52 protein-coding genes and 2 tRNA genes (1 of these 54 running past the window's edge) are annotated in these 57671 nt (G+C 73.8%); 28 read left to right on the forward strand and 26 right to left on the reverse strand.

Going from position 1 to position 57671, the window contains the following annotated elements:
• Positions 1-402: 402 nt before the first annotated feature.
• From AB0J24_RS18890 to AB0J24_RS18930, 9 genes are all read right to left on the reverse strand, one after another.
• A complete protein-coding gene (locus AB0J24_RS18890; RefSeq protein WP_358683006.1) occupies positions 403-843 on the reverse strand; it encodes a Rieske (2Fe-2S) protein in 441 nt (146 codons plus the stop codon).
• 39 nt (positions 844-882) lie between these two features.
• A complete protein-coding gene (locus AB0J24_RS18895) occupies positions 883-1413 on the reverse strand; it encodes a DUF6529 family protein (protein ID WP_358683007.1) in 531 nt (176 codons plus the stop codon).
• Between the two features lie 797 nt (positions 1414-2210).
• The gene (locus AB0J24_RS18900) at positions 2211-2705 is read right to left on the reverse strand and encodes a hypothetical protein (RefSeq protein WP_358683009.1); all 495 of its coding nucleotides are present in this window, start codon (positions 2703-2705) and stop codon (positions 2211-2213) included.
• Between the two features lies 1 nt (position 2706).
• Positions 2707-3687 carry a hypothetical protein gene (locus tag AB0J24_RS18905; RefSeq protein ID WP_358683011.1) on the reverse strand — a complete coding sequence of 327 codons (981 nt, stop codon included), beginning with the start codon at positions 3685-3687 and terminating at the stop codon, positions 2707-2709.
• The gene (locus tag AB0J24_RS18910; protein WP_358683013.1) at positions 3684-4868 is read right to left on the reverse strand and encodes a DUF4142 domain-containing protein; all 1185 of its coding nucleotides are present in this window, start codon (positions 4866-4868) and stop codon (positions 3684-3686) included. Before AB0J24_RS18910 ends, AB0J24_RS18905 begins: the two co-directional genes overlap by 4 nt.
• A 19-nt stretch (positions 4869-4887) precedes the next feature.
• Positions 4888-6261: a ferredoxin reductase family protein gene (locus AB0J24_RS18915; RefSeq protein ID WP_358683015.1), complete on the reverse strand. Its 1374-nt coding sequence runs from the start codon at positions 6259-6261 to the stop codon at positions 4888-4890.
• 460 nt (positions 6262-6721) lie between these two features.
• Positions 6722-7525 carry a tryptophan synthase subunit alpha gene (gene trpA, locus AB0J24_RS18920; RefSeq protein WP_358683017.1) on the reverse strand — a complete coding sequence of 268 codons (804 nt, stop codon included), beginning with the start codon at positions 7523-7525 and terminating at the stop codon, positions 6722-6724.
• Complete coding sequence (gene trpB / locus AB0J24_RS18925; protein ID WP_358683019.1) at positions 7522-8802, reverse strand: tryptophan synthase subunit beta; 1281 nt, start codon at positions 8800-8802, stop codon at positions 7522-7524. Before trpB ends, trpA begins: the two co-directional genes overlap by 4 nt.
• A 147-nt stretch (positions 8803-8949) precedes the next feature.
• Complete coding sequence (locus AB0J24_RS18930) at positions 8950-10176, reverse strand: MFS transporter (protein ID WP_358683021.1); 1227 nt, start codon at positions 10174-10176, stop codon at positions 8950-8952.
• Positions 10177-10224: 48 nt separating this feature from the next.
• Between AB0J24_RS18930 and AB0J24_RS18935 the strand changes: the two genes are divergently transcribed.
• Both AB0J24_RS18935 and AB0J24_RS18940 read left to right on the forward strand, forming a co-directional pair.
• Entirely contained in the window at positions 10225-10935 is a 711-nt protein-coding gene (locus AB0J24_RS18935; protein ID WP_358683023.1) for an FCD domain-containing protein, read from the forward strand.
• A 604-nt stretch (positions 10936-11539) separates the two neighbouring features.
• A complete protein-coding gene (locus AB0J24_RS18940; RefSeq protein WP_358683024.1) occupies positions 11540-12952 on the forward strand; it encodes an APC family permease in 1413 nt (470 codons plus the stop codon).
• 186 nt (positions 12953-13138) lie between these two features.
• Here the strand turns inward: AB0J24_RS18940 and AB0J24_RS18945 are convergent, their stop codons facing one another.
• Positions 13139-14107, reverse strand: coding sequence for a TIGR03557 family F420-dependent LLM class oxidoreductase (locus tag AB0J24_RS18945; RefSeq protein ID WP_358683026.1), 969 nt, complete (start codon positions 14105-14107; stop codon positions 13139-13141).
• Between the two features lie 28 nt (positions 14108-14135).
• Positions 14136-15545 (reverse strand): amidase family protein, encoded by a 1410-nt coding sequence (locus tag AB0J24_RS18950; RefSeq protein ID WP_358683028.1) that lies wholly within the window; start codon positions 15543-15545, stop codon positions 14136-14138.
• Between the two features lie 191 nt (positions 15546-15736).
• Between AB0J24_RS18950 and AB0J24_RS18955 the strand changes: the two genes are divergently transcribed.
• Positions 15737-16126 carry an anti-sigma factor antagonist gene (locus AB0J24_RS18955; RefSeq protein WP_358683030.1) on the forward strand — a complete coding sequence of 130 codons (390 nt, stop codon included), beginning with the start codon at positions 15737-15739 and terminating at the stop codon, positions 16124-16126.
• Between the two features lie 48 nt (positions 16127-16174).
• Here AB0J24_RS18955 and AB0J24_RS18960 read toward each other — a convergent pair whose 3' ends face one another.
• Positions 16175-16585, reverse strand: coding sequence for a hypothetical protein (locus AB0J24_RS18960; RefSeq protein ID WP_358683032.1), 411 nt, complete (start codon positions 16583-16585; stop codon positions 16175-16177).
• A gap of 103 nt (positions 16586-16688) precedes the next feature.
• Between AB0J24_RS18960 and AB0J24_RS18965 the strand changes: the two genes are divergently transcribed.
• From AB0J24_RS18965 to AB0J24_RS18980, 4 genes are all read left to right on the forward strand, one after another.
• Positions 16689-17363 (forward strand): TetR/AcrR family transcriptional regulator, encoded by a 675-nt coding sequence (locus AB0J24_RS18965; protein WP_358683034.1) that lies wholly within the window; start codon positions 16689-16691, stop codon positions 17361-17363.
• Positions 17364-17401: 38 nt separating this feature from the next.
• Positions 17402-18289: an SDR family NAD(P)-dependent oxidoreductase gene (locus tag AB0J24_RS18970; RefSeq protein ID WP_358683036.1), complete on the forward strand. Its 888-nt coding sequence runs from the start codon at positions 17402-17404 to the stop codon at positions 18287-18289.
• A 37-nt stretch (positions 18290-18326) separates the two neighbouring features.
• A complete protein-coding gene (locus AB0J24_RS18975; RefSeq protein ID WP_358683038.1) occupies positions 18327-19991 on the forward strand; it encodes an NAD(P)/FAD-dependent oxidoreductase in 1665 nt (554 codons plus the stop codon).
• A gap of 77 nt (positions 19992-20068) precedes the next feature.
• A complete protein-coding gene (locus tag AB0J24_RS18980) occupies positions 20069-20848 on the forward strand; it encodes a FadR/GntR family transcriptional regulator (RefSeq protein ID WP_358683040.1) in 780 nt (259 codons plus the stop codon).
• A gap of 53 nt (positions 20849-20901) precedes the next feature.
• Here AB0J24_RS18980 and AB0J24_RS18985 read toward each other — a convergent pair whose 3' ends face one another.
• On the reverse strand, positions 20902-21315 hold the full coding sequence (locus tag AB0J24_RS18985; protein ID WP_358683042.1) for a CBS domain-containing protein: 414 nt from the start codon (positions 21313-21315) through the stop codon (positions 20902-20904).
• 443 nt (positions 21316-21758) lie between these two features.
• Between AB0J24_RS18985 and mbhE the strand changes: the two genes are divergently transcribed.
• The 8 genes from mbhE to AB0J24_RS19025 all read left to right on the forward strand — a co-directional run bounded on the left by mbhE (position 21759) and on the right by AB0J24_RS19025 (position 29915).
• Positions 21759-24548, forward strand: a complete 2790-nt coding sequence (gene mbhE, locus AB0J24_RS18990) for a hydrogen gas-evolving membrane-bound hydrogenase subunit E (RefSeq protein WP_358683044.1) — start codon at positions 21759-21761, stop codon at positions 24546-24548.
• Positions 24545-24883, forward strand: a complete 339-nt coding sequence (locus AB0J24_RS18995; protein ID WP_358683046.1) for a cation:proton antiporter subunit C — start codon at positions 24545-24547, stop codon at positions 24881-24883. Before mbhE ends, AB0J24_RS18995 begins: the two co-directional genes overlap by 4 nt.
• Positions 24880-26388: a monovalent cation/H+ antiporter subunit D family protein gene (locus AB0J24_RS19000; protein ID WP_358683048.1), complete on the forward strand. Its 1509-nt coding sequence runs from the start codon at positions 24880-24882 to the stop codon at positions 26386-26388. The genes AB0J24_RS18995 and AB0J24_RS19000 overlap by 4 nt, the downstream gene beginning before the upstream one ends.
• Positions 26385-26744, forward strand: coding sequence for a Na+/H+ antiporter subunit E (locus AB0J24_RS19005; protein WP_358683050.1), 360 nt, complete (start codon positions 26385-26387; stop codon positions 26742-26744). Before AB0J24_RS19000 ends, AB0J24_RS19005 begins: the two co-directional genes overlap by 4 nt.
• Entirely contained in the window at positions 26741-26998 is a 258-nt protein-coding gene (locus AB0J24_RS19010; RefSeq protein ID WP_358683052.1) for a monovalent cation/H+ antiporter complex subunit F, read from the forward strand. Before AB0J24_RS19005 ends, AB0J24_RS19010 begins: the two co-directional genes overlap by 4 nt.
• Complete coding sequence (locus tag AB0J24_RS19015) at positions 26995-27354, forward strand: monovalent cation/H(+) antiporter subunit G (protein ID WP_358683054.1); 360 nt, start codon at positions 26995-26997, stop codon at positions 27352-27354. The genes AB0J24_RS19010 and AB0J24_RS19015 overlap by 4 nt, the downstream gene beginning before the upstream one ends.
• 97 nt (positions 27355-27451) lie before the next feature.
• A complete protein-coding gene (locus AB0J24_RS19020; RefSeq protein WP_358683056.1) occupies positions 27452-27886 on the forward strand; it encodes a metalloregulator ArsR/SmtB family transcription factor in 435 nt (144 codons plus the stop codon).
• Positions 27879-29915: a cation-translocating P-type ATPase gene (locus AB0J24_RS19025; protein ID WP_358683058.1), complete on the forward strand. Its 2037-nt coding sequence runs from the start codon at positions 27879-27881 to the stop codon at positions 29913-29915. The genes AB0J24_RS19020 and AB0J24_RS19025 overlap by 8 nt, the downstream gene beginning before the upstream one ends.
• On the opposite strand, the gene AB0J24_RS19030 is transcribed toward AB0J24_RS19025, so the two are convergent.
• The 4 genes from AB0J24_RS19030 to AB0J24_RS19045 all read right to left on the reverse strand — a co-directional run bounded on the left by AB0J24_RS19030 (position 29916) and on the right by AB0J24_RS19045 (position 35414).
• Complete coding sequence (locus AB0J24_RS19030; RefSeq protein WP_358683060.1) at positions 29916-30860, reverse strand: isocyanide synthase family protein; 945 nt, start codon at positions 30858-30860, stop codon at positions 29916-29918.
• A gap of 82 nt (positions 30861-30942) precedes the next feature.
• On the reverse strand, positions 30943-32187 hold the full coding sequence (locus AB0J24_RS19035; RefSeq protein ID WP_358683062.1) for a cytochrome P450: 1245 nt from the start codon (positions 32185-32187) through the stop codon (positions 30943-30945).
• A gap of 15 nt (positions 32188-32202) precedes the next feature.
• Complete coding sequence (gene asnB, locus AB0J24_RS19040; protein WP_358683064.1) at positions 32203-34044, reverse strand: asparagine synthase (glutamine-hydrolyzing); 1842 nt, start codon at positions 34042-34044, stop codon at positions 32203-32205.
• Positions 34044-35414: an MFS transporter gene (locus AB0J24_RS19045; protein ID WP_358683066.1), complete on the reverse strand. Its 1371-nt coding sequence runs from the start codon at positions 35412-35414 to the stop codon at positions 34044-34046. The genes asnB and AB0J24_RS19045 overlap by 1 nt, the downstream gene beginning before the upstream one ends.
• A 369-nt stretch (positions 35415-35783) precedes the next feature.
• Between AB0J24_RS19045 and AB0J24_RS19050 the strand changes: the two genes are divergently transcribed.
• From AB0J24_RS19050 to AB0J24_RS19060, 3 genes are read left to right on the forward strand one after another with little or no spacing between them, the layout of a single operon-like run.
• A complete protein-coding gene (locus AB0J24_RS19050; RefSeq protein WP_358683068.1) occupies positions 35784-36638 on the forward strand; it encodes an ABC transporter substrate-binding protein in 855 nt (284 codons plus the stop codon).
• Entirely contained in the window at positions 36635-37726 is a 1092-nt protein-coding gene (locus AB0J24_RS19055; RefSeq protein WP_358683069.1) for an iron ABC transporter permease, read from the forward strand. Before AB0J24_RS19050 ends, AB0J24_RS19055 begins: the two co-directional genes overlap by 4 nt.
• The gene (locus AB0J24_RS19060; protein WP_358683071.1) at positions 37723-38514 is read left to right on the forward strand and encodes an ABC transporter ATP-binding protein; all 792 of its coding nucleotides are present in this window, start codon (positions 37723-37725) and stop codon (positions 38512-38514) included. The genes AB0J24_RS19055 and AB0J24_RS19060 overlap by 4 nt, the downstream gene beginning before the upstream one ends.
• 107 nt (positions 38515-38621) lie before the next feature.
• Here the strand turns inward: AB0J24_RS19060 and AB0J24_RS19065 are convergent, their stop codons facing one another.
• The 3 genes from AB0J24_RS19065 to AB0J24_RS19075 form a co-directional block, all read right to left on the reverse strand.
• A complete protein-coding gene (locus tag AB0J24_RS19065) occupies positions 38622-38936 on the reverse strand; it encodes a DUF202 domain-containing protein (protein ID WP_358683073.1) in 315 nt (104 codons plus the stop codon).
• 55 nt (positions 38937-38991) lie between these two features.
• Positions 38992-39330, reverse strand: a complete 339-nt coding sequence (locus tag AB0J24_RS19070; RefSeq protein ID WP_358683075.1) for a DUF202 domain-containing protein — start codon at positions 39328-39330, stop codon at positions 38992-38994.
• Between the two features lie 273 nt (positions 39331-39603).
• The gene (locus AB0J24_RS19075; RefSeq protein ID WP_358683077.1) at positions 39604-40038 is read right to left on the reverse strand and encodes a M67 family metallopeptidase; all 435 of its coding nucleotides are present in this window, start codon (positions 40036-40038) and stop codon (positions 39604-39606) included.
• 74 nt (positions 40039-40112) lie between these two features.
• Between AB0J24_RS19075 and AB0J24_RS19080 the strand changes: the two genes are divergently transcribed.
• Positions 40113-40865: a GntR family transcriptional regulator gene (locus tag AB0J24_RS19080; RefSeq protein WP_358683079.1), complete on the forward strand. Its 753-nt coding sequence runs from the start codon at positions 40113-40115 to the stop codon at positions 40863-40865.
• Here the strand turns inward: AB0J24_RS19080 and AB0J24_RS19085 are convergent.
• Positions 40816-41445: an ATP-binding cassette domain-containing protein gene (locus AB0J24_RS19085; RefSeq protein WP_358683081.1), complete on the reverse strand. Its 630-nt coding sequence runs from the start codon at positions 41443-41445 to the stop codon at positions 40816-40818. The genes AB0J24_RS19080 and AB0J24_RS19085 overlap by 50 nt on opposite strands.
• A gap of 65 nt (positions 41446-41510) precedes the next feature.
• On the opposite strand from AB0J24_RS19085, the gene AB0J24_RS19090 reads away from it, so the two are divergent.
• From AB0J24_RS19090 to AB0J24_RS19120, 7 genes are read left to right on the forward strand one after another with little or no spacing between them, the layout of a single operon-like run.
• Positions 41511-42485: an MqnA/MqnD/SBP family protein gene (locus AB0J24_RS19090; protein WP_358683083.1), complete on the forward strand. Its 975-nt coding sequence runs from the start codon at positions 41511-41513 to the stop codon at positions 42483-42485.
• Positions 42478-43284, forward strand: a complete 807-nt coding sequence (locus tag AB0J24_RS19095) for an ABC transporter permease subunit (protein ID WP_358683085.1) — start codon at positions 42478-42480, stop codon at positions 43282-43284. The genes AB0J24_RS19090 and AB0J24_RS19095 overlap by 8 nt, the downstream gene beginning before the upstream one ends.
• Positions 43281-44309 carry a hypothetical protein gene (locus AB0J24_RS19100; RefSeq protein WP_358683087.1) on the forward strand — a complete coding sequence of 343 codons (1029 nt, stop codon included), beginning with the start codon at positions 43281-43283 and terminating at the stop codon, positions 44307-44309. The genes AB0J24_RS19095 and AB0J24_RS19100 overlap by 4 nt, the downstream gene beginning before the upstream one ends.
• A gap of 27 nt (positions 44310-44336) precedes the next feature.
• Positions 44337-46214, forward strand: coding sequence for a CoA transferase (locus tag AB0J24_RS19105; protein WP_358683089.1), 1878 nt, complete (start codon positions 44337-44339; stop codon positions 46212-46214).
• A complete protein-coding gene (locus AB0J24_RS19110; RefSeq protein ID WP_358683091.1) occupies positions 46211-49156 on the forward strand; it encodes an AMP-binding protein in 2946 nt (981 codons plus the stop codon). The genes AB0J24_RS19105 and AB0J24_RS19110 overlap by 4 nt, the downstream gene beginning before the upstream one ends.
• A 24-nt stretch (positions 49157-49180) precedes the next feature.
• The gene (locus AB0J24_RS19115; RefSeq protein WP_358683093.1) at positions 49181-50314 is read left to right on the forward strand and encodes an acyl-CoA dehydrogenase family protein; all 1134 of its coding nucleotides are present in this window, start codon (positions 49181-49183) and stop codon (positions 50312-50314) included.
• Positions 50311-51342, forward strand: coding sequence for a methyltransferase (locus tag AB0J24_RS19120; protein ID WP_358683095.1), 1032 nt, complete (start codon positions 50311-50313; stop codon positions 51340-51342). The genes AB0J24_RS19115 and AB0J24_RS19120 overlap by 4 nt, the downstream gene beginning before the upstream one ends.
• A gap of 460 nt (positions 51343-51802) precedes the next feature.
• Here AB0J24_RS19120 and AB0J24_RS19125 read toward each other — a convergent pair.
• The 4 genes from AB0J24_RS19125 to AB0J24_RS19140 all read right to left on the reverse strand — a co-directional run bounded on the left by AB0J24_RS19125 (position 51803) and on the right by AB0J24_RS19140 (position 54908).
• Positions 51803-51875: transfer RNA gene (locus tag AB0J24_RS19125), tRNA-Arg, on the reverse strand.
• Between the two features lie 51 nt (positions 51876-51926).
• Positions 51927-52016, reverse strand: a tRNA-Ser gene (locus AB0J24_RS19130).
• A 95-nt stretch (positions 52017-52111) separates the two neighbouring features.
• Complete coding sequence (locus tag AB0J24_RS19135; protein ID WP_358683097.1) at positions 52112-54109, reverse strand: acetoacetate--CoA ligase; 1998 nt, start codon at positions 54107-54109, stop codon at positions 52112-52114.
• 112 nt (positions 54110-54221) lie between these two features.
• Positions 54222-54908: a dienelactone hydrolase family protein gene (locus AB0J24_RS19140; protein ID WP_358683099.1), complete on the reverse strand. Its 687-nt coding sequence runs from the start codon at positions 54906-54908 to the stop codon at positions 54222-54224.
• A 61-nt stretch (positions 54909-54969) separates the two neighbouring features.
• Between AB0J24_RS19140 and hisC the strand changes: the two genes are divergently transcribed.
• Entirely contained in the window at positions 54970-56022 is a 1053-nt protein-coding gene (gene hisC / locus AB0J24_RS19145) for a histidinol-phosphate transaminase (protein ID WP_358683101.1), read from the forward strand.
• 1 nt (position 56023) lies between these two features.
• Here the strand turns inward: hisC and AB0J24_RS19150 are convergent, their stop codons facing one another.
• Positions 56024-56698: a response regulator transcription factor gene (locus AB0J24_RS19150; protein ID WP_358683103.1), complete on the reverse strand. Its 675-nt coding sequence runs from the start codon at positions 56696-56698 to the stop codon at positions 56024-56026.
• Positions 56699-57084: 386 nt separating this feature from the next.
• Between AB0J24_RS19150 and AB0J24_RS19155 the strand changes: the two genes are divergently transcribed.
• Positions 57085-57671, forward strand: partial view of a family 16 glycosylhydrolase gene (locus tag AB0J24_RS19155; protein WP_358683105.1) — the 5' end (the start) only. 778 nt of this gene lie beyond the right edge of the window; 587 of the gene's 1365 nt are visible here — the first part of the coding sequence; its start codon is at positions 57085-57087; its stop codon lies off the right edge, out of view.

Here is a 57671-nt window from a genome sequence, read left to right on the forward strand (position 1 = left end):
CGGTCTCCTTGCCGTGCGCGCGGGTCGGGCGCCCCCGGATGCGCCCGGCCGCGGTCCCCTCGGTTATGCGGTCCCCGCTCCCCCCGGGGGGGGGGGGGCCCGGGCACGACGGGGATACGGAACCACGACCGGGGGCCCCGACGCCTGCCGGGGAAGGTCCGGCGGCGGGGAGCAACGCCGGACGGCGGCGCCGGTGTCCGGTACGACCCCGTCCGGGGAGCGGGTCGCGGCACCGACGGAGCAGCACGTTACGAGGTCGTACCCGGAAGGGTTCGCTTCCTGAGAGCCCGCTCCGTCGAGCGGGACCGATCGGACGGCGGACGGGAAGGCGTTCGGCCCGTCGGCGCACCGATACCGGCCGGACGCCGCACGGCCGGGTCACAGCTCGCGGCCGGCCCCGGTTCACGCCAGCACGATCCGGTCGTTCTCGACACGGACCGGGCGGGCCGCCAGGGGCGCGCCCGCCGGTCCCTCCAGCGGGGCGCCCCCGTCGACGTCGAACACGCTGCCGTGGCAGGGGCAGCTGATGCCGGTCGCGGTGACCTGGTCGACCAGGCAGCCGGCGTGCGGGCAGGTCGCGTCGAACGCGACGAACGTCCCGGACCGCGGCTGGGTCACCACGACGCCGTCCTCGGCGAACACCCTGCCGCCACCGACCGGGATGTCGGAGGTGGCGGCGAGGCCCTGCTCGGCCGACGGGGCCGCAGAGGGTGACGGCGCCGGGGCCGCGCCGGTCTCGGCCGGGGCCCGGGGTGTGCCGTAGGTCGAGCAGCCGGCGCCACAGCACATCGCGGCGACGGTGCCGACGCCGGCGAGCAGGCTGCGGCGGGTGAGCGGAGACATCCGGGAACTCCTCATCGGGTCGGGGTCGGGTGGTCCGGCTCAGAACACGAGGCCCTGCCCGGTGAAGAACCAGAGCGCGGAGGTGAGCCACACCCCGGCGAGGACGGCGAGCAGCACACCGCCTGCCACGGAGAGCACCCAGCCGGGAACTCCTCGCCGGTGCAGGAGCAGCATCTTCGTGACGAACGCGCCATAGAACACGCAGCCCAGCACCGAGTGCGCCAGCACCGACGGCGTCGCCCCGGACCAGCCGAACGCGTACAGGCACTGCGCGGCGACCGGGACCGTCACCAGGACCGCGACCCGCCCGGACCAGCGATGCACGGTCCCGACCGACGGGTCCGCGTACCCGCGGCGCATCATCCGCCCGGTGACGCCCTGCACGATCGCCAGCACCAGGGCCGCCGACCCGAGCCACGCCTTCGCCGCCGCACCGCTGGAGAACCCGGCGAGGCTCACCGCGATCCCGGTCCCCTCGTGCTGGCGCGCCCACACGCCGAGCGCGACCGCCACCAGCGACCCGAGCGCCACCGGCAGGATCACCGCGCGCAGCGACGGTCCGCCCCGCACGCTCGGGTGCGTGGCCGGGCCCGGCCCGGCGGACGGCGTCCCGGTCACCCTCCGACGGCCCGGTACGGCGGGGCTACCGCCCGGATCCGTCCGGTCGTCCGGTGCGGCGGGAGGCCCCGCACCCTGGACCCGGTCACCGCGCCGGGCGCGGCCTCCCGCGGTCGCGGTCCGGTCACCCGGCCCGGTGGACGGCGTCGTGGTGGCGCCCCGGTGGCGATGGCGCCGCCCGGGCGGTGGCCCGGCGTGGGATGTCGCACCGGTGTCCGTCCCGGTCGCCTCGGCGGGTGTCTCCCGGTGCCCGGTGGCGGCCGCGCGCCACCGGGCACCGGACCCGGCCGGGGACCACTCGGGGCCGGCGTCCCGGGGCGGGCGGCCGGGCACGACGGCTCCGGCGTCCCGCACCGGGCGGCGCGGCGGGTCCCCGACCGGTTCCTGCCCCCCGGCCCGGTTCCGCGGGCCGGGGCGGTCGGCGGCCGGGTCCCCCGGTGCCGCACTCGGGCGGTCGGGCTCGACGGGTTCTGCCGGGGTGCTCGTGCGCCACCGTTCGGCGGGGCCCGCCCGGTCGTCGGTGGCTCCCGCCGGGCCGGGGGGCCACCGGTGGCCGCCGGCGGGCTCGGACCGGGCACGGAGTCTGCGGCGCCGGCCGGGAGCCGGTTCGAGCCAGTGTCGTGGCTCCGGCTCGGGATCGACCGGGGTGTGACCGCCGCTGTCGTCCGGCGTCCGGGGGCTCGGGAGGAGCGGTGCGAAGCCGAACGGGTCCGTGGTCTCCCGATCGGCGTGCCGCGCACGGTGCGCCATCAGTATCCGCCCCCGCCGGGGTCCGGCTCCGGGACGGCGACGGGGGCGGACGGGCCGGCCGGGGAGCCGCCGGCGGGGACGGCCGCCGCGGTGAACTCCCAGGTCCGACCGCCGGCCGAGGCGGTGCCGGTGGCGGTATCGCCCCGCACGGTGTACTCGACCCAGCTGTCGTCGTCGGCGGTCAATCGGGTGGCGCCCTCCTGCGCGACCGGGCCGTCGGTCCAGGACTCGATTCCGGCGTCGTCACAGACGTAGGCCTTCGCCCGGCCGTCCTCGACGGTGATGTCGACGCTGACCTCGCGGTCCGCCGACCGACCGGCGTAACGGACCGGGCCCGCCGCGGGGAGCAGCGAGTCGAGCGCGGGCGCGCCGGCGGCCTGTTCGACGGCGGCCGGCCGCTCGGCCGGGGCCGTCAGGACGACGTTCGCGGTGGCCACCCCGGCGCCGACGGCGGCCACCGCGGCCATGGTCAGCAGCGGTCCGGTGATCCGCATGTCAGCCCACCTCGATGCGGACGGAGTCGAACGCCGGGGTCTGGTTGGCCCGCTGCATCATCGGTGTGCGGTGCGAGCCGTCACCGGCCCACGACGAGCACTGCAGCTCGCCGGCCTGCTCGACGCCGGGAACCTCGATGACGACGCTGTCCGGGGTGTCCCCGCCGCCACCGTCCTCGGTGGCCTCGAAGAACAGCGGGTCCGGGGCGGAGTCCGGCGCCTCACCGGGGTTCGCCAGGATCCGGCAGGCGGTGTGGAAGTGACCGCGCTGCAGACCCTGCCCGTCGAGCAGCGACGACTCGACGTAGTAGCCGCCCTGCGCCGCGGCCAGGAACCGGTCGCGTACCAGGTTGCGGGTGCTCACGGTCAGCGAGAACGCCTCCCCCGGGGCGACCCGATCCGGTGCCTCGGTGATCAGCAGCGACGGGCTGCGCTCGGCGTCGGCAACCTCACCGAACGCCGTCGAGACACAGCGCGGCGCCTCCTGGAAACCGTCGTGCGGGGTGAGCCGGCTGGCGGAGCAGTCGGAGGCGAGGATCTCCAGGGCGGCGGCGGTGTCCTGGTCGGGACCGTCGTTGTTGCCCGGATCGTCGTCCTGGCCGTCGCCGTCGTCCTGGCCCTCCGGGCCGGGACCCTGCTCCTCGGCCTGGCCCGCGCGGGCACCGTCGGGGTCCGTTCCCGGGCCATCGATCCCCGGCGCCCCGCCGCCCCCGGTGTCGTCGGAGCCGTCCGCGCCCTCGTCGAGGCCTGATCGCCGTCCCGGTGACGACGCCCCGTGGTCGTGCCCGCCCGGCGTGGCGGCGGAATCCGAGCCGGTGAGCCCGGCCCCGGAGCGGGGCCCGGTGATGTTCTCGGCGGCCGGGGCGCCCCGATCGGCGGTCGCGGCACCCGCCGCGTAGGCGGCGGGTCCGGCGACGAGCAGGCAGCCCACGAAGGCGGCGGCCGCTGCCGCTCGGCGGCGGTTGGCGGTGGACGGGCTCATCGGTGACGACTCCTCGGGGCGGTGCGGTCGCGATGCGAACCGGTGGATCGGTACCCGCGGCGCCGGAACGTGTGATCACGTTCGCCGGCGTCGGGGCCGGACGGGTGGGCGTTCTGGTCGGGATCGAGCGGGTGCGCACCGGTCCGGAGCGGATCCGGGTCGGCCGGATCGGGGGCGGAGCGAGCGGCCCCGGGGGCGGCCGGGTCGCCGGGAGCCGGGTCGTTCGGGTCCGGCGCGGTCGGTCCGGCGGGCGGGTCCTCCGCCCCGGGGGCGCGTACCGGGCCCTCCTCCCCCGGGGTCCGCGGCCGCACCTGCGGGGCGCGGCCCAGCTCCTCCCACGGGTCGGGCGGGCCGACCGCGAGCGCGGCCCGCGCCGTGCCCGCGCCGTCGTCGCGCGCCCGCCTGGGCCGCGGAACCGCCCCGCCCGCCGGGAGCAACCGGGACACCTCGGCCAGTGCGGCCGCCCCGACCGGGCGGCCCCGGCGGTAGAGGGTCATCACCAGCCCGCCGGCGGCCAGCAGCGCGACCCCCACGACGAGCCCCGGGACGACCAGGTCGGATGCGGTGCGGGCGCTGTCCGGGAGCGGCGGCGCCGGCAGCGCGTCGTAGTCGACCAGGCCGGTGGACTCCAGGTATCCGATGTGCCGGGTGACGTAGGTGTCGGCCTCGGTCGCGAACTGGCGCATCAGCTCGTTGCGGGTACCGACCCGGACCTCGGTGATCACCGGCAGCACGCTGCCGTGCGCCGCCCGCAGGATCTGCACGAACTGGCGGTCGTAGTCGGTTCCGGTACGCGCCGTCAGATCGTTCATCCAGCCGATCTGCTGGTCGTTGGGGCGGCTGGGGAGCTGCACGCCGAGCTGCTCGGCGACCGTGCGGACCTCGGCGTCGAGATCGTGGTGCTCGACCCCCAGTTTGCGGGCGACCTCCCGGACGGCGGGTGAGCTGGCCTGCTGCTCGCCCTGCTGTCCGGTCGGCGCCTCCCACAGGCCGGCCAGGCGGACCTTCTCCAGCAGGTCGCGGTCGGCGGGGCCGAGCGGACCCCACTGGGTCTGGGTCCAGCCCCGGGCGGCGGCGAACGGTGCTGCGGCGACCCAGGACTGGGCCACCGCGACGACGACGACACCGGCCAGCGCGACCAGGATCGACCAGCGGAGCGGGCCGGGGATCCGGCGGGACATCGGCTTCTCCTCGGGTTTCTCAGACCTGGGCGAACTGTTCGGTGTGCACCCGGTCCTCCGGGACACCGAGCGATGCCAAGGTGTGCAGCACGTCGGACACCAGCTGCGGTCGCCCGCAGACGAAGTAGTCGTGCCGGCCGGTGCCACCCAGATCGGTCAGCACCGCCGACAGCAGTGCGGTGTCGATCGGTCCGGTGGCACCGGCCCAGTCCTGCGACGGACGCCGCAGCACCTCGGTGACCTGCAGGTCGAGCAGGGTCCGCAGGTGGCCGAGCTCGGCGCGGAACAGCAGGTCGGCGCGGTCACGGGCGTGCACCACGAGCCGGTACGGGCGCCGGTCACCTCGGTCCGCCGCGGTGCGCAGCATGCTCATCATCGGGGTGATCCCGACCCCGCCCGCGATCAGGACGAACCCGGTCGACGGCACGGTGTCGGGGGTGAACGAACCGTACGGGCCGTCCACCCACACCGGGTCGCCGCGGCGCAGCTCGCGCAGCCGGGAGGCGAAGTCACCGGTGTGCCGGACGGTGAACTCGACCCGGCCACCGTCCACCGCGGACGAGGCGATCGTGAACGGGTGCTCCTCGACCGACATCCGCTCCAGCCGCAGCCAGGCGAACTGGCCGGGCCGGAACCAGGGCCCGGAGTGCCGTCCGCGGCGCTGCAGGACGAGCGTCGAGACCGTCGCGCTCTCCGGTCGCACGACGTGCACCCGGAACTCGCCGGCGTCGGCGACCGCCCGTGCACCCCAGCGCACCAGGAGGACCCCGAGGAGGACCAGGCCGAGCAGCCCGAGCACCGGACCCATCACCGCGTCGGTGACCAGGTTGTTCAGCCACAGCACGTGCAACGACGACGCCCCGACGACCAGCGCGGCCAGGCTCAGGTGCACCCACCGCCAGACCTCGTGCGTGCCGGAGCGGATCCCGCGCACGGCGAACAGCAACAGCACCGCGATGGCGACGGTCCCGATCGTGGCGGCCTGCCCGCGGGCCGGTGCCGTCATCGGGACGAGCAGCCCGACCCGTTCCGGCTGGTCGGCGACCACGCACGCCAGGTGCAGCGCGACGAGTGCCCCGGCGAGGATCCCGAGCCTGCGGTGCAGGCCGAGCAGCGTCTCCAGCCCGAGCGCACCGGACAGGCCGCGCACCCGGGACGGCAGCACCGCGACGACGACCAGCGCGGACAGTGCGAGCAGTCCGGTGAGCACCGACATCTGGTGCAGCAGCGGCTGCGGACCGGAGCGGAGCATCCAGATCGCCGAGGGCCCCACCAGGGCCGCCACCAGCACGGAACCCCAGACCAACCGGGCGCGTCGGTGCGCCAGCCACGCGCCGGCCGGATCGTCGTGCCGGACGGGTGCGGTGACCTGGTGCGGGACCGGGCGGCTCACGGTGTGCCGGGCGCGTGCCCGGCGGTCGTGACGGGTGCCGTGGCGAGCGGCGCAGCCGCGGTGGGGAAGGCAGTACCGGGCGCAGGACCGCCGGGTACAGGGCTGCCCGGCACAGGTGGGTGGTTCATCGGGTCACTTCCGGTTCGGGGGAGCGGGCCGGGCGGAGGGCCCCGGCCACCGGGGCGGCTCTAGGGGGAGCGGGCCACCGACCGGCAGCGTCGAACATAGGAAGTGTGTGGCGCCGGGGTTGCGTTCCTGAGAGACGTCACCGGCGTCCGGGCGGCGTGGTCCGGCGAACGGCAACCGATCGGGCCGGCCGGAGTACAGGTGACGGTCCGAACGGAGTCGTCACTCTCAGGCGCAACCGTTCACCGACGGTCAACGCCCTGTCCCCCGCCGGCCTGCGCCGGACACCCGGCGGGCCCGCATCCGCCGACGGGGCGGGCCCGCGCCACCTGCGTCAGGCGGGCGCCGGGGTGGCCGAACGGACACCGTCGGCCAGCTCGCGGGCGAGCTCGCGCACCGCCGGCGGCCCACCGGCCTCCAGCGCCTGGACGAAGGCCGTCCCGACGATGACACCGTCGGCGTACCCGGCGACGTCCGCCGCCTGCTCGGCCGTGCGCACGCCCAGCCCCACACAGACCGGCAGGTCCGTGACCTCCCGGACCCGGGCCGCCAGCTCGCGGGCCTCGACCCCGACCGCGCGGACCCCGGTCACCCCCATCAGCGAGGCCGCGTAGAGGAAGCCGCGGCTGGCCCGGGCGGTGAGCACCATCCGCTCCGGGGTCGTCGTCTGGGCGACCAGGAAGATCCGGTCCAGACCGTGCCGGTCGGAGGCGTCCAGCCACTCCTGGGCGTCGTCGGGCAACAGATCGGGGGTGACCAGCCCGGACCCGCCCGCCGCCGCCAGGTCGGCGGAGAACCGCTCGACGCCGTAACGGTCGATCAGGTTCCAGTACGTCATGACGACGGCCGGCGCCCCGGCCTCGACGACCCCGCGGACGGCGGTGAACGCGTCCCGGCTGCGGGCGCCGTTGTCCAGCGCCTGCTGGGTCGCGCGCTGGATGATCGGACCGTCCATCAGCGGATCGGAGTACGGCAGCCCGACCTCGACGACGTCGACACCGCCCTCGACCATCGCCCGCATCGCCTCGACCGACCCGGCGACGTCCGGGTAGCCGACCGGCAGGTAGCCGATCAGTGCCGCGCGGCCCTGCGCACGGACCTCCCCGATCCGCTGCTCCACGCTCTGCACGCCGGTCACCGGACCTCCCCGCCGGCCACCGTCTCGTCGGTGACGGCCCGGCCCTCGTCGTCGATCAGCTGGAAGTACTTGGCAGCGGTGTCGACGTCCTTGTCGCCGCGGCCGGACAGGTTGACCAGGACGATCGCGCCCTCGCCGAGCCGGCGGCCCTCACGCAGCGCTCCGGCGAGCGCGTGTGCGCTCTCGATCGCCGGGATGATGCCCTCGGTCCGGCAGAGCAGCCGGAACGCCTCCATCGCCTCGGCGTCGGTCACCGACTCGTAGCGGGCCCGGCGCATGTCGTGCAGCCAGGAGTGCTCGGGCCCGACGCCCGGGTAGTCCAGGCCGGCGGAGATGGAGTGCGAGTCACGGGTCTGGCCGTCCTCGTCCTGCAGGATGTAGCTGCGGGAACCGTGCAGCACCCCCACGTCGCCGCCACCGATGGAGGACGCGTGCCGAGGGGTGTCGACCCCGTCGCCGCCTGCCTCGAAGCCGACCAGCTCGACGGACGCGTCGTCGAGGAACGCGTGGAAGATGCCCATCGCGTTCGACCCGCCGCCGACGCAGGCGCACACCAGGTCCGGCAGCCGCCCGGTCAGTTCCTGGACCTGGGCGCGCGCCTCGACGCCGATCACCCGCTGGAAGTCGCGCACCATCGCCGGGAACGGGTGCGGTCCGGCGACCGAGCCGATCAGGTAGTGCGTGTCGGCCACGTTGGTGACCCAGTCCCGCATGGCCTCGTTCATCGCGTCCTTGAGGGTGCGCGTTCCGGAGGCGACCGGGCGGACCTCGGCGCCGAGCATCCGCATCCGGGCGACGTTGAGCGCCTGCCGCTCGGTGTCGACCTGACCCATGTAGACGACGCACTCCAGGCCGAGCAGCGCGGCCGCGGTCGCCGTCGCTACGCCGTGCTGGCCCGCCCCGGTCTCGGCGATCACCCGGGTCTTGCCCATCCGCCTGGTGAGCAGCGCCTGACCCAGCACATTGTTGATCTTGTGTGAACCGGTGTGGTTCAGGTCCTCGCGCTTGAGCAGGATCCGCGCGCCACCCGCGTGCCGGGCGAACCGGGGAGCCTCGGTGATCAGGCTCGGCCGGCCGGAGTAGGTCCGGTGCAGCTCGGCGAGCTCGGCCTGGAACGCCTCGTCGGTCATCGCCGAGCGGTAGGCCTGCTCCAGCTCGTCCAGGGCGGCGACCAGCGCCTCCGGGACGTAGCGGCCGCCGAAGCGGCCGAAGTACGGGCCGGTCTGGTCGACCAGCCGCGCCGGGACCCCGGCCGGGGGGCGGGCGGTGTCGGTCACGAGTCACTCCCTGACGGTTCTGCGGAGCCCGCGATCGCCGGGCGTCGCACGTCGGTGACGGACCCCGGCCCGATCGGGTGCAGCCCGACGGTACACCGCGCCCACCACCCACTTTGCGCCGCACGGACGCCGCGACCCGACGGGCCGTCATACGAAACGGGGGCGCCCCACCACCCAGCCGAGGATCATCTCGGCGACGATCACCGCCGCGAGCAGCACCAGCGAGGCCGTCCAGGTGCCGGTGATCCCGTGCAGCATGCCGAACAGGAACGGTCCGGCCGCGCCGAGCAGATATCCGAAGCCCTGGGCCATGGCGGACAGGTCGGTCGTCTCCGCCGTCTCCCGGGTACGCAACGCGATCAGCCCCAGCCCGAGCGGGAACACCGCCATCCCGGTGCCGAGCAGCACCGTCCACAACCAGGGCGCCGCCGCGGGCGCGACGGCCAGGCCGACGATCGCCGCGAGCGAGCAGCCGGCCAGCCCGACGATCCAGCCGGACTGCGAGTTGCGGTTCAGCGCGACCGGCGGGATCAGGAAGCTCAACGGGATCCCGATGATGTTGATCGTGGCGAGCATCAGCCCGGCGGTGGTGCGCGGGATCCCTTCGGACACGAAGAGTTCGGACAGCCAGCCCATCGCGACGTAGGCGACGCAGGCCTGCAACCCGAAGAACGCGGTGACCGCCCAGGCCAGCGGTCGGCGCAGCATCGACCGGCGCTGGGCACCGGCGATCCGGGACGGTACGGCGGCGCCGTGCCGGGCACCGGTCGCCCAGACCACCAGCGCACCGGCGGAGAGAGCCGCCCAGGCGCCGACCGCCCCGCGCCAGCCGAGCAGCGGTTCGAGCATCGGGGTGAAGGCGGCGCCGAGCCCGCCGCCCGCCGCGAGTGCCGCGGTGTAGATGCCGGTCACCCGCCCGACGGCGTGCGGGAACGATTCCTTCACCACGACCGGGATCAGCACGTTCCCGATCGCGATCCCGGAGGCCGCGATGAACGTCCCCCCGAGGACCACCCAGGGCCCGTCGACGACCCGCAGCACCAGCCCTGCCGTGAGCACGGCCAGGGCCAGGCCGATCGCCCGGGCCACTCCCAACCGACGGCCCAGCAGCGGTGCGGCGATCGCGGCGAGGCCGAAACAGATCGTCGGCACCGCGGTGAGCAGCCCGGTCCAGGGCGCCGAGGCGCCGAGACCGTCCCGCACCTCGCCCAGTACCGATGCCATGCTGGTGACGGCCGGACGCAGATTCATCGCCGCCAGAGCGACGCCGACGACCAGGAGCGGGGTACCGACCAGCGCACCGGTCCGGCGGGACGCGCCCCTGCCGGTGGCGTCCGTCTCGCCGGCCCCTGTCGCCTGATCAGCAATGCTCACGAAACAGTATTGTTACAGACGTAGGATGTTCGGATGAAAGGACGCCCGGTGCCCCTCGTCACAGCACGCCGCGGCAGCCTCGTGGACGAGGTCATCGCCCAGCTCCGGGACGCGATCGCGACCGGGGAATGGCCGGTCGGGTATCGCATACCCGCCGAGTCCGAGCTCACCGCCCGGCTCCGGGTCGGCCGCAACACCGTCCGCGAGGCGGTCCGCGCCCTCGCGCACGGCGGCCTGCTGGAGGTGCGCCAGGGCGACGGCACCTACGTCCGCGCGACCTCCGAGCTGTCCGGTGCACTGCGCACCCTCTGCGGACCCGAGCTGCGCGAGGTGCTGGAGGTCCGGCGGACCCTGGAGGTCGAGGCGGCCCGGCTGGCCGCCGCCCGGCGTACCGACGAGGACCTGGACCTGCTCCGCCGCTCGCTCGCCGATCGGGACGTCGCCGTCGAGGCGGCCGCCGTCGCCGCCCGCCGGGGCGAGGAGCCCGGGACCGCCGAGCTGGAGCGCGCGGCCCGCGCCGACACCGACTTCCATCTCGCCGTCGTCCGCTGCTCGGGCAACAGCCTGCTCGTCGAGTTGTACCGCGGTGTGGTCGAGGCCGTCGCGGGCAGCGTCGTCACGACGATGCCGGCGACCGTCGGCACCGACGACGACGTCTCGCACACCGGGATCGTCGAGGCCATCGAAGCGGGGGACGTGGAGCGGGCCGCCCGCGAGGCGGGCGAGTTCCTGGACCGGCTGATCGGCCGACCGGGCTGAGACTCGTCCGCCGGACGGACTCGGAGCGGAAAAGGTCACACGACGCACAACGGCCGGTTCGCAAGGGTGATGATACGTCCGAGCATGCATGGTCGTCCCGGGCGCGGGCGGCGCGCCGGAGGCGCCACAGCCACCGGAGGTTCGACGACCGCACCCCGGCGGCCGCATCACGGGAGGACCGATGACGACGTCGATTCCGCAACCACCTCTGCGCGAGCGAGCGCCCCGGAAGGTGCGGCTGCCGGCGATGCTCTTCGCCCTCGGCCGGGCCTGCGCGGCCGCCGGCGCCCGGGATCGCGGGCCGGTGCCGCCGCACGACCCGCCACGCCTCGCGACGCGGCCGTCCGGCTCCTGACCACGGCCGGTGGTCCCGCGCTCCCGGTGCCGAACCAGGGCGCGACGAGCCGGCTGCGCTCCCCCCACAACGGCGCTGCGCCACAACGGCCCCCCACAACGGCGCTCCGACCCGGCTGCACTCCTCCGCCACGGTTGTGATTCGGCACGGTTGTGATTCGACACCGTTTTGATTCGACACGGTGACGGACGGCGACCAGGCTGAGCCGGTCGCGGAGGCGCCGGTCCACCGCGGAAGGGGGCGCTGCCGATGAGCGAGGTCACCACGCGGGCCGGGGAGGACCCGCCCGCCCTGCGGCGGGTGATGGGCCCGAAACTGCTGCTGCTGTTCATCGTCGGCGACATCCTCGGCACCGGGATCTACGCCCTGGTCGGTCAGGTCGCCGAGGAGGTCGGCGGGGCGGCGTGGCTGCCGTTCCTGGTCGCCTTCGCGGTCGCGATGGTCACCGCGTTCTCCTACCTGGAGCTGGTCACCAAGTACCCGGCGGCGGCGGGTGCGGCGTTGTACGCGCACAAGGCGTTCGGTATCCACTTCCTGACCTTCATGGTCACCTTCGTGGTGATGTGCTCGGGCATCACCTCGGCGTCGACCGCCTCGCGGGCGTTCGCCTCGAACCTGAACGAGGGTTTCGGCCTCGACCTGGGCAACGGCGGGATCGTGCTGATCGCGCTGGGCTTCATGGTGCTGGTCGCCGCGGTGAACTTCCGCGGTGTCGGCGAGAGCGTGAAGGTCAACGTGGTGCTCACGCTGGTCGAGCTCTCCGGCCTGCTGCTGGTGATCCTGGTGGGGGTGTTCGCGATCGCCGGTGGCGACGCCGACTGGGCCCGAGTGGTCGCCTTCGACACCCCCGAGGAGAAGGGTGTGTTCCTGGCCGTCACCTCGGCGACCTCGCTGGCGTTCTTCGCCATGGTCGGTTTCGAGGACTCGGTGAACATGGCCGAGGAGTGCCACGAGCCGCGCCGGATCTTCCCGAGGATCATGATCACCGGTCTGACCATCACCGGCGTCATCTACGTGCTGGTCGCGATCTGTGCGGTGGCACTCGTGCCGGTCGGTCCGCTCGCCGCCAGCGAGACTCCGCTGGTCGAGGTGGTCCGGGCCGGCGCACCGGGCATCCCGGCGGACGCGGTGCTGCCCTTCATCTCGATGTTCGCCGTCGCGAACTCGGCGCTGATCAACATGCTGATGGCGTCCCGGCTGCTCTACGGCATGGCGAACCAGGCGGTGCTGCCCAAGCAGCTGGCCCGGGTGCACCCGTTCCGCCGCACCCCGTGGGTGTCGATCATCTTCACGACGCTCATCTCGTTCGCACTGATCACCTACGTGTCGCTGGACGACGACTCCGACGTCGTGTCCGCACTCGGCGGGACGACGTCGTTGCTGCTGCTCGCGGTGTTCACCATCGTCAACATCGCGGTGCTCGTGCTGCGCCGCGACCGGGTCGACGCCGACCACTTCCGGGCCCCGCCCGGCCTGCCGGTCGTCGGTGCGGTCACCAGCGCCTACCTGGTGCTGCCGTTCTCCGGACGGGACGCGATCCAGTACGAGCTGGCCGGCCTGCTGCTCCTGCTGGGCCTGGTCCTGTACGGCATCACGATCCTGCTGAACCGCAGGCTGGGCGTGCACAGGACCACCCTGGATCCGGCCAAGCTCGACGGGTGAGGGCCGGGTGCGACGCACCGGCACGAGAACCGCTCACCGGGTGAGCGGTGTCGGCGGAGCCGAGGCCCGGTGGACGCACCGACCGCTCACACGAGAGGGGCCGGGCCGCCGGCCACTCCGGCTCTCGGCGGTATCCGCTCGCCCGGTGCGTGGTTTCCGCGACGGGTCACCCCGGCCGGCCAGGCCTCAGCGGCTCGGGGTGAGCGCGCGCACCCGTTCGGCCAGTTCCTTGTCGAAGAAGCCGAAGAACCCGTCCGGGTCCGGACCGGCGTTGATCAGGGCCAGCCGGTCGTAGCCCGCGTCGACGAACTGCTGCGCGACGGCGAGGTGCCGCTCGACGTCGGGGCCGGCACCGAACACCTCGGCCATGTCGTCGATCCGCACGAAGCGGGTCGCCGCCTCGACGTTGCGCACGTTCGGCAGCTCGGCCTGCACCTTCCAACCGGTCGGGCCGAACCGGAACTTCTCGTGTGCTGCGGCGAGCGCCTCGTCCTCGGTGGGCGCCCAGGCCAGCGGGACCTCGGCGTAACGGGCGCCGGTGCCACCGGCCGCTGCGTAGGCCGAGACCAGGTCGGTGCGGGGCTCGGTGACGAACAGCGCGTCGCCCAGCTCGGCGGCGATCCGCGCCGCGTTCGGCCCGCCCGCGGCGACCGCGATCTCCGGGAGCGGGTCCGGGAGGTCGAAGACCTGGGCGTCCTCGATGCTCAGGTGCTTCCCCCGGTAGCTGCGGTAGCCGCCGGACCAGAGCAGCCTGATGATCTCCAGCGCTTCCCGGAGCATCTCGTGCCGGACCCGGGTGACCGGCCACTCGGCGCCCGTCACGTGCTCGGACAACCGCTCGCCGGAGCCCACGCCGAGGGTGAACCGCCTGTCGGAGAGCAGGGCCGTCGTCGCGGCGGCCTGCGCGACGATCGCCGGGTGGTAACGGATCATCGGGCAGGTCACACCGGTGGCAAGGTGGATCCGTTCGGTGCGCGCCGCGATGGCGGCGAGGATCGACCAGGCGAACCCGGAGTGGCCGTGGCTCTCCAGCCACGGGTGGTAGTGGTCGGAGATCTCGACGAAGTCGAAACCCGCCTCCTCGGCGCGCACGGCCTGGCGAACCATCTCCTGCGGCGAGAAGGCCTCGGCAAAGAGCTTGTAACCGATCTGCATGCCGGAGGACTACCCGGGACGGGGCCGGTCACTCCCCCGCCGGACTCGTGCCGACGAGTGCCTCGACGGCGGCCGCGACCTCGGTCAGATACCGGTCCCCGCCGTGCCGGGTGACGATCTGGATCCCGACCGGCAGCCCGCCCGCGGTCACGCCGAACGGCACCGAGATCGCCGGGCAGCCGGTCACCGTGATCAGGTACGCCGACCGCATCCAGTCCAGGTAGGACACCATGGGTGTGCCGTCGATCTCGGCCGGGAACTCCTGGTCGGCCGGGAACGGCGGCAGCTGGGAGACCGGGAGCACCAGCACGTCGTGGTCGTACCAGAACTCCCGCATGCGGTGCGCCAGCGCGGTCCGCCGCCGGTAGGCGAGCGCGACGTCGGCGCCGGTCAGCGACTCACCGGCCCGGATGTTCGCGGCCAGCGACGGCTTCAGCCGGCCCGGGTGCGCGGCGAGCGTCCCACCGAGCGTGGCCTGGAAGTGCCAGGCCCGCAGGGTGCGGAAGCACTCGTCGGCACCGGTCAGATCGGGTGCGGCGCCGGTGACGCGGGCGCCGGCCCCGGCCAGCACCCGCCCGGCCGCCTCGACGACGCCCGCCACCTCGGGGTCGACCGCGAAGGCTCCGTCCAGGTCGGTCGACAACGCCACCCGCAGACCGGGCAGCGGCACCGGACGTAGCGGTGGGGCGAACGCGGCGCCCGGGTCGCCGAGCGCGTGCGGAGCCCGCGGGTCGGGGCCGGCCAGCACCGACAGCAGCAGGGCCAGGTCACCGACGGTCCGGGCCATCGGCCCGCCGACCGCGGTCGCCTCCCACATGTTCTCCGAGGGCCACGCCGGCACCCGGCCCCAGGACGGGCGCAGTCCGACCACCCCGCAGAACGACGCCGGATTGCGCAGCGAACCGCCCATGTCCGAGCCCTCGGCGAGCGGCACCATCCCGGCCGCCAGCGCGCAGGCCGCCCCGCCGGAGGAACCGCCGGCCGACCGGGACGGGTCGTGCGGGTTGCGGGTCGTGCCGAACACCGGGTTGAAGGTGTGCGAGCCGGCCGCGAACTCGGGAACGTTGGTCTTGCCGATCGGCACCGCCCCGGCGCCGCGGATCCGTTCGACGATCAGGTCGTCGGTGTCGGGCACGTGGTCGGCGTGGATCGGCGAGCCGTAGGTGGTGCGCCAGCCCGCGACCGCGTGGGTGTCCTTGAACGCGAACGGCAGCCCGTGCAGCGGGCCGACCTCCGCACCCGAGGCGAGCTGCTCGTCGGCCGCGGCGGCGCCGTCCAGCGCCCGCTGCGGGTCGAGCGAGACGACCGCGTTGAGCTGCGGGTTCCGCTCGGCGATCCGGGCCAGGTGCAGCTCGGCCAGCTCCCGGGCCGAGATCTCCCCCACCCGCAGCGCGGCGACCTGCTCCCGTGCCGTCGAGTCGGGGGTGAGGCCGGTCATCGGGGGCCGGGTTCCACGGCGTCCGCCGGAGCCGGACACGTCGGGGGGTTCCGCAGGTCGCACCCTGGACTTCCGGTCGGTGCTCGGTACGGTGAGCGCATCATCCACAGCACCGTACCGATCCGGACGCACGGCCCCGCAGGTTCTGCACGGCGGGCCCGGCGAGCGCCGGCGTCCGGGCCGCGGCGCCGGTGACCGGCCCGGCCGCCGAACCGCCGTCGTCGTCGAAGGTGCGGCTGCGTGACCACGTCCCGCGTCCGGGGATCACGGTGCTGGAGGTGACCGGCGAGATCGACCGGGCGGAGGCCGAGGCGATCCAGCTCCGGATGGTGGATCTCCTGCACCGCACGGCCCCGACACGGGCCGTGCTCGACCTGTCGGGGGTCGGGTTCTTCGGGTCGCACGGACTGACCGCGGTCGTCGGTTCCTCGCGAGCCGCCGAGGATCTCGGGGTGCCGTTGTCCGGGGTCACCGGCCCGGGCAACCGCGCGGTGCAGCGTCCGGTCCGGATGACCGGTCTCGACCGGATCATCCCCTGGTACCCGGACCTCAACAGCGCGCTCGTCGACGACCCCGGCTGAGCAGACGGGGACATCCGTCCACCGCGCCCCGCCGCAACGGCCGGGCGATCACGTCCTCGACCAGACACAGCCACCGGAGAAGGTGACCGTCTCACCGGCGATCAGCCGGAGCGCCCCGGGCCCTCTCAGCACGGCCCGGGCGACCTCCACACCGTCCGTCCCGAGCCGGACGTGCTCGCACGCCGCGCCCGGCCCGGGCCCCGGGGTGTCGTAGTCCCCCGGGGCCAGCGTGACACCGACCGGGAACTCGCCGTCGCCCGCCGTCACGGCCGCCACCGGTGCGGGCACGGCGTACGCCTGGGTCGCGGTGGCCTCGGCCGACTCCCCGGGGACCACGAACGACTGGATCACCAGCAACGGGACGACGACGGCGAGCAGCACCCACGGCCACAGGACGGTCCGCTCCCCCGCGGCCTCCCGGTCGGCGTAGTAGCGCTCGTACGGCCCGCTGTCGTCCATCCACCTGTCCATCACTCGCTGTTGCTCTGCCCATCGAAGTCACCTGGCGGGGGCGTTACGCGGCAACTGGGTGACATCGCAAGCACCATGCTGAAATGGCCGGGTGAGTACGGGCCGCACCTACGCCGGCGAGTCGGCCTCCGACCGCGCCGAGCACCGGCGACGCCGGTTGCTGGACGCGGGCCTGGAGGTGCTCGGCACCGAGGGGTACCGGGCCGCGACGGTGCGCCGGATCTGCCGGGAGGCCCGGGTCGCCGACCGCTACTTCTACGACTGCTTCGAGGGCACCGAGGACCTGCTGCTCGCGGTGCACGGCGAGTGCGTGGACCGGTTGCGCGCCGCCGTGCCCGCGGCGCTGATCGCACACCCCTCGACCGATCCGCTCGCCCTCGCCCGGACCGGGCTGGACGCGTTCCTGGCCGTCGTCGAGGACGACCCACGCCTGGCCCGGGTCGTCTGGTTCGAGGTGCTCGGGGTCAGCGAGCGGGTCGAACGGACCTCGCTGCGGACGAAGTCGGAGTTCGGCAGGCTGCTCGCGACGCTCGCCGCCGAACACGCCGGGGCACCGCTCGCCGCCGCCGACGACGGCCTCACCACCGACGCACTGATCGGCGGGATCAGCCACGTCGTCATGACCTGGACGGCGCGCGGGTTCACCCCGCCCCGGGTGCGGGTGGCCGAGGCGCTGGCCCGTTTCCTGGTCGGCGGTGCGACAGCGATCATGCGACCGGATGACGCCGCTCACCCGGCAATGGGGAATCAGCCGTCATCAGATTAGTCTCTCCCCGCCACCACCCCGACGGAGAGGCCCCCGGCATGAAGACCTTCACCGGCCGCACCGCGGCGATCACCGGGGCGGGCTCCGGGATCGGTCGCGCGCTCGCCCTGCGCCTGTCCGGACTGGGCTGCCATCTCGCGCTCGCCGACCGCGACGCCGCCGGGCTGTCCGAGACCGCCGCACTCGCCGGACCCCAGGTCCGGGTGACGACGACCGAGCTCGACGTCGCCGACGAGCACGCCGTGTACGGCTGGGCGGATGCCGTCGTCGCCGAGCACGGGGTGGTCGACCTGCTGGTCAACAACGCGGGCGTCGCGCTGTCCGGGACCGTTCCGGGGCTCTCCCTCGACGACTACCGCTGGATCATGGACATCAACTTCTGGGGCGTGGTGTACGGCACCAAGGCGTTCCTGCCGCACCTGGAGGAGTCCGGCGACGGGCACGTGGTGAACCTGTCCAGCGTGTTCGGCATCGCCGCCCAGCCACTCATGAGCGGTTACAACGCCAGCAAGTACGCGGTGCGCGGGTTCACCGAGTCGCTGCGCCAGGACCTGGAGCTGACCGGCTCCCGGGTCTCCGCGACCTGCGTGCACCCGGGCGGGATCAAGACCAACATCGCGCGCGCCGCCCGGATGGACACCAGCGTCGCCGAGGCCACCGGGAAGTCGACCCAGGACGCGTCGAAGGAGTTCGAGGCGCTGTTCCTGACCACTCCGGACCGTGCGGCCAGGACCATCCTGGACGGGGTGCTGCGCGACCGGCGCCGGATCCTGATCGGGCCGGACGCGTGGGCCATCGACTCGATGGTGCGGCTGCTGCCGACCGCCTACCAGCGGATCGTCACCGGGGTGGTGCAGTCCCGCCGGGGTCGGCCCCAGCGCGGCGGCGGATCGCGGCACACCGGTGACCCCGCCGCGCGGAAGTAGGGTCGGCCGGGCCCCGACCACCAGGAGCCGCCCCCCGATGAGTCCCGACCCGCAGCGTCCGGTCACCGCCTTCGGGCCGGACTTCCCGTTCCCGTTCGACGAGTGGATCTCCCATCCGGCCGGGCTCGGCCGGGTCCCCGCCGACCGGCTCGGCGCCGAGGTCGCCGTCGTCGGCGCCGGGATCGCCGGCCTGGTGGCCGCCTACGAGCTGATGCGGCTCGGCCTGCGCCCGGTGGTCTACGAATCCTCGCACCTGGGCGGGCGGTTGCGGTCGCAGCCGTTCGAGGGAGCCGACGGGATCGTCGCCGAGCTGGGTGGCATGCGGTTCCCCCGCTCGTCGACCGCCTTCCACCACTACGTCGACCTGCTCGGCCTGCACACCGAACCGTTCCCGAACCCGCTGACGCCTGCGTCCGGCAGCACCGTGATCGACCTGCACGGGCGCACGTACTACGCCACCGAACTGGCCGACCTGCCGCCGTTCTTCACGGAGGTCGCGGACGCCTGGGCCGCCGCGCTGGAGCAGCGCGCCGGGTTCACCGCGATCCAGGAGGCCATCCGGGCGCGCGACACGGGCACCCTCAAGCGGCTGTGGGACGAGCTGGTGCCGCAGTGGGACGACCGCACGTTCTACGACTTCGTGGCGACCTCCACGCCGTTCGCCGAGCTGAGCTTCGCGCACCGGGAGGCGTTCGGGCAGGTCGGTTTCGGCACCGGCGGCTGGGACTCGGACTTCCCCAACTCGATGCTGGAGATCCTCCGGGTGGTGACGACCGCCTGCGACGAGGACCAGCTGCTCGTCGTCGGCGGGGTCGAACAGGTCCCGCAGGGCCTGTGGCGGCGTGCCCCGGACGGGCTCGCCCACTGGCCCGCCGGGACCAGCCTGTCGTTGCTGCACGGCGGCGGGACCCGGCCGGGGGTGGCGCGGATCCACCGGGTCGCACCCGACGCGATCCGGGTCACCGACGTCTACGGCGGCGTGCGGGACTTCCCCGCCGTTCTCACGACCTGTCAGGGCTGGCTGCTCTCCACCCAGATCGAGACCGACGAGTCGCTGTTCAGCCAGGAGCTGTGGATGGCGATCGACCGGACCCGCTACATGCAGTCGACGAAGACGTTCGTGATGGTCGACCGGCCCTTCTGGCGCGACACCGACCCGATGACCGGGCGGGACGTCATGAGCATGACGCTGACCGACCGGCTCACCCGCAGCACCTACCTGTTCGACAACGGCCCCGATCGGCCCGGCGTGATCTGCCTGTCGTACTCGTGGATGAGCGACTCGCTGAAGATGCTGCCCTACCCGGTGGAGAAGCGGGTCGAGCTGGCGCTGCGGGCACTGCGGGAGGTCTACCCGGGCGTCGACATCGCCGGACACGTCATCGGTGACCCGATCACCGTCACCTGGGAGTCCGATCCGCACAGTCTCGGCGCGTTCAAGGGTGCGCTGCCCGGCCACTACCGCTACAACCGGCGGATGTACTGCCACTTCATGCAGGACGACCTGCCCCCGGCCGAGCGCGGGATCTTCCTGGCGGGCGACGACGTGTCCTGGACGCCGGCCTGGGCCGAGGGCGCCGTGCAGACCGCACTCAACGCGGTCTGGGGGATCGTGCACCACCTCGATGGGGCCTGCGACGCCGGCAACCCGGGCCCCGGTGACCGGTTCGCCGAGCTCGCCCCGCTGGCGCTGCCCGACTGATGCGACCGGGGCCGAGCTCCGCGCCGAGTTCTCAAGCTGCCTGTGATAACGGATCCGGCTGCCCTACAGTTTCGCCCATGTCCTCGTCCGCAGGCACCACCGCAGGCCGGCCCCGCCGGCCGGGCCCGCCCAAGCGGGACGAGAGACTCACCGGCGTCCGCCGGGTCAGCGTGGTCGACGAACTCGTCGAGCAGATGACCAGGAAGATCGTGACGGGGGTCTGGCCCGCCGGGGCGATGCTGCCCTCGCTGCGGGAGTTCGCCGCCGACACCGGCACCTCGATGCTCACCGTCCGCGAAGCCGTCCGCACCCTGCAGGCCCGGGGCTGGGTGGAGACGCGGCAGGGCGTCGGCACCGTCGTGCTGGAGGTCGAGCACGACGACCGGTTCGTCCCGTGGTCCCTCGGTGCCTCCGACGTCGCCGAGTACGTCGAGCTCGTCGAGGCCCGGGAGGCCATCGAGTCCGCGATCGTCGACCTCGCCGCACGGCGCCGCACCGACGCCCAGCTCACCCGGCTCGACGAGCTGCTCGAGACGATGGCGGCGGCCGGGACCGATGTCCCGCGCTTCCTCGCCGCCGACGGCGAGTTCCACATCGTGCTCGCCGAGGCGGCACACAACCGCATCCTGCTCCGGAACATGCTCGCCATCCGCAGCCCGATGCGTCGGCTGATGGCGAACCGGCTGGAGACCGAGATCGCCCTGCGCGGCGATCTCGTCCGGTCACACGCCGACCATCACGACATGGTCGCGTCGGTCCGCGAGCGCGACCCGCGGGCGGGCCGCGCGGCGCTGGCCCGGATGAGCGAGCGGGCGCGCCGCGACCTCGACGCGCTGGGTCCCGCCGACGGTCGTTGAACCGGCGGGCCGGCCCGCACTCGCCGGGACCCGGCCCGCTCCGCCGAGTCGGCCTACTCCGCGGAGAGGGCTTCGACGAGCTCGCCGACCTGCGGGTTCGGCAGTGCGCGGGCCACATCGGCCAGTGCCACCATCCCGACCAGCCGGTCCCCGTCGATCACCGGGAGCCGGCGTACCCGGTGCGTGGTCATGGTCGCGAGGATCTCCTCGGCCGAGTCGTCGGCACCGATGGTCACCGCCTCGCCCTGGTTCAGGTCACCGGCGACGAAGCCTGCGTCCCGGTTCTGGCCGAAGACCTTGACGACCAGGTCGCGGTCGGTCACCACACCCTTGATCTTGTTGTCCGGTCCGCAGATCGGCAGTGCTCCGACACCGAGCCGGGTCATCGTGCGGGCGGCGTCGCCTGCGGTGTCGGTCGTCTGCACGCACTCCGCACCGGGGGTCATGATCTCGCGTGCGGTCGTCATGGTGATCACCCTCCGTTTCGGGTCCGCGGCCGGTCCGTCCGGCCGCTCCCCGGCGCCTACCCGCACCACAGGCCCTCACACCCGTGCCGCGACGCGGTTGCTGGCCGGGCCGGGCCGGCCGGGCGGCACCGGTGGTCCGGCCCTGCCGGGAGGATGTCCGTCTAGACTCGCCGCCCATGAGCACCGCATGCGTGCTGCGCGCCATGGCGTGGCTCGTCCCGCACCCGGGGACCAACGGGCATCCGACGTCGTGGGGTCCGATGCTCGCCGGCGTCGCACCGGACGCCTGAGCCTCTCGCGCACCGCTCGGCGACCTGCCTGGAGCGACCGGACGCGCGTGGCATGCTCGTCGGGCCCGGCTCCGTGCCCGTACCCGTGACGGGGTGCGGGACCGAACGGCCGGTCCGGCCCGCCACGCGCCCGACTTCCCGGGAAGAGGATTCGTGTCGTTGTTCCCCGTGCTCGTCACAGCGTGGGCGTTGGTGCTGCTGGTGCCGGTGCTCGCCGGGCGGCTCGGCCCCCTGGCCGGCTGGGCCGGTGCCGCCGGGCTGGGCGTGCTCACCGTCGTGGTCGCCGCCGGGCCCGCCTCCTCCCCGGAGCCGGTGACCGAGGTCCTTCCGTGGATCCCGGCCCTGGACGTGATGGTCCGGCTGCGGATGGACGGTCTCGCCGCGCTCTTCGCGCTGCTGGTGCTGGGCGTCGGCGCCGTGATCCTGGCCTACTCGACGTCGTACCTGACCGAGCGGCGCTCCGGTGGCTTCTACGCACTGATGACGGCGTTCGCCGCGGCGATGCTCACCCTGGTGCTGGCCGACGACCTGGTCCTGCTGTTCGTCGCCTGGGAGATCACGACGCTCTGCTCGTACCTGCTGATCCTGCGGGTGGGCCCGAAGGGACGGGAGCCGGCCGCCCGGACGCTGCTGATCACGGTCTCCGGCGGGCTCGCCCTGCTCGCCGCAGTGTGCACGATCGTCGTGCGGACCGGCACGACACAGCTGTCGGTCGCGCTGGCCGACCCGGCGTGGGGCACCGACCCGGTGTTCGCCGGCGTGGTCGCCGTGCTCGTCGCGGTGGCCGCGATGACGAAGGCGGCGCAGTTCCCGTTCCATTCGTGGCTCCCGGACGCGATGGTCGCCCCGGCGCCGGTGAGCGCCTACCTGCACGCCGCGGCCATGGTGAAGGCCGGCATCTACCTGCTGATGCGGTTCTCCGGAGCCGCCTCGGCCGCACCGGTGTGGCCGTGGCTGCTGGTCACGGTCGGCGTCGTCACGGCACTGATCGGCGGGGTGTTCGCGCTGCAGCGCCACGACCTCAAGGAGCTGCTCGCCTACTCCACGGTGAGCCAGCTCGGCCTGCTGGTGGCGGTGATCGGGGTCGGCACCCCGGGCGCGCTGCTCGCGGCGAGCGCCCACGTCGTGGCGCACGCGCTGTTCAAGTCGGCCGGGTTCATGACGGTCGGCCTGCTCGAGCGCCGGGCGGGCACCCGGGACCTGCGTGAGATACGTGGCCTGTTCCGTGCGATGCCGTGGGCCGCGACGATGATCGTCCTCGCGGCACTCAGCATGGCCGGGATCCCGATCACCCTGGGTTTCGTCTCCAAGGAGTACGTGCTCGACGCCGCGCTGACCGCCTCCGGCGGGCCGGCCGTGCTCGCCGCCGCCGGGCTCGGGGTGGCGGCGGTGCTGACCGTGGCCTACAGCGCCCGGATGGTCGTGCCCGTCATGTTCGGAGCGCCCGGCGAGCTGCGGCCTGCCGCCGGGACCCGGGTGATGGCCGGCACCATCACCGTCACCGCGGTCGCCGGGGCCGCCCTCGGGCCGGCGGCCCCGGTGCTGGACCGGCTGCTCGCCGGGTCGGCCGCGGCCTCCCTGTCGGTCCCGGCCACCGGGATCGACGGCTTCTACGCGTGGCACGGGATCAACCCGGCGCTGGCGGTCTCGGTGGCGGCCATCGCCGCCGGGGCCGCTCTGGTGGCCGCGCGGGGGCGGGTCGACCGGCTGCTCGACCGTCCGCTGTGGCCGTTCACCGGGGTCGGTGCCGTGGAACGCCTGCGCGCGGGGGTCATCGACCTCGGCCGCGCCACCGGCCGGCCCACCGCGGGCGACTCCCCGGCCCGGCACCTGCTCGTCCCGATCCTGCTGATCGGGGTGGGCGGCACCGCGGCCGTCGCGCTGCGGGCCGGTGACGTCGCGGCCGCGGCCGGTACCTCCCGTGCGTCGGACCTGCTCCTGCTCCTGCTCGCCGCGACCGGGGTCGGTGCCGTCCTGGCGGCGCGGGAGCGGCTCGCGGCGGTCCTGGCGGCCGGGGTGGTCGGATTCGCGGTGGCGCTCTGGTTCTACGGTCTCGGCGCGGCCGACGTCGCCCTCACCCAACTCCTGGTCGAGGTGCTGACGGTGGCCGTGATCGTGCTGATCCTGCGGCGCCTTCCGCGTGGGTTCCCGCGCAGCCGTGGTGGTGGCGGCCGCCGCACCGTCGTGCGCGGGGCACTCGCCGTCGGCGCCGGTGCCGCCGCGACCACGGCGGCACTGGCGATGACCGGGTGGCGGGGCCCGTCCGCGGCGTCGACCTGGTTCCTGGCGGAGGCGGAGGAGCGGACCGGTGGATCGAATGTCGTCAACACGATCCTCGTCGACTTCCGGGCGCTCGACACCTTCGGTGAGCTCGTGGTGCTCGCGCTGGCCGCCCTGGTGATGACCGCGCTGCTCGACGCGCGCCGTCCGCAGCCGCTGCGGGTGCTCGACGACCCGGCCGCCCCGGTGAGCGATCCCCGGGCGAACGCCGTCTTCCTGCGCACCGCGGCGAAGGTGCTCGTCCCGTTCCTGCTGCTCGCCTCGGTGTACGTCCTGCTGCGCGGGCACAACGCTCCCGGCGGCGGGTTCATCGGTGCACTCGTCGGAGCCTCCGCGCTGGTGCTGGCCTACCTCGCCGCGCCGTCCGACGGGGCGGGCCGGGTCCGGTTGCCGTTCCTCCTCGTCGCCGGCATGGGCGCGGTGGTCGCGGCGGCGACCGGACTGCTCGGGCTCGCCGACGGCTCCTTCCTGCGCCCGCTGCACGCCGATCTGCTCGGCGTGCATCTCTCCACCGCGCTGGTGTTCGACGTCGGTGTGTACCTGGCCGTGCTCGGGGTGGTGGTCGCCGGGCTGAACCTGCTGGGCGCACCGCAGGCGGAAGGCGCCGAGCCCCTGTCCGACGGGTCCGACGAGGACCGTGCATCCGAGGAGGTGGCGCGATGATCCTCGCCCTCACGATCGGCATCCTCGTCGCAGGGGCCGCCTACCTGATGCTCGACCGCAGCTACCTGCGTGCCGTGCTCGGCTTCCTGTTGCTCGGCCATGCCGTCAACCTGCTGCTGTTCGCCGCCGGCGGGACCCAGCGTCGCGGTGAACCGCTCGACGGCACCGACCCGGCCGCGGCCGCCGACCCGTTGCCGCAGGCGTTCGTGCTCACCGCGATCGTGATCGCCTTCGCGATCACGATCGTCATGCTGGTGCTGGCCGTCACCGGCCGGGCCGGGGACGACACCGCGGACCGCGACCGCCCGGCCGAGCACCCGGAGCCCCGCCGATGACCGCCGCCGTCCTGCTCCCCCTCCTCGTCGGGCTGCCGCTGGGTGCCGCCGGGCTGACCGCTCCGGCCCGGGCCGGGGCCCTGTGGGCCCGCGTCGTCCTGCTCGTCCTGCTCGGTGCGAACCTGCTGGCCGGGATCGCGCTCGTGGTCGCCACCTCGGGCGGCGAGGTGCTCGCCGAGCCGGTCGGGGCCTGGCCGGCCGGGATCGCGATCCCGTTCGCCGCGGACGCCCTGGCGGCGCTGATGCTCACCGTGACCGGGCTGCTCGCGCTGGTCTGCGCGGCGTTCGGGCTGATGACCGGTCCCGGGGCGGCGCGACTGTTCCCGCCCCTGGTCCTCGCGCTGGTCGGCGGGGTGAACGGTGCGCTGCTGACCGCGGACCTGTTCAACCTGTTCGTCTTCATCGAGGTCATGCTCCTTCCCTCCTACGGGCTGCTGGTGCTGGCCCGCCGCCGGCAGGGGACGATGCGCGCGGTCAACGGCACCCGGCTCTACGTCGCGTTCAACCTGTTCGTCTCGACCGTGTTCCTGGCCGGCGTCGCGCTCGTCTACGGCAGCGCGGGCACGGTCAACCTCGGCGAGCTCGCCGGCGCCGCGCAGGAGTCCGGGACCGTCGCGGCCGCGGTGGGCATCTGCCTGGCCGCCCTGTCGATGAAGGCCGCCGTCGTGCCCGTGCACGGTTGGCTGGCCCGCGCCTACCCGTCGACCTCGCCGGCGGTGACGGCGCTGTTCTCCGGACTGCACACCAAGGTCGCGATCTACGCGATCTACCGCATCTACGCCGTCGTGTTCGACGGCGAGGCCCGCTGGCTGTGGATCGGGGTGCTGCTGTTCTCCGCGACGATGCTCGTCGGCGTCCTCGGAGCGGTCGGCGAGAACACGATGCGTTCGATCCTGGCCTTCCACATGGTCAGCCAGATCGGTTACATCCTGCTCGGCGTCGCCCTGTTCACCCCGCTCGGGCTGGCGGCCGGCATCTTCTACCTGCTCCACCACATGATCGTCAAAGCGTCGTTGTTCCTCTCCACCGGCGCGGTCGAGGAACGGCACGGGACCGGTGAACTGGGCGGGATCCGCGGCGTCGCCCGGCGCGATCCGCTGCTGGTCGCCGCGTTCGGCGTGGCCGCGCTGTCCCTCGCAGGCATCCCGCCGTTCTCCGGCTTCGTCGCGAAGCTGACCCTGATCCTGGCCGCCCTCGACGCCGGCCAGGTCGCGGCCGCCGTCGTGGCGATCGTGGTCAGCCTGCTCACCCTGCTCTCGATGATCAAGATCTGGAACGCGCTGGTACGCAGTCCCGAGGAGGACGGCGGACCGGCCGGTGGTGGGGTCGCTGTCGCGGCCCCCGCGGTGCCCGCCGTGGGGATCCGGCTCACCCTGCCCTCGCTCGTGCTGGCCGCGGTCACGCTCGGCCTCGGGCTCGGCGCCGAGCTGCTCTACGGGTTGTCCGCCACCGCGGCGGCGGGTCTGCTCGACACCGGCGGATACGTGGAGGCGGTACTCCGATGATCCGATCCTTCGCCCGGCTGCCGCAGCTGTTCGTGTTCGGCCTGTGGTTCGCCGGTCAGGTCCTGTTCTGTTGCCGGGACGTGCTGGTGGATGTCCTCACCCCGGGCTCGTCCGCGACCCCGCGGGTGATCCGGCTGCCGCTGGCCTCGCAGACCGACGCCCGGGCCGCGGTCATGGGCGCGCTGATCACCCTGACCCCCGGCACCCTGACCCTCGGCGTCGTCGACGGGCACCACGAGCTGCTCGTCCACTCGATGTACCACGACGACCCGGAGACCGCGCTGGCCGAGCTGCGTGACATGGAGGCCCGGATGCTCCGGGCGTTCGGTCCGCCGAGGAAGGAGGTGTCGACGTGATCGGCATCGACATCGCGTTCGCCTGCTGCGGCCTGGCGGCGCTGCTCGCCGTGGTGCGGATCGTGCGTGGCCCGGACCGCGGTTCCCGGATCATCGGCGCCGAACTGCTCACCGTCACCGTGGTCGGGTTGATCGCGCTCGGCGGCGTCCGCTCGGGCAGCACCTCGACGTTCGACCTGGTGCTGGTGGCGACCATGGTCGCGTTCCTGGCCGCCGTCTCCTTCGCCCGGGCCCTCACCGGGGGGGCACGGTGAGCACCATCAGCACTGTCCTCGCCGTCGTCGGCCAGGTGCTCGCCGTCGCCGGCGGGCTCACCCTGCTGCTGGCCGCGCTCGGGCTGCTCCGCTTCGGCGACGTCTACATGCGGGCCTCGTCGGTCGCGACCGCCACCGGCGTCGGGATCAGCCTGGTGATCATCGGTTCGGTGCTGCTCATGCCGGGTGTCGCCGACATCGTCAAGGCGCTGCTGGCGGTCGCCCTGCAGATCGTCACCTCCGCGGTCGGCGGGATCATGGTCGCCCGCTCGGCGATGCTCACCGGGCACCGCTTCCGCCCCGACACGACCGGTACGGAGATCCGGGACGCGCGCGGCCCGGACGGCGATCCCTGATCGACGCCCGTGCGGCGACCTCACCGTCCCGGCCCCGGTGGCCGCGGACCCGCTCCGAGCCGTTCTCAGACACACAAACATGCATTAGATTATTGGTGTGTCCGTCGACGACCGCTGTGAACTGCTGTGCCTGGACCTGCCCCGCGCAGAGCTGATCCGTTCGAGGCTTCCGGGCCCGGCCGGTCTCGAACCGGCGGCCGCCGTCGGGCGCGGGCTCGGCGACCCGACGCGGCTGCGGATCGCGATGGCGCTCCTGATCGGGGACGAGCTGTGCGTCTGCGACACCGCGTGGGTGGTGGCGGCCCCGCAGGCGTTGGTGTCCCACCACCTGCGCCAGCTACGGAGCGCGGGCGTCGTGACCTCCCGCAAGGACGGGCGGATGGTCATGTACCGGCTCTCCGAGCGGGGAGCGACGGTGCTGGGGGCGCTGCTGGACCTCGACGCGGAGGTGCCCGCCGGCGGAGGCGGCACGTCCGACACCGTCGGCGGAGCCGGCACGACCCACACCGCCGGCGGAGCCGACCGTGTCTGACGCCTGTTGCGCCCCCGGGGTGACGACGGCGCCCCCGGGGGCCGATGAGGCGCCCGTCCGCATCTGGCGGGTCCGGGAGCTGCAACTCGCCGCCGTCGCGGCGTCGCTGCTCGCGAGCGCCACGCTGATCGGTGCCCTGACCGGCGCACCGGCGCTCCTGACCGGGGGGATCGAGCTCGCCGCGGTCGCTGTGGCGGCGTCGACCTTCGCCCCCGCCGCCCTGCGCAACCTGCGCCACGGCCGCGTCGGCGTCGGGACCCTGATGACCATCGCCGCGGTCGGCGCGGTCGCGCTCGGGCAGATCACCGAGGCGGCACTGCTCGGGATCCTCTTCTCGATCGCCGAGGGTCTGGAACAGCACGCGGTCGTCCGGACCCGCCGCGGGCTGCGGGCGCTGCTCGGGCTGGTGCCCCCGACCGCCACCGTCGTGCGCGACGGCCGCGAGGTCACCGTCCCGCCCGACGACCTCGTGGTCGGCGACCTCCTCGTCCTGCGTCCGGGCGAGCGCGCCGCGACCGACGGTGTCGTCCGCGCCGGCCGGACCAGCCTGGACACCTCCGCGATCACCGGGGAGTCGGTCCCGGTCGAGGCCGGCCCCGGCGACGTCCTGCACGCGGGCACGATCAACGGCGGTGGTGCGGTCGAGGTCGAGGTCACCGCGCCGGCGTCGGACAGCTCGCTGGCCCGGATCGTCCGCATCGTCGAACGGGCCCAGGACCGCAAGGGAGCCGGTCAGCGCCTCGCCGACCGGGTCGCCCGCCCCCTGGTACCGGGCATCATGGTGCTCGCCGCGCTCGTCGCCACGCTCGGGTCGCTGCTGGGCGAGCCCGCGGTGTGGATCGAACGGGCGCTGGTCGTCCTCGTCGCCGCCTCCCCGTGTGCGCTCGCGATCTCGGTGCCGCTGACCGTGGTCGCCGCGATCGGGGCGTCGAGCCGGCACGGTGCCCTGGTCAAGGGAGGTGCCGCGCTCGAGGAACTCGGCCGTGTCCGGGTGATCGCACTCGACAAGACCGGCACCCTCACCCGCAACGAGCCCGAGGTCGTCGCCGTGCTGGCCACCGCCGGGCACGACCGACGCGAGGTCCTGGCGGTCGCGGCCGCCCTGGAGGCCCGCAGTGAGCATCCGCTCGCCCGCGCCGTCCTCGACGCCGTCGCCGACCCCGCACGATCGGTCGTGGTGGTCCCGGCCGAGAACGTCACCGCCGTCGCCGGCCACGGCCTCACCGGCACCCGCAACGGCGAGGCCCTGCGGCTCGGCAAGCCCGGCTGGGTCGATCCGGGCCCGCTCGCCGACGACGTGACGCGCCTGCAGGGTGAGGGCTGCACCGTGGTCATGGTCGAACAGGACACGACGCTGCTGGGCGCTGTCGCGGTCCGCGACGAACTCCGCCCCGAGGCACCCGAGGCCGTCCGCCGGATCCGTGACCTCGGCATCGAGGTCGCCATGCTCACCGGTGACAACCGGCGCACCGCCCACACCCTCGCCCGGCAGGCCGGTATCGACGCCGTCCACGCCGAGCTGCGGCCGGAGGACAAGGCCGCGCTGTTGAGCGAGATCGCCGCCGGCCGCCGCGTCGCCATGGTCGGCGACGGAGTCAACGACGCCCCCGCTCTCGCGACCGCCGACGTCGGCATCGCGATGGGGGCGATGGGTACCGACGTCGCCATCGAGACCGCCGATGTCGCCCTGATGGGCGAGGACCTCCGGCACCTGCCCCAGAACCTCGCGCACGCCCGCCGGGCACGGACGATCATGGTGCAGAACGTCGGCTTCTCGTTGCTGATCATCGGCACGCTCGTCCCGCTCGCCGGTCTCGGCATGCTCGGTCTGGCCACCGTCGTCGTCATCCACGAAGCAGCCGAGGTGCTGGTCATCCTCAACGCCGTCCGGGCGGCCCGGGCCCGGCCGCTCCCCGGGACAGGTCCCGCACCGGTGCCCGGCGGACGGCGCGCTCGAGTCACCGCCGTGGCCGAATCGCAGGAATCGGACTGCTCCCCGGCCCCGACCCTCGATCCACCGAATCGTTGATCACGACCTCGGCCCGCCGCCGACCTGCACCGCGACGTGGTCCGGCCGGCCCGCCCGCCGGACCACGCTTCCCAGCTGCCGTGCACCGTCCGCTCGCTGCAACGACCACACTCCGTCCCGTCCCCGTACGGCGCACGAGTGCCACGGGGTGGTCCACACGTCGTCGGCCCGCACCAGTCGCACACCGAGCTTCGTCGCCCCGGCCGGATGCGGATGGATGGAGAGCCGGACCCCGACGGGGAACCGGTCGGCGACCAACGCGCTCCACGCGTTGCTGCGGGCCACCACCCGGTAGGCCCGCTCGCGGGAGCGGCGCTGCAGAGCAGCCCGGCTCTCACCGTGGTCAGCGGCGTCCTCGACCAGGAAGCGCACGATCCCCAGGTACAGGGCCCGCTCCGCGGGGTCCGACCGGCACCGTCTGCGGAGTTGTTCCACCGACGGCGCCCAGACCTGGTCGAGCAGTGCGCGACGCTCGTCGTGGCTCCGCCCGGGCCAGGCGTGGGAGAGGTCGAAGAACTCGAACCCCGGCAACCGCTCGGACGCGGCCAGCTCGCGCAGGGCCGTGCCGTAGTCGTCGACGTGCCGGTCGGGCACCCCGATCAGATCGGCGAAGACGTGCCCGTCGGAGCAGACGAGCACCCTGGCCCCGGGTTCGTGCACGGCGGCGATCTCGGCGCGGATCCGGTCCAGGTGGTGCAGGGACAACCGCTCCCCGGCATCGGGCAGGCGGCTGAGCACCTTGGCCGGGTTCGGCGACTTGCACGGGAACGCCGGCAGCACCAGACGCAGCGGCGTCCCGGTCGCGACCGCGGCCCGGATCTGGGCGCGCTGCGGGGCGAACGCCGTCGTCTCGGGTGTGGGTTCGTCACGTGGGGCGCGCCGGTGGTGCAGCAGGATGCCGAGGATGTCCTCGACGAGGGCGTCGGTACGGGTCCGGTCGGTCACCGGGTCCGGAGCACAGGTGATCAACGATCCTCCGATCGGCGGGCCCTCGCAGGCGGTGGCGGTGCGGTGGGTTTCCGTCGGGTCAGTCGGGGCGCGATGCTCCGTGGGTCACCGGCAGGGCACGGACACCACGGCCCAGCACGGCCGGGGTCCAGTCGAGCGCGGTGGGATCGGTGCCGAACCGCATACCGGGCAACCGGGTCAGCAGCGTGCCGAGTGCCACCTGCAGCTCGACACGGGCCAGCGCGGCACCGGGACAGAAGTGGATGCCGTGCCCGAACGCGAGGTGCGGATTGGGCTCGCGATCGAGCACCAGCTCGTCGGCACGCTCGAAGCGGCGGGGGTCGTGGTTGGCCGCGCACAGCGACACGATCACCGAGTCACCGGCCGGGACCTCGCGGCCGTGCAGCTCGTCGCTCTCGGCGAGGAACCGCCAGGTGGTGAGTTCGAACGCGCTGTCGTAGCGCAGCAGCTCCTCCACCGCGCGCGGGAGCAGCACCGGGTCGGCGGCGAGCCGGTCCAGTTCGTCGGGGCGGTGCAGCAGCGCGACGAGAGCGGTGGTGATCTGGTTGGCCACCGGCTCCTGGCCGGCGACCAGCAGCTGGAACACCATGGAGTCGAGTTGCTCGGTCGTGAGGTCGCCGGAGTCGCGGGCCGCCACGAGGCGGGTCAGCAGGCCGTCGCCGGGCAGGCCGCGGACGCCGTCGACGACGCGGGCGATGTAGTCCTGCAGCCCGTGGAGCAGTCCCTCGTAGCGGGCGCGACGCGGGTCGGTGGGGCCGACCGGGGCGACGACGCCACCCCACTCCCGCCGGAACCCTGCCGTCAGCTCGTCGGGCAGCCCGATCGCCAGGGCGAGCGACGCGAACGGGAAGTGCGCGGCGAAACCCGCGACCAGGTCGACCGGCCCTTCGGCGGACACCAGGTCGGCGACCAGCCGATCTGCGATCTCCTGCAACCGCGGACGCAGTTCTTCGGCGGCGCGCGGGGTGAACGACTCGGTGACCAGCCGACGCATCACGGTGTGGATGGGCGGGTCCTGGTGGAGCAGGTGAACCTGCAGCTGGGAGTGCTGCGGCTCGGGCATGATCGACGCGAGCGCACGCCAGTCGTCGTTGCCCAGACGATGGTTCTTGCCAAGGCGTCGGTCGTTGAGGGTGGCGTGGGCGGCGTCGTAACCGGTGACCAGCCAGGCGTGCACACCGCTGGGGAACGCGACCCGGTGGATCGGGCAGCGCTCGCGCAGCTCGTCGTAGAGCGGGTACGGGTCGCGCTTGTAGTCCGGGCCGAACAGCGGCACCGGCTCGGTCTCGTGGTGGGTCGTCACAGGTGTGGTGTCCTCTCAGATCCGCAGCTCGGGACGGGCGTGATCCAGCCACAGGGCGAGGTCGACGGCGCGCTCGAGGCGCAGCCGCATCCCCCAGTCGAGACCCCCGGCGGGGGCGTCGAGCAGCGGGTCGATCCGGGTGCGGTCCACGATGTCGGTGACCCGGTCGGCGTCCAGGCAGGTGCGGGCGAGCTGCTGCAGCCCGGCGTTGTAACCAGGGTCGTGAGTGGCCGGGTAGTGGTTCTTGGCCCGCCACAGCACCGCTCCCGGCAGATGTTTCGCCCCCGCCGCGCGTAGCAGGGACTTCTCCCGGCCGTCACGCGTCTGCTCGGTCCACGGGACCGAGAAGGCGTACTCGACCAACCGGTGGTCGCAGTAGGGCACCCGCACCTCCAGTCCGTGCGCCATCGACAACCGGTCCTTGCGATGCAGCAGCTGACGTAACCATCGGGTGAGCGAGAGGTGCTGCAGCTCGCGGGAGCGGTGCTGCTCGGGGGTCTCGTCGTCGTGGTGCGGGACGGCGGCGAGCGCGCCGGAGCAGGTGTCGGCCCGGTACTCGCCGATCCGCATCGCCGCGGCCAGGTCGGGGTGCAGCGGGACGGCGGCGGCGTCACCGGTGACCAGCAGCCACGGGAACGTCGTCGCCGTGCGGGCACGCTCGGTGTGGAACCAAGGGTACCCGCCGAACACCTCGTCGGCGGCCTCACCGGACAGCGCGACCGTGGAGTGCTCGCGGATCCGGCCGAACAACAGGTACAGCGAGGTGTCCATGTCCCCGACCCCGATCGGCGAGTCCCGGGCCGCGACGACGGCGCGCCGGTGCTCCAGGTCGAGCAGCGCCGCCGGGTCGAGCACCGTCACCGCGTGGTCGGTACCGATGTGCGTCCCGGCCTCAGCCGCGTAGGGCGTGTCGTGCCCGGTGCGCAGCACATCACCGGTGAACTCGCGGGCCTGGTCGGCGTAGTCGACGGCGTAGGAGCGCAGTACCGCTTCCGGCCCACGGCGGTCCCGCAGCTCCGCGGCGGCGAACGCGGTCACCACCGAGGAGTCCAAGCCGCCCGAGAGCAGGCTGCAGATCTCGACGTCGGCCTCGAGCCGCGACCGAGCCGCCCGTTCGACGAGCATCGCGACCCGCTCGGCCGTGGCCTCGGGGGAGTCGACGTGTCCGCGCAGCTCCAGCTCCCAGTAGCGGCCGGTGCGTACGCCGTCGGCGTCGGCGACCAGCCAACCCCCCGGCTCCACCTCGTGGATGCCCGCGTACACCCCGGGCCAGGTCGAGAACAGCAGCGAGTAACCCTCGCGCAGGCTCTCGACGTCGGCGACCGGGTCGATGCCGGGGTGAGCGAACAGGGCCTTCGGCTCGGAGCCGAACGCGACACCGCCGGTGGGGGTCCGTGCCCAGTACAGCGGCTTCACGCCGAGCCGGTCGCGGCCCAGCACGAGCCGCCCGGTGGGCTGATCCCAGACGGCGAGACCGAACATGCCCTCGAACCGGTCGAGCGCGGCGATCCCCCACTCCCGGAAGGCGGCGAGCACGACCTCGGTGTCGCTGCGGGTGTCGAAGCGGTGGCCGCGTGACCGGAGCTCGCAGCGGAGCTCGTGGTGGTTGTAGACCTCACCGGAGTAGGACAGCACGGTGCGGGTGCCCGCACTGCCGACGAGCATCGGCTGGGCCCCGCCTTCGATGTCGATCACGGCGAGGCGCCGGTGCCCGAGGGCGGCCCGCTCGTCGTGCCACACCCCGCCCGCGTCCGGTCCACGGGGGATCTGGGTCGCGATCATGGCCTCGGCGATCACCCGCAGTCCCGTCGGGTCGGCGACGGGAGCGGACTCGACCAGGCCGGCGATGCCACACATCAGGGGTTCTCCTCGGTGGTGGGACGGGCGCGGTACAGGATCAGCACCAGCGCGGCGGCGACGGCCGCGAGGGCCGCGACGATCAGGGCGGGGCGAGTGGCGAGCACCGTGCCCTCGGCGTTCCAGGCCAGTGCCGCGCCGGCCGGGCCGACCGCGAAACCGAGCGCACGGGCGCACTGCACCCCGGCACCGGCCGTGGCCATCCGGTCCCGCGCGGCGCCGGCGAGCACGAGTACCTGGGTGGGGCCGCCGTAGAGCCCGGTACCAAGCCCGGCCAGCGCCACCCGCCAGGCGACGTCGGCCGGGACCCAGGCGCCCGCCTCGGGAAGCGCGGCGAGCAGTGCGAAACCCACCGCGGCGAGGGCCACGCCCGCGACGGCGACCGCACGCGGCGAGAAGCGATCGGCGAGACGACCCGCGACCGGCCCGGCCACGACCATGCCGAGCGGGAAGGCCAGCACCGTCAGCCCAGCGGCGGCCGGGCCGCTCCCACCGGCCTGCAACCCGACCGCGACCAGGTAACCGGCGACTGCGAACGCGCCGGCCAGCAGCGCCACCGCCACGGTGGGCGCGATGCCACCGGGCCGCAGTGCCGCGGCGACGGACCGGGCCCCGGGGCGTACCGCCCAGGCCGCGAGCGCGGTGGCCGCGAACGCGACCGCAGCGGTCACGGCCACCGGCCCGGCGAGGAAACCGGTCGCGACGGAGCACACCAGGCCGAGCCCGGTGATCAGCAGAGCGGCGTCGACCAGGCTTGCCCGGCCCGGTCCGGCGAACGCCCCGGCGACGATCCGGGACCGGTGGACCAACCCGATCGCGACCAGCGACACCAGTACCGCCGGCACGAACGCGACGCGCCAACCGACCAGCTCGATCAGTGGCCCGCCCGACGCGGGACCGAGCACCCCGCCGATCGGCCCGGCCGTCGCGGGCACCGCCATCGCCCGGCCCCGGCGGTGCGGGGCGACCGCCGCCGTCGCGAGCACCGGCATCAGGACCATGAGTACCGCACCGGCCGCACCCTGCACGGCGCGCAGACCGACCAGCACCGGCAACGACGGCGCCACCACCGCCGCGATGTTGGCCACCGCGAAGACACCGACGGCGGCGAACAGGGCGGGCCGGAGTGTGACGCGGTCCAGCCACCGCCCCGCTGGCAACAGCAGGGCTACGGCCGGGACGGCGTAGGCGAGCACGACCCACTGGACCGACCGCGGGTCGGCGACGAACCCGTCCGCGATCCTCGGCAGCGCCACGGTGACGACGTTCATGTCGAACATCGCCACGAACGACAGCAGTCCCGCGAGCGCCACCGCAGCCCGGTCGTCGCGGATCTGCCCGGCCGGTCGCGCCGTTCCGCCCTCGACCATTCCGAGCCCCCGAGCTTCGCGCCTCAGCACCACTACGTGACATGTCGTGACGGCGTGCAGCCGAGTTCCCGGCGCCACGGCCGATCGGAGCGACCCATGTCACGCCACAGTGCTACGAACGGGGGAACCAGACGGACGCGAACTCCGACCGCTCAGGTGTTCTGACCGATACGGCACGAAGGACGTGTACGGGTGCGACGACACCGACGAGCGATCACAACGGCGTGTGCCGCCGTGGCCACGGCCGTGCTGCTGGCCGGGTGCGGTGGCGGTCCTGGCGCTTCCGACCGTGCGGGGCACGAAGGCACGGACATGGGCGGTTCGTCCGCGGGCGCGGCCGGCCACCCGGCCGCGCCGAGCTGTCCTCCGGTGCCCCGCCTTGCGGCCCCGCCGCAGCGCGTGGTCACGATGGACGGCGGTGCAGCCGCGATCCTGACCGCCCTCGGCCAACGCGATCGGATCGTCGGCACCGCAGCTCCGGACTTCTTCACGGCCTTCACCGGCGCCGAGCGGGCCGAGCTCGACTCGATCCCGGTGCTCGACCCGGGTCAGGGCAACGCCGAGTCGGTCGTCGCAGCGACACCCGACCTCGTCGTCGGGATCTCCAGCTACAGCTTCGGCGGGTTCGACGGCACGCCCTCCGTCGAGCGCCTGCAGCAAGCAGGTGCGGCCAGCCTGGTGGCCTGCGACGACGCGCCGTCACCGATGCAGAACATCGATGACACCTACGAATTCGTCGAACAGGTCGCGACCGTGTTCGGCGTGCAGGCGCAGGGCACCGAGCTGATCGAGCGGATCAAGGCCCAGGTCACCGCAGCGGTCCCGCCCCCCGGCACGGCTCCGGTCCGGGTCCTCGCGCTGTCCTCGGCACCACAGACCGGGCAGCCGCTGATGACCCAGGGTGGCGCCGGTCTTGCCAACGGCATCATCACCCTCGCCGGAGGGGAGAACATCGCGGCCGACCAGGACAGCGACTTCGCGAGTCTGTCCGCCGAGCAGGTGGCCGCGCTCGACCCGCAGGCCCTCGTGGTGATCACCGGGTTCTCACCGCAGAGCGACGCCGAGCTGACCCGGGCCGTCCGTTCCAGCCCCGCCCTCGCCTCGACGACCGCGGTGCGGGAGAACCGGCTGGTCACCGTCCCGCAGTCGATCACTCTGTCCCCCAGCGTGCTCAACGGGCAGGCCGTCGCCACGATCGCGCAGGGCATCCACGGCACCGGATGACCACGCACGACGAGACGGCGCGGGCGACACCGGCCGCCGCGAGGGGAGGCCTGCTCGGCCGGGTTCCCCCCGCGGTGGTAACGACCGGGTTGCTGCTCGCCCTGCTGGCGTCGGCCGTCGTCTCGATCGGACTCGGACCCGTGTCGATCCCGCCGGCCCGCGTGCTCGACGCCGTGACCGCCCACCTGACCGGAGGGGCATCCGGGATCGACCCGGCCGAGGACTTCATCGTCTGGGAGCTGCGGACACCCCGGGTGCTGCTCGGCGTCGTCGTCGGGGCGGGGCTGGCCGTCGCCGGGTTGCTGGTGCAGGCCATGGTCCGCAACCCGATCGGGGACCCCTACGTCCTCGGGCTGTCCTCCGGGGCCTCGGTCGGTGCGGTCCTGGTCATCACCACGGTCGGCACCGCGACGGCCGGGTTGTTCACGCTGCCCGCCGCGGCCTTCGCCGGTGCGCTGCTCACCGGGCTGGGCGTGTTCGTCCTGTCCCGGGTCCGCGGTCGGCTGCACGCGACCCGGTTGGTGCTCGCCGGGGTCGCGGTCGGTCAGCTGCTCGGCGGCCTCACCTCGTTCCTGTTGCTGCGCACCCGCAACACCGACGCCCAGCAGCAGGTCCTGTTCTGGATGCTCGGCAGCCTCGCCGGTGCCCGCTGGGACCTGCTCGCCCTGTCCGGGGCGATCGTCGGGGTGCTCCTGGTTCCGCTGTGGTGGCAGGCCAACCGGGTCAACCTCCTGGTCCTCGGCGAGGACGCGGCGTCGGCGCTGGGGACCGCCCCCACCCGCCTGCGGGCGGTGCTGTTCGTGCTCACCGGCCTGCTGACCGGGGCCGTGGTCGCCGTATCGGGCAGCATCGGATTCGTCGGCCTCGTCGTCCCCAACCTGGCCCGGCTGCTGTTCGGCGCCGACCACCGCCGCACCCTGCCGGTGTGCGTGCTGCTCGGCGCACTGGTCGTCGTCTGGTCCGACACCGCCGCCCGGCTCGTGCTCGCCCCCACCGAGCTCCCGATCGGCATCCTCACCGCCGCGATCGGCGTGCCGTTCTTCCTCTACGTGCTGCGCCGCAGCGCGACCGGGACGGTGGGGGTGTGAATGCCCAGCTCGTCGTCGACGGGGTCAGCGTCGGTCACGGCGGGGATCCGGTCGTGCACGACGCCACACTGACCGTCCCCGACGGCGCCGTGCTCGCCCTCGTCGGTCCGAACGGATCGGGCAAGTCCACCCTGCTCAAGACCCTCTACCGGGTGCTCAAACCGCTGCGCGGCGACCTGCTGCTCGGCGCCGACGACCTGCTCGCGATGCCGCACCGCGACAACGCTCGCGCGGTCGGGGTACTCACTCAGGACGACGCCGGCGGGTACGACTTCACCGCGTGGGAGGCCGTGATGCTCGGCCGGTCCCCGCACCTGGGGACCCTCGGCCGGCCCGGCCCCGCCGATACCGCCGTCGTCACCGACGCCCTCGACCGCACCGGTTGCACCGCGTTCGCCGACCGCCCGCTGTCGCAGCTCTCCGGCGGGGAACGGCAGCGGGTGCTGCTGGCCCGGGCGCTGGCCCAGCAACCGCGGGTGCTGGTGCTCGACGAACCCACCAACCACCTCGACCCCCGCCACCAGCTCGGGATATTGCGCCTGGCCCGGAATCTCCGGGTCACCGTCGTCGCCGCGCTGCACTCCCTCGATCTCGCCGCGCAGTACGCCGACCTGGTCGCCGTGCTGTCCGCAGGTCGCATCGTGGCTGTGGGCCCGCCCGCAGAGGTGTTCACCCCGCATCTGCTCGAGGCCCACTTCCGGGTCGACGGGTCGATCGTCGCCGACCCGGTGACCGGGACACCGCGGGTGCTGCTGCGCGAGCTGGACGCCGGCCGGGCCGCCTCGTGACCGCACCCGCTCCGGCACCCGAGGGGTGGTGTAGCTGCCGACCCGAACGTGCACACCGTCGGCGGTCGATCACCGGCGTGCGCGTTCTCGTTCCAGGTGGGGCCTGCTCAGCCGAGCACGACCGCGAGGGCGACCCCGCCGGCGAGCGCGCAGGTCGCGGCCAGCGCGGCGACGAGCCCGCCCCCGGGCCCGGTGGCGGCCGGGACACCGCGCACGACGCGTTCGGCGCGCCGCAGCCGCGGTCCTGCCGCGAACACGACGACCATCCCCATCGTGGTGGCGAAGAACCCGAGCCCCCAGGCGGCCGGCCCGACCTCGGGCAGCAGCAACCGGGCACCGACGACCCCACCGACCAGGACGGCGAGGCCGGTGCGCCGCCACGCGAGCGCGGTTCTTTCCAGCTGCAGACCGGGATCGGCCACGGCGCCACCGGGGCGCGTCAGCGGGTGTCCGTCGGACGGGCGTGGCGGCAACCCGTCAGGCACGGAGGATCACCGCCAGCAGGACGAGGACACCGGCCGCGACGCAGCCGACGACGAGCGGCACCGCCATCAGTGGCGCGGGCAGGGGATCGGCCCGACGCAGGGCCAGCTCGGTCCGCGCCCAGCCGGACCACGCCTGGACGGTGACCAGCAGCCCGGTCGAGACCAGGACGAGTGCAGCGGTCAACCGCAGGCCGGGATGCATGCCCCCGGCCAGGGCCTCCAACGCCACACCGCCCGCCATCAGGGCGAGTGCCGTGCGGATCCAGGCGAGGAACGTTCGTTCGTTGGCCAGGCTGAAGCGGGGATCGGGCTCCTGGCCGTGCGTGAACACGGCAGCAGGGAAGCGACGGTCCCGCGACGGAGCACGCATCGGCCGACCTCCAAGATGTCCGGACACGTTCCACACTTCCCGTACCGTGAGATTTCGTCAACGTGATCCGTGCCCTGTCGAGCTCACGACACCGACACTGACGACGGTGTTCGGCCGCCGACCCGGCCGGCCGGTCGGCCGCACCGTCGCGGCGGGCGACCAGCACGGCACTCCCCCCGGTCGTCGATGTCTCGGCCACTCGCCGACGAACCCCGGAACGGCGGACCCACCGGGTCACGGCACCGGGGTGGAGGGGGGTGTGATCCGCACCGGTTCCTCGGAGACCTCCCCGCCGACGATGCGGTAGGCCCGCACATCGACCTGCGGGCCACCCGTGCCGACGATGACGTAGTGGGCATCGGGTTCGCCGGCGGCCTCCCGGTCCGAGCGCGACGGGTAGGCCGCGGACGCGGTGTGCGAGTGGTAGATCGCCACGGGTTCCTCGCCGAGCCGCTCCATCTCGCGGTACAGCCCCAGCAGCTCGCGGGAATCGAAGGCGAACCAGTCGGTCGCGGCCGCGGCGTTGGTCATCCGGACCAGCCGCTCGGGCCGCCCGCTCCCGGCCGGCCCGACCAGGTAGCCACACGCCTCGATCGGGTGGTCCGCACGGCAGTGCTCGATCATGTCCTCGGCCAGGTCCGGCCCGATGACGAACATGGTGTAGTTCACTCCGGGTTCGTAGGACGGGCGGCGCGACGACCGGCCCGCTTGGTGGGAGGTGTTCCGTGGCGGATAATGACCCGATGCCCAGGCGCCGGGGAGGACGCAGCGCGGAGACCCTCGAGCAGGCGGTCTCGCGCCATCTCGCCGCGGAGATCCTCTCGCTGCGGCTGCGCCCCGGCGAGCACATCGTCGCCGACAACCTGGCGGCCGACCTGGGGGTGTCGAGGCTTCCGGTGCGCGAAGCGCTGCGCAATCTGAACGGCACCGGCCTGGTCGAGCTGCGCCCGTTCCGCGGGGCGTTCGTGACCTCGCTCGAGGTCGAGGACCTCGACGAGATCATCGAGGTCTTCGAGGCCCGCATGCACCTGGAACCGTGGGTCGCCGGAATGGCGGCCGAGCGGCGCTCCGCGGAGGAGCTGACCCGACTGGACGCGATCCTGGCCGAGGGGCTCGCCGGCCTCGCGGCACGCGACGCGGTGGTGATGAACCGCGCACACCACCACTTCCTGCGGACGCTGGCGTCGATGGCACGTCACGACACGGCCGCCCGACTGCTCACTCCGCTGCACAACCGCACGATGCTCGCCTTCGTCTCGGTGCAGGTGAAGATCGAACCGGCGGGTTGGGAGGCGCACCAGCAGGTCCGCGACCTGATCGCCGCCGGGGACGGCGCCGGCGCGGCCCACGCCATGCGCGAGCACCTCGCCGAGATGGTCGACGCGCTACGTCTGGAGGGGAACGTGGTGCCGTCGGTGCTCGGCGGGCGCAGCGCTGCCGCCCGGGTCAACGCGCGGTCCCGCCGTGCACCGGGAGGCACCCCAGCGCGACGGTGAACGTCGCCAGCCGGGCGATGCGTTCCGGCTGGTGCGCCGCGACCAGTACCGCCGCGCCGCCGCTCGCGGCCCCGGCGAGCAGCTCCTCGACGCGGTCGGCCCAGCCCTCGTCGAGGTGGGCGAACGGCTCGTCCACGACCAGCAGCTCGGGTTCGACGGCCAGCGCCCTGGCCAGCGACACCCGCCTGCACATGCCGCCGGACAGCTCTCCCGGGCGGGCGTCGAGGCGATCCCCCAGCCCGAGCCGCTCCAGCAGTTCCCGGGCGCGGTCGCGATGCCGGGCACCGGGCCGTCTCCCGAGCGGGAACAGCACGTTCTCGAACACCGAGCACCAGGGCAGCAACCGCGGTTCCTGGAACGCGACACCGAGCCGTCCGCTCCCACGGCGGACCTCCCCGCCCAGCAGGGGCAGCAGCCCGGTGACCGCACGCAGCACCGTCGTCTTCCCCGCCCCCGAGGGCCCGGCCAGCACCACCGTCTCCTCGGGCCATGCCTCGAACGCCAACCCGGCCGCGACGACCTGCCCGGGCCACCCGATCCGAGCCTGACGGACCCACAGGACCGGCCCGATTCCGGACATCGCACACCTCCTTGACTCATCGGCAGCGAATAGTATCCAATCTGTACATGGTTAGCCTACACTTAGTGCGGCGCAGCGCCGGTGCCGTCCTCGCGCTCGGCCTGCTCACCGGTTGTTCCTCGGGAGCGGAGCCGGCAGCCGACGCCGCTGCCGAGGAGCGCCCCGAGATCCGGATCGCGGTGGCGCCGAGCGTCCCGCTCTCCGTGCCGCTGACCGGGCTCGCCGCCTCCCCCGTCGCCACCGACACCGCGGGTGTCCGCACCGAGACGGCGCGCACACCGGACGACTTCCGGGCCATGTTCACCTCCGGATCGGTCGATCTGGCGACCATGCCGACCGCCGTCGCGGCGAACCTCGCCGCCCGCGACGTGCCGATCCGGGTCCTGGGGGTCGTCGACAGTGCGCTGCTGAAGGTCGTCGGCCCCGCCGGGGTGCAGGGCTGGGACGCGCTGCGCGGACAGACCGTCCGCATCCCCTTTCGCGGTGATGCCGCCGACCTGACCTTCCAGATCCTGGCCGCGGAGAACGGCCTGGTCCCCGGCCGGGACGTGACGATCGAGTACGGCTCGACACTGCCGGACACCGTCAGCGAGATCATCGCCGGGCGGGTCCCGCTGGCCGTCCTCCCGGAGCACTTCGCGACCCTCACCCGCACCCAAGCGGGCCTGGGCGAGGTGCTCGACCTGCAGACCGAGTGGACCCGCAGCACCGGTTCCGGATCGCTGCCCCAGTCGGCGGTCGTCGTTGCCGGCGAGTTCGCCGACCGGCACCCGGAGCTGGTGGCCCGGATCGCCGAGCAGATGCGGGAGACGACCGAGCGGATCAGTGCCGGCGCCACCGACGCCGAGCGGGCCGAGATCGCGCAGGCCACCGGCGCCCCCGAACCGATGGTCGGGGCCGTCCTGCCCACCCTGCGGCTGGGTTGGCTCACCCGGGACCAGGCACGCGACGACATCACCACCATGCTGAACCGCTTCCTCGAACTGTCCCCCGACTCGGTCGGCGGGCGGCTCCCGGACGAGGCGTTCCTGCGTGGCTGAGGCCACCACGACGGCCGCCGGCCACCGCACCGGACCGATTCCGCCGACCGGTCGGACAGCCGGGCGGCGGGCCCGGCTCACCGGCGCGGTCGCGGCCACCGGTGTCCTGCTCGTCGGGTGGCAGATCGCCGCGGCCGGGCTCCCCGAGCTCGTCCTGCCCTCACCGGTCGAGACGTCGGCGGCGCTGGCGCGCATCGCCGGGGACGGGTCCCTCTCCGGGCAGCTGCTGGTGACCGTCGGACGCACCCTGGCCGGTACCGCGGTCGGAGTCGCGGTCGGGGTCCTGCTCGGTGGCCTGGCCGCCCGGTCGGCGTTCGCGGACGGTCTGCTGGCCCCGGTACAGCTGGTGCTCACGGGGTTCCCGCCGGTGGTGACGGTGGTGATCCTCATGATCTGGCTCGGGCCGGGCGGGACCGCGGCGGTCTGCGCGGTCGTCGCGGTCGTGGTGCCGCAGGCGATGGTGGCCACGCGCGACGCGGTGCGCCGGATCGACCCGCAGCTGCTGGAGATGTGCGCCGCGTTCGCCGTGCCCTCCGGGAGGCGGCTGCGGCACGTGGTCGTACCGGCGGCGGCGCCCCCGATCGTCACCGCCGTCGCGGTCAGCCTCGCCGGTGGCCTGCGGTTGACACTGATGGCGGAGGTGATCGCGGCCTCGACCGGTATCGGCGCCGCCGTCGCGAGCGCGCGTGGAAATCTGGACACGGCCGAGGTCTTCGCCTGGGCTCTCATCGCGGTGGTGTTCGCCGCACTGGTGGACCGCCTCGTGCTCCGCCCGGTCCGCCGGCGGTTCGACCCGTGAGCCCGCTCGCCGCCCCCGAGGCCCACCGTGCCCTGGAGGCGCTGACCACCCGGGTCCGGACCGTGTCCCAAACCGCCGGTGACCGGTTCCCGCTGTTCGCCGTCGACGGCGAGTGGGTGCTGTCCCGGCGGGGATCCTGGCTGCCCGGGATCTGGGTCGGGTTGCTCGCCCTGGTCGCCACGGTCACCGGGGATCCCGCGGACCGTTCGGCGGCCGAGTCCGCTGCGGGCCGGTTGGAACCCCGCCTCGCCGACGACACCGTCACCCGGGCGGTGACCTTCTGGTACGGCGCCGCCGGGACCGGGGCACGAGACCGGGAGCTGCGGGTCCGCGCCGCCCGCGCCCTGCTCGCGAGCCGGACGGGCACCGTCGTGCCGGTGGGCCGGGCCTGGGGCCGCACCGACGGTGACCGGTTGGTCGAGATCGACTGCTGGGGACCGCTGGTACGGCTGCTCACCACTGCGGCCCCGGACCTCGACCCGGCGCACGCGGCCGCCGCACGGGCCACCGCACGCGCCCAGACCGCCTTCCACCTGCGCCACGGCCTCGTCCCCGGACCGGACGGGCTCGGCGTGGTCGACATGGTGCGGTTGGGCCCGGCCCCCGCACCGGACGGCCCGGCCCGGCACACCGGCAGAGGAGTCGCCTGGGCCGCGCTGGGCCTCGCCGAGGCCGCGCGCCAGCCCGGGCCCGCCCCGGACGGTCTACGCGCCGCACTGGACGCGCTGCCGTACACGACCGCCCTGCAGGAGGACTCGTCCGCGACCGCCATCACCACGGTCGCGCTGTTCAAGCTCGCCCACACGCTCGGCGACGCCACCCGGCTCGACCAAGCCCGCGCACTGCTCGCGGGCCTGGTCCGGCATCGGTTGTCGCGCGACCCACCGCACACCGGGGTGCTGACCGGCTCCCGCTACCGGACGGTGGCGGGCGACGACCAGCCCGTCGAATCCGTCTGGGGAGCGTTCTTCCTCGTCCTGGCCCTCGCCGTCGAGACCGGACTCGTCGACCCATTCGCCCTGTAGCCGTACGACCGACCGGGAGTACCGCACGTGAACCGTGACCACGAATCCTCGCTCGCCACCGTCGGGACGTCCCGACCGCTGCAGGACCATGTCCTGCACATCACCTCCCCGGGGGAACTGGGGCTCGCCACGACCGCCGCCGTCCTCACCGGACATCTCACGCGGCTCGGCGCGACGGTGGCCACCCACGAACCACCCGGCCCCGGCTCCACCGATGCCGACGCCGACGCCCTGCGCGTCTCGCTCCACGGACCAAACTCCGGGTCCGGGGTGCGCGCCTCGGTGCACGGTTGGGGCGGACTCGGGTCCGGCCCCTTCAGCGAGGCCACCGCGCAGGCCCGCCTCGGCGCGGCGGTGGTGCACGGGAGGGCCGGTGGGACACCGCGCCTGCTCGGCCTGGACTACCTCTCCACGGTGGGCGGACTCGTCGCCGCGCAGGGCACGCTCGCCGTGCTGTTCGGTGAGCGGCGCGGGATCCGCTGGGATGCCGTCGAGACCTCCGTCGCCCACGCCGCCCTGTTCACCGTCGGCCAGTACGTCGCCGCGGCCACCGCGGCCGAGGACCCGGAGACCGAACCGGACGGTGTCACGGAGGACACCGCGGCGCCGCCCTTCACCTCGGCCGACGGGATCGTCTTCGAGATCGAGACCCTCTCGGCGCAGCCGTGGCTGGACTTCTGGGACGCGCTCGGTGCCGACCGGGCCGCGATCGGAGCGAGCTGGCGGCCGTTCCTCGGCCGGTACGCGCACGCCGTCGCACCGCTGGCGAAGGATCTGCACCGCACCACCGGGCGGCACACCTACGACCGGATCCGCGAGCACGCCGAGCGCGCCGGCCTGAGCGTGTGCCCGCTGCGCACGCTGCACGAACGCCGCAGCGACGACGACGTCCGCCGGGACGCCCCGCCCTGGGAGTTCCGCACCGCGCCGGGCGCCCCCGAGCCGACCCGGCGGCGTCCGGCGGGGACCGGACCGGGACCGCTGTCCGGCATCCGGGTCGTCGAGTCGACCCGCCGGATCCAGGGCCCGCTGGCCAGCAGGTTGCTCGGCCTGCTCGGAGCCGAGGTCGTCCGGATCGAACCACCGGGCGGCGACCCGCTGCGCGGGATCCCCCCGATGGCCGGGGACTGCTCGGCGCGGTTCACCGTGCTTAATCACGGCAAACGCGTCGAGGAGATCGACTTCACCGGCCCGGCCGGGCGGGAGGCGGTGCGCGAACTCGTCACCGACGCCGACGTGTTCCTGCACAACTGGGCCCCCGGAAAGGCCGCCGAGCTCGGTCTCGACCACTCGGACCTGGCGGAGGTCAACCCCGACCTGGTCTACGCCCGCGCGTCGGCCTGGGGGCGGGACCCGTCCGGGCCCCGCCCGCTGGGGACCGACTTCGTGGTGCAGGCCTGGTCGGGGGTGGCCGACGCGCTGTCCACCGACGGCCCACGGCGCGCCGGGTCGCTGATGACGCTGCTCGACCTGCTCGGCGGGCACCTCGCCGCCGAGGGGGTGCTGGCCGCGCTGCTCGCCCGGGAGCGGGGGGCCCGGGCGCTGCGTGTCGACACCTCGCTGCTGGCGGCGGCGAACGTCCTGCTCGGTGACCGGTTTCGTCCGGCCCGCACGGCGGCCCCCGCGCCGGGACTGTTGCTCCCCACCGCCGACGGCACCCTCGCCGTCGGTGCCGACCTGTCCACCGTCGCCGCGCAGCTGCCGGGCAGCCGCACGGCCGACGACGTCCCCGCGCTGTTGCGGACCGCGGACGCCGGGTACTGGTCGGCGCTGCTGACCGGGCGCGGGATCCCGGCCACCGTCCTGTGCACCGATGTCGGGTTGCTGCCCGCCGACCCGCTCCTCGCCGCGGCCTACACGACCGACGGCTGTGCCCTTCCCGTCTCGCCCTGGAGGTTCTCGTGACCCTGTCCGACACCACCCGGAAGTCTGCCGTCGAACCGTCCCGTGCCGTCCCGACCTACACCGACCTGATCCCGGCCGAGCTGCGCCGGGAGTGGAGCGAACGCGGTCTCTACGCCGACGTGCCCGCCTTCGACCTGTTCCGTGCCCAGGCGCTGGCCGACCCGGCCCGGGTCGCCGTCCTCGACGATGCGGGCAGCGTCACCTACGGCGAGCTGCTGGAGTCCTGTCTGTGTATCGCGGCGGGCCTGCGAGAGCTCGGGGTCGGGGTCGGCGACGTCGTCGCCGCCCAGCTGCCGAACTCCCGTCGGGCGGTCGCGGTCGATCTCGCCACCGCTGCGCTGGGCGCCGCCGTCCTGCCGTTCCCGGCCGGACGCGGTGACCGGGACGTCCGCACCCTGCTGCGCCGGTCGCGGGCGAGCGTGCTCGTCACCCCCGAGCACTACCAGGATCACGATCTCGTCGCGGTCGTGGAGCGGCTGCGTCCGGAGCTGCCGGCCCTGCGACACGTCGTCGCCGATCGCGTGCCGGAGGCGACCCGGCCCCGGCCGGAGATCACCGCGACCTTCGCGGAACTGCTCTCCACCGACCCGGTCCCCCTCGACAACCTGCCCGAGGTCGATCCGAACGCCGTGGTGCGGTTGCTCGTGTCCTCCGGCACCGAGTCCGAACCGAAGCTGGTGGCCTACTCGCACAACGCCCTGATCGGTGGCCGCGGGCGGTTCCTGAGCCGGTTGCAGGGAGACCGGCCGATGCGGGCGATGTACCTGATGCCGCTGGGTTCCTCGTTCGGCTCCGGTGCCTCGTTCTGCGTGCTCGCCCTGCTCGGGGGATCACTGGTGCTGCGCACGCGGTTCGATCCCGGCACCGCGCTGGCCGCGCTGTACACCGACCGGCCGACGCACCTGCTCGGTGTCCCCACGATGTTCCAGCAGATGCTCGCCCACCCCGACCTCGCGCGGACCGACACCTCCTCGGTACGCCAGCTGATCACCGGTGGTGCGCTGATCGACGAGGCGACCGCCCGCCGCGCGACGGAGGGCCTCGGCGGGCGGTTGATCAGCCTGTACGGCTCGGCCGACGGGGTGAACTGCCACACCACCGAGGACGACCCGCTCTCGGTCACCGTCGGCACCGTGGGTCGCCCCGACCCGGACGTCTGCGCGATCCGCATCGTCGGGGAGGACGGCGCCCCGCTCGGGACGGGTGCCATCGGCCGGGTGCACGCGCGCGGCCCGATGTCACCGCTCTGCTACGTCGACGCCCCCGAGCTGAACGACCGCTACCGGCTCCCGGGTGGCTGGGTCGACACCGGTGACCTCGGCTACCTCGACGAGGACGGCCGGCTCCGGCTCACCGGCCGGGCGAAGGACATCATCATCCGCGGCGGCGGCAACATCAGCCCGGCCGAGGTCGAGGACGCGATCTCCGGCCACCCGGGCGTGCTCGGTGTCGCCTGCGTGGGGGTGCCCGATCCCACGCTCGGCCAACGGCTGTGTGCCTGCGTGACGGTGCTCGGCGACCGGGCGCCGTCGCTGACCGAGCTGACCACCCGTCTCGTCGCGCGCGGTCTCGAGCGGCGCAAGCTTCCCGAGTACCTGCTGGTACTGCCCGCTTTCCCGATCGGGGTGGCCGGCAAGATCGACAAGCGTGCGCTCGCGGCCCGGGCCCGGGAACAGTTCGCCGGGCTGGTGCGCGAGGGCAACGGCGTCGTGCCCGGTTGCGAGGCGGACCTGCGTCCGGTGGCGGCACGTCGCGGCACGGTCGGGGAGCTGGCGGCCGCCGTCCGGGCATACGTCGACGAGCAGATCCTGCCGGTCGAGCGTGACCTCGCCACCGGTGACGCGGTGGCCGGCCGGTTGCTGGCCGAGCTGCGGTCACAGGCACGGAGGGCCGGGCTGTGGGGCCTGGGCCACGCGACCGAGCTCGGCGGCGCCGGGCTGGCCCTGCCGGACTACCTGCTGCTCGCCGAACAGGAGGGACGCACCCTGTCCGGACCGGCGGTGTTCGGCACCGAGACGGTCCTCGACGTCCGGATGGTCCACGCGCACGGGCGACCCGCGCTGCAGGAGCACTACCTGGACCGGATGTGTCGCGGGGAGCTGCTGCCCAGCTTCGGCATGACCGAGCCGGGGCGGGCGGGTTCGGTGCCGGAAGGGTTGGCCACCCGGGCCGAGCGGGTTCCGGACGGTTGGCGGATCACCGGGCGCAAGTGGTTCATCTCCAACGCCGGCATCGCCGATCTGACCGTCGTCGTGGCCCGCACCGGCGACGACGGCTTCTCGGTGTTCCTGGTTCCGACCTCGGCACCCGGGTACCGGCGGGTCCGGCCGCTGACCGTGCTGGGGGGGCACTCCGGCCAGTGGGAGATCGAGCTCGACGGGGTCGTCGTCGACGACGACCACCTGGTCGGTGTCGAGGGCGGGGGCCTGCAGGTCATCCAGGAGCGGCTCACGCTCGGCCGCACCCTGCGCGCCATGCACTGGATCGGGCTGGCCCAGCGGGCGTTCGACCTGATGTGCGCACGGTTGCGCGAGCGTGAGGTCCACGGCGGGCCCCTGGGTGGCAAGCAGTTGATGCACGAACACGTCTTCGCCGCCTACACCGGGATCAGCGCGGCCCGGTCCCTGGTCCGCCGTGCGGCGGCCCGCCTGGACGCCGGGCAGCCCGCCCGGGTCGAGGTCGCCGCGGCGAAGGTGGCGGCGTCGCGGATCGCGGTCGACGTGATCGACCGTGCGGTCCAGGTGCACGGGGCGGAGGGGTTGTCCGACGAGACCCCGCTCGCCGCGATGGTGCGTGCGGCCCGGGCCACCCGGATCTACGACGGTGCCGACGAGGTGCACACGACCACCGCCGCGACCTGGCTGCTGCGGGGTTTCGACGACTCGCCCCGGCACGACTTCGTCGACGAGTTCGACAACCCCGGCCGCCGGCTCGCCGGCTGAGAACCCGACATGAGGAGACCTACGGTGGATCATCCGCCCCTGACCCGCGACGAGGCCGTCGCAGCGGCTGCGGCACTCGTCCCCGAACTCCGGGCCGGCGCCGACGCGGCCGACGCCGCCCGGGGTGTACCTGCCGCGACGATCTCCGCCGTACGGGAGGCGGGCCTGTTCGACCTGCTGACCCCGCGCGAGTGGGGTGGCTCCGAACTGGGTTTCGACACCGCCCTGCTGACCACCGCCGAGCTGGCCCGCGGTTGTCCGTCGACCGCGTGGTTGCGGGCGGTGATGGGGGGCAACACCTGGGCGGTGGCCCACATGTCCGAACGGGCCCGCAAGGAGGTGCTCGGCACGGGCGGGTTGGTCGCGCTGCAGCTGCGCATCTCCGGGCCACCGGCCGCCCCGGTTCCGGGCGGGTACGCGTTGGGTGCGATGACGGGCCGGTTCTGCAGCGGGATCGACCACGCCGAGTGGCTGCTGATCCAGGTGACGGTGGCGGCCCCGGACGGCGCCGAGGGCACCGGTGAACCGCACCTGATGCTCGTCCCAGCCGCGGAGGTCACCGTGGTCGACGATTGGCACACCGTCGGGCTGCGCGGCACCGGCAGCCGGGGTGTGCGGTTGGACGGTGTCGTCGTACCGGAACACCGGGTACTGCCCCGGCGTGAGCTCGATCCCCTCACCGCGCGCGGGGCCGGGCCCGTCGGCCCGGTCTACGCCCAGGAGTTCTCCACCATCGGCACCGTCGCGCTGGCCGGGGTGCTGGTCGGTGCGGCCCGGGCGGCCCTCGACGAGGAGTTCGAGCGGATCACCGAACCGGTCGCCGAACAGCGCTGGTGCGCCCGGCTCGCCGACGTCGACGGGGCCGAGGCGCTGCTGCTCGGCGCGATCGACGAGCTCACCCGGGCGGACGTCCCGGGCGGGACACCGTTGCAGCGGGCCCGGCTGCGCCGCGACACCGCGGTCGCCGCCCAACGCTGCCGCGCCGCGGTGAACGACGTCTTCGCCGCCTCGGGTGGCGGGGCCGTCTACGACGGTTCGGCTCTCCAGCGGCTCTGGCGCGACACCAACGCCGCGGCCCAGCACGCCACCTTCGACACGACGCGGTGGTTCCGCCTCTACGCGGACACCGCCCGCACCGACAAGCGAGGAACACGATGAGCACGACGACCACAGCCACACCTGTGGATCTGGAGACGATCGGCGACGTCGTCACGCCGTACGCCCTGCGGATCGCCGCGACCGTCCGGATCGCCGACCGGATCGCCGCAGGGGTCACCGGCCTGACCGAGCTGGCGGCGGCGACCGGTGTCCGGGAACGGGTACTCGGCTCCCTGTTGCGCTACCTGGCCTGCCGGGAGGTGTTCACCGAGACCGCGCCCGGCGAGTTCGGACTGACCCCGGCCGCCGAACAGCTGCGCGAGGACCACCCGCAGAGCCTGCGTTTCGACTTCGACCTCACCGAGGTCCGGTCCCGGGTCGAGACCGCGCACCTGAGCTTCCTGGCCTTCGCCGGTGCCGGTGGGCCCGGGTCGGCCTACGCCGCGCACTACGGGCGGGACTTCTGGTCGGACCTGGCCCGTGACCCGGCGCTCGCGGCGTCGTGGGACCGGTTCATGAGCAGGGTGACCCGGGCCGCGGCACCGGACGTCGTCGGGCTGCACGACTGGTCGACCCACCGGCACGTGGTCGACGTCGGCGGTGGCAGCGGAACCCTGCTGGCCTCGGTCCTGCGGGCGGGCGAGCACCTGACCGGCACCGTGCTGGACCTCGCGCCGGCGGTGGCGGCGGCCCGCACCGAGCTCGCCGCGGCCGGTCTGTCCGACCGGGCCGATGCGGTCGAGGCCGACTTCTTCGAGCCACTGCCGGACACCGGTGACGCCTACCTGCTCTGCCAGGTCCTGCACGACTGGGACGACGACGCCGCGGTCCGGATCCTGCGCCGCTGCGTCGACGCCGCCGGTCCGGGGGGCCACGTGCTGGTGGTCGAGCGGATGGCGGGCGCGCACACCGACCCGCGGGCGGCGACCTGGATGGACCTGCGGATGTTGCTGCTGTTCGGTTCGGGAGAGCGGGCCGCCGCGGAGTACCGCGCGCTGATGGAGCGGGCCGGGCTGCAGGTCGCCGACGGAGCCGGTGACGGGCAGGAGATGGCGCTGCTCGACGGACGGGTCCCGGACCGCGCCTGAGCACACCGACCGGTCCGGGCACCCACGGGGCACCCGGGCCCGGCCGTCCGGCCTCACCGCCGGTCGGCCGGGCCAGGCCGGCGGTGGGAGGCTCCGCGCGGACCCGCCGCGCCCGGCGGATCACCGACGACCGTGACGATCACGCCCGCACCGCGTTCACAGCCCGCCCGCTGTCGCAACCCCCGATCTCCGTATCATCAGATGCGCATATCACGTTCCTTCTGATCGGAGGTACCGATGTCCGAGTCGACATCGTCCTGCAACTGCGGCCCCAACTGCGCCTGCGGCTGTCAGCAGGGCGGGCCCTGCCACTGCGGCACCGCGAAGTAGTACCGCTGCGCAGTACCGCGGTCATCACGGCCGGTGATGCCGCACGACTCGTGGACCGCGATCGACCATCACCGACGAAAAGAGATCCGGCCCTGACCGTTCGTGCTGGTCAGGGCCGGATCTCGCGTTGCGCGCCCGAAGGGATTCGAACCCCTAACCTTCTGATCCGTAGTCAGATGCTCTATCCGTTGAGCTACGGGCGCCTGCTCATTCAGTTGTCGACCCGCCGGTCCGATCGGCCCGCCGTGCCGCTGCGGAGGCTCCGGGATTTGAACCCGGGATGGGGGGTTACCCCAAACCGCATTAGCAGTGCGGCGCCATAGACCAGACTAGGCGAAGCCTCCTCGGTGCCTTACGGCCACCAGCGGGGCCAACACTACACGGCGCCTCCCCGGCGTTGAACCGGGGCCCCCGTACCCGGGGCCCCGGCCCGTCCCGCTCAGCTGCCCGCCAGCTCCACGAACGGGTTCAGCGACTCCGGGTTCTGCAGCGCACCCGCGGAGACGGCCTTCTCCGGTGGCGTCCCGGAGAGAATCTTCTTCACGGGGACCTCGCACTTCTTGCCGTTCAGCGTGCGCGGCACCGAGTCCACGACGACGAACCGGTCCGGTACGTGCCGCGGCGAGAGCTCCTTGCGCAGCGCCGTCCGCAGGCCGGGTTCGACGTCGTCGAGGGTGTACCCGTCGGTCAGCACGAGGAAGCAGAGCAACGCCCCCTCCTCGCGGGCGCCCAGCGCGGTGGTGTCGATCACCAGGGAGTCGGCGACGCCCTCGAAGCCCTCGACGACCGAGTAGAAGTCCGCGGTCCCCATCCGGACGCCACCGCGGTTGAGCGTGGAGTCCGACCGCCCGTAGATGACGAACGACTCGCGCGGGGTGCGCCGCACCCAGTCCCCGTGCCGCCAGGCACCGGGGAAGTCCTCGAAGTACGCCTCACGCAACCGGGCGCCGTCCGGGTCGTTCCAGAACTTCACCGGCATCGACGGCGTCGGTTTCGTGATGACCAGCTCGCCGACGTCGTCGATCAGGTCGGTGCCGTCCTCGGCGAAGGAGTGGACGTCGGCGCCCAGCGCCGCACAGGACAGCTCCCCGAGCCACACCGGCACCGTCGGCGCGGAGGCGAGGAACGCCGCGCACACATCGGTACCTCCGGAGACCGAGCAGATCTGGATGTGGCTGCCCGCGGCCTCACCGATCCAGCGGAAGCCCTCCACCGAGAGCGGGGCGCCGGTGGAGCCCAGTGCACGCATCGCGGACAGGTCGTGCTCCGCACCGGGGCGCAGGCCGGCCTTCATGCAGGACTGCACGTACGGTGCGGACACCCCGAACAGCGACACCCGGTACTTCGCGGCCAGGGCCCACAGTGCGTTCAGGTCGGGGTGGCCGGGGCTGCCGTCGAACAGCACGATCGTCGACCCGACGAGCAGGCCGCCGATCAGGAAGTTCCACATCATCCAGCCGGTCGTGGTGAACCAGAAGAACCGCTCCCCCGGGCCCAGTCCGTGCTGCAGGCGCATCGCCTTGAGGTGTTCCACCACGATGCCGCCGTGGCCGTGCACGATGCCCTTGGGGAGGCCGGTCGTGCCGGACGAGTACAGCACCCACAGCGGGTGGTCGAACGGGACCGGTGTGAACTCCAGCGGCCCGCTCCGCGCGGTGAACTCGCTCCACGACGTCGTCCCGTCGAGGGTGGCCTCCTGGTCCAGGTAGGGAACGAGGACGGTCTCGCGCAACGAGGGCATTTGCTGCTGCAGCGACGCCACGTTCGACCGGATGTCGAAACCCTTGCCGTTGTAGCGGTAGCCGTCGACGGCGACGAGCACCGTCGGCTCGATCTGGGCGAACCGGTCGTGCACGGCGCGGGCGCCGAAGTCCGGCGAGCACGACGACCAGATCGCGCCCAGGCTCGCCGCCGCCAGGAACACGACGAGCGTCTCGACCGAGTTCGGCGCCAGCGCGACGACCCGGTCACCCTGCCCGACCCCGGCCCGGGCCAACCCGGCCCTGGCGCGCGCCACCTGGTCGCGCAGCTCGGCGTGGGTCACGGTGCGGGTCAGGCCGTCCTCGCGGACGAACTCGATCGCCACGTCGGCGTCGGCCCGGCCGGGCCCGGGGGTGAGGGCGTGCTCGGCGTAGTTCAGCGTCGAGCCCGGGAACCACTCGGCACCGGGCATGTCCCGGGAGCCGAGCACCGCGCTGGGCCGGTCGTGGAACAGGACGCCGCAGTACTCGGCGACGGCCCCCCAGAAGCCGTCCAGGTCGGTCACCGACCACCGGTGCAACTGCCGGTAGTCGGTGACGTCGTCGATCGGTGCGCCCCGCTCGTCGCGGGCCCAGGTCGCGAACCGCACGATCTCGGTGTGCGGCACCTGCTCCGGGTCCGGGCTCCACAGCAGTTCGGGGGTCTCCGGATCGGTCACGGTCTGCACTGACGCCATGGGATCAGCTTCCCTGACCGGACCGGCCCCGCACCAGTGGTCGCGCCCCACATCCGCGCCCTCGCGCTGGGGCTGCGCCACACCGGGCAGCACCCCGTGCCGGGGGCCGTCCTCAGCGCAGGTGCGAGTCGAACCAGTTCAGCACCCGCGCCCACGCCTCGGCGGCCGAGTCCGGGTCGTCGTCGAACCGGTGCCCGGTGCTCGGGTAGACGACCACGTCGGTCGCGACCCCGGACGACCCGGCGGCGGCCCGCAACCGCTCGACGGCGTCGCTGTCGGCCTCGGAGTAGATCCCCAGCCACGGACAGGTGAGGTCGGGTGCCGCCTCGACCAGCGCGGGGACGCTCGCCGACGGCGAGGACTCGATGCCCTCCCCGGCGACCGTGACCGCCGCGCCGAACTGCCGCCGCGCCGCGACCTGCAGTGCCACCGTGCCACCGAGGTCGAACCCGAGGACACCCATCCGGTCGGCCTCGATACCGGTGTCGGCGAGCCAGCCGAACGTGGTGTCGCAGTCGTCCATCACCTGCTGGAAGGTCAGGCTGCCGACCTTCGCCTCGATCTCCTGGTCGCCACCGGCCTCGGGATCGTCGTCGCCGCGGTAGAGGTGCGGTGCGACGGCCAGCCAGCCGTCCTCGGCGAGCCGGTCGACGATCCGCCGGACGATCTCGGTGACACCACGCGCCTCGTGCAGCACGACGACGCCGCCGCGGACCGGACCGTCGGGTTCGGCGATGCTGAGCCGGAGTTCTCCCCCGTCCGTCAGCGGAACGCCCTCGATCCGGATGCCCGTCGTCATGGGCGTCACTCAACCAGAGCAGGCCGCTGCGTTTCGACCCCCGCCGGTTACCGTTGCCCACATGACGCCGATCCGTCCCGATCTGGACACCCTGCCCGCCTACGTGCCGGGCCGGACCGTTCCCGGGGCGATCAAGCTGGCGAGCAACGAGGTCGCCGATCCGCCCGCACCTCCGGTGCTCGAGGCGATCGCGCGGGCCGCCGCGGGCGCCAACCGCTACCCCGATCTCGGGGTCGTCGAACTGACCGCGCGGCTGGCCGAGGCGCACGGGGTCGCGGCCGAGCGGATCGCCGTCGGCTGCGGCTCGGTGACGATCTGCCAGCAGCTCGTGCAGGCGACCTGCGTCGGCCCCGGTGACGAGGTGCTGTTCGCCTGGCGATCGTTCGAGGCCTACCCGATCGTGACCCAGATCGGGGGGGCCGCGGTCCGCACGGTGCCGCTGACCGCGGACCACCGGCACGACCTGGGCGCGATGGCCGCCGCCGTCACCGACCGGACCCGGCTGGTGTTCGTGTGCAGCCCCAACAACCCGACCGGGCCCGCGGTGCACCACGACGAGTTCGTCCGCTTCCTCGCCGCCGTCGGCCCCGACGTGCTGGTCGTGCTGGACGAGGCGTACGCCGAGTACGTCACCGACCCGGACGCCGTGTCCGGGCGGCCGCTGCTCGACGACCACCCGAACCTCGTCGTGCTGCGCACGTTCTCCAAGGCCTACCGGATGGCCGGTCTGCGGGTCGGTTACGCGCTCGCGTCCGTCGAGGTGGCGACGGCGCTGCGGAAGGTCTGCCCCCCGTTCAGCGTCAGCGCGCTCGCGCAGGCCGGCGCGATCGCCGCACTGGAGCACAGCGCGGAGATCCTGGCCGGTTGCGCCGACGTCGTCCGCGAGCGGGACCGGGTGGCCGCCGCCCTGCGGGACAACGGCTTCACCGTCCCCGACAGTCAGGCCAACTTCGTCTGGCTGCCGCTCGGGGAACGGGCAGCCGAGTTCGCCGCGCACTGCGCGGAGCGGAAGGTGATCGTGCGACCGTTCCCGTCGGACGGGGTGCGGGTCACCGTCTCCACCGCGCAGGAGAACGACGCCCTGCTCGACGTCGCCGCCGCGTTCCCGCGGTGAGTCACCCCTCCAGCTGGTAGCCGGTGCCGCGGACGGTGCGGATCCGCTCCGGGCCGATCTTGCGCCGCAGGTAGGAGATGTAGACCTGCACCAGGTTCGCCGACACCGGCTCCGACCAGGCGCGGTGTGCGAGCTCGTCGTGGGTGACGACCTCGCCGGACCGTTCGGCCAGCGCGAGCAGCAACGCGTACTCGGTGGGCGAGAGGGCGATCCGGCGCCCGTCCGCGAACACCTGCCCGGAGTCCACGTCCACCGACACGCCGCCCTGGCCGAGCACGGTGGGCGCGGGCAGCCCGACGGCGGCGCGCAGGCGCAACCGGATCCGGGCGGCCAGCTCGTCGGGCACGAACGGGCGGACCAGGAAGTCGTCGCGGTGACCGCGCAGCAGCCCGAGCACCCCGGCCCGCCGTTCCCGCGGGACGACGGCGATCACCGGGGTCGGCGGCGACTCGGCCTGCACCGCGCCCAGCAGCACCGTCGGGTCGGGACCGGGCAGCTCGAGATCGAGCACGACGAGATCGGCGGCCCCGGCCCGCACCGCGTCGAGCAGCTCGATGCCGTCGGCGACGACGGCGAGATCGAGCCCCTCCGCGGCGAGGTCCTGGCGCAGGCCGCGGCCGAGCGAGGCCGAGCCGGCCGAGGGTGGCAGTGCGAGCAGGACGGTCAGCGGGCGCACCGGGGAACGCGGCGCGGGTATCGGGGGTCGGGAGGCCGTACGGGGCACGGCATCGGGGGCAGCGCCGGAGGGCGCCCGGGGGACGACACGGGGAGCGTGGTCGTTCACGGCACGGACGGTCGGGATCGGGACGGTGGGGAGCACATCGGTGTCACCCTCCCGCGACCGGTAGCCGGTCACAATCGGCTAACGGTGCGACGTCGAGGGCCCTCCCCCGTCGAACGAGTGAACCTGAGGCCGGAACTAGGCCGTTCAGCGCAGAGATCCTACCGATTTGGTCGATACATGCAGATCGTCGCTGATTCACTACCTGTCGGCGCGGGGAGGCAACTACCCTTCTCAGCGAACCTGTTCACACTCGGTCACGCTACATAGAGTGCTCGATCATGCGACGGAAGAACTCCGCTGCGGCTGATCAGGTCGACCCCCGCGACCTGATCGAGCGGGTCGCCGCAGAGCACAGCTCCCCCTCTGTGCCCTCCCCCCGGGGCAGGCATGCCGACCCCACGGCAGCCTCGGCCGTCCGCGCGACGACCCTGCTCGACGACCGCCCGGTGTCGGCCTCCGGGCGGCACCGCCGCGCCCGGGAAGCCTCGGACACGGCGACCGCGATCGCCATCGCCGAACTGCACGAGCCGGCGGACCGGGCCGCGCACGGCGGGGAGTCCGCCGTGGTCGAGATCGACCGAGCCGTGTCCGCACGCCGCTCCCGGATCCGCCGGTTCGCGCCGCTCGGGGTGGGTGCCGCCGCGATCCTGGCCGCGACCATGGTCCTCACCCTGCTCCAGCCGGGTACCGAGGAGCCGCCGCTGCAGAACGCACTGATCGACGAGTCGTCGCGCCGGTCGGCCTCGGGCAGCGCACTCGCCACCAACCCGGCCGTCGGGTCCGGTGGCGGGACCGCCCTGGGTGACGCGGCGCTGGGCGCCACCGACCGGATCGGTGAGGCGCTCGCCGCCCGGGAGGCCGCCGA

It is taken from the genome of Pseudonocardia sp. NPDC049635 (assembly GCF_040659795.1).
GTDB lineage: Bacteria > Actinomycetota > Actinomycetes > Mycobacteriales > Pseudonocardiaceae > Pseudonocardia.

What these genes read in the sequence shown, in the direction of transcription:
- AB0J24_RS18970 (WP_358683036.1), top strand. Translation starts at nt 17,402, where the DNA reads ATGAAGACCTTCACCGGCCGCACCGCGGCGATCACCGGGGCGGGCTCC.
- AB0J24_RS19000 (WP_358683048.1), top strand. Translation starts at nt 24,880, where the DNA reads ATGACCGCCGCCGTCCTGCTCCCCCTCCTCGTCGGGCTGCCGCTGGGT.
- AB0J24_RS18980 (WP_358683040.1), top strand. Translation starts at nt 20,069, where the DNA reads ATGTCCTCGTCCGCAGGCACCACCGCAGGCCGGCCCCGCCGGCCGGGC.
- AB0J24_RS19045 (WP_358683066.1), bottom strand. Translation starts at nt 35,414, where the DNA reads ATGGTCGAGGGCGGAACGGCGCGACCGGCCGGGCAGATCCGCGACGAC.
- AB0J24_RS19085 (WP_358683081.1), bottom strand. Translation starts at nt 41,445, where the DNA reads ATGTCCGGAATCGGGCCGGTCCTGTGGGTCCGTCAGGCTCGGATCGGG.
- hisC (WP_358683101.1), top strand. Translation starts at nt 54,970, where the DNA reads ATGACGCCGATCCGTCCCGATCTGGACACCCTGCCCGCCTACGTGCCG.
- AB0J24_RS18890 (WP_358683006.1), bottom strand. Translation starts at nt 843, where the DNA reads ATGTCTCCGCTCACCCGCCGCAGCCTGCTCGCCGGCGTCGGCACCGTC.
- AB0J24_RS19005 (WP_358683050.1), top strand. Translation starts at nt 26,385, where the DNA reads ATGATCCGATCCTTCGCCCGGCTGCCGCAGCTGTTCGTGTTCGGCCTG.
- AB0J24_RS18905 (WP_358683011.1), bottom strand. Translation starts at nt 3,687, where the DNA reads ATGAGCCCGTCCACCGCCAACCGCCGCCGAGCGGCAGCGGCCGCCGCC.
- AB0J24_RS18940 (WP_358683024.1), top strand. Translation starts at nt 11,540, where the DNA reads ATGAGCGAGGTCACCACGCGGGCCGGGGAGGACCCGCCCGCCCTGCGG.
- AB0J24_RS19055 (WP_358683069.1), top strand. Translation starts at nt 36,635, where the DNA reads ATGACCACGCACGACGAGACGGCGCGGGCGACACCGGCCGCCGCGAGG.
- AB0J24_RS18900 (WP_358683009.1), bottom strand. Translation starts at nt 2,705, where the DNA reads ATGCGGATCACCGGACCGCTGCTGACCATGGCCGCGGTGGCCGCCGTC.
- AB0J24_RS18950 (WP_358683028.1), bottom strand. Translation starts at nt 15,545, where the DNA reads ATGACCGGCCTCACCCCCGACTCGACGGCACGGGAGCAGGTCGCCGCG.
- AB0J24_RS19140 (WP_358683099.1), bottom strand. Translation starts at nt 54,908, where the DNA reads ATGACGACGGGCATCCGGATCGAGGGCGTTCCGCTGACGGACGGGGGA.
- AB0J24_RS18985 (WP_358683042.1), bottom strand. Translation starts at nt 21,315, where the DNA reads ATGACGACCGCACGCGAGATCATGACCCCCGGTGCGGAGTGCGTGCAG.
- AB0J24_RS18960 (WP_358683032.1), bottom strand. Translation starts at nt 16,585, where the DNA reads ATGGACGACAGCGGGCCGTACGAGCGCTACTACGCCGACCGGGAGGCC.
- AB0J24_RS18975 (WP_358683038.1), top strand. Translation starts at nt 18,327, where the DNA reads ATGAGTCCCGACCCGCAGCGTCCGGTCACCGCCTTCGGGCCGGACTTC.
- AB0J24_RS19080 (WP_358683079.1), top strand. Translation starts at nt 40,113, where the DNA reads ATGCCCAGGCGCCGGGGAGGACGCAGCGCGGAGACCCTCGAGCAGGCG.
- AB0J24_RS18945 (WP_358683026.1), bottom strand. Translation starts at nt 14,107, where the DNA reads ATGCAGATCGGTTACAAGCTCTTTGCCGAGGCCTTCTCGCCGCAGGAG.
- AB0J24_RS19135 (WP_358683097.1), bottom strand. Translation starts at nt 54,109, where the DNA reads ATGGCGTCAGTGCAGACCGTGACCGATCCGGAGACCCCCGAACTGCTG.
- AB0J24_RS18995 (WP_358683046.1), top strand. Translation starts at nt 24,545, where the DNA reads ATGATCCTCGCCCTCACGATCGGCATCCTCGTCGCAGGGGCCGCCTAC.
- asnB (WP_358683064.1), bottom strand. Translation starts at nt 34,044, where the DNA reads ATGTGTGGCATCGCCGGCCTGGTCGAGTCCGCTCCCGTCGCCGACCCG.
- AB0J24_RS18910 (WP_358683013.1), bottom strand. Translation starts at nt 4,868, where the DNA reads ATGTCCCGCCGGATCCCCGGCCCGCTCCGCTGGTCGATCCTGGTCGCG.
- AB0J24_RS19120 (WP_358683095.1), top strand. Translation starts at nt 50,311, where the DNA reads ATGAGCACGACGACCACAGCCACACCTGTGGATCTGGAGACGATCGGC.